Below are 57671 nucleotides of genomic sequence, written 5' to 3' on the forward strand. Positions count from 1 at the left end.
GGGGCGGTCCCGTGGTGGATACGGAGCGTGATGTACCGCTATTTGAGCGCTCCCGCGGTGAGTCCCGCGACGACCTGGCGCTGGAAGACGATGTACGCGGCGAGCACCGGCAGCATCGCCATCACCAGGCCCGCCATGAGGCCGGACCAGTCGCCCTTGTACCCCTGACTGGTCGCGAGCTCGACCAGGCCCTGGGAGAGCACCCGCTTGTCCGGGTCCGTGTTGAGGACCGTCGGCAGCATGTACTGGTTCCACTGCCCCAGGAAGTTGAAGATGCCCACGCTGATCAGACCCGGACGGGCCATCGGCAGCATCACCTGGAAGAACGTACGGGTGTGGGAGGCGCCGTCGATCATCGCCGCCTCGGCGACCGAGGTGGGGAGCGTCCGGAAGAACGAGGTGAGGAAGAAGACCGTGAACGGCAGCGAGTACGCGATGTAGACCAGGATCAGGCCGTGGGTCGTGTTCAGCAGGCTCAGGTTGTTCATCACGTAGAACAGCGGCACCAGGGCCAGCATGATCGGGAAGCTCATCCCGCCGATGAACAGGTAGTAGATGAACCGGTTCCCGGGGAAGTCGAAGCGCGCCAGTACGTACGCGGCCATCGAGCCGAGCAGCAGCGTGCCGATGAGTGAGCCGCCCACCACCAGGATGGTGTTGACGAAGTAGTCGCTCATATGGGCCTGGGTCCAGGCCCGCGACCAGTTGTCGAAGTGCAGCTTGTCAGGGAGCGCCCAGGGAGTGGACAGGATCGAGTTGTCGTCCTTGAAGGACGCCATCACCGCCCAGAGCAGCGGGATGACGACCATGAACGCCCAGAGGACGAGCACGCCGTGCGAGAAGACGTTGAGGACGACGCCCTCGCTCTTCTTCTCCTTCTTCGCGGGCGCCGCCTGCTTGGCCACGGGCGGGCGCTCCTCGGCGAGGTCGGCGGGTGAGGTGTCAGTGGTCATGAGAACTCCAGCCGCTCGCGCCGGCCCAGTCGCATCACGACCGCCGCGAACAGCAGCGTGACGACGAGCAGCGCGACACCGATCGTGGTCGCGTATCCGGCCTGACCGTCGCGGAACGCCGACTGATAGACGTAGAGCGGCAGGACCGTGGTCGAGTAGTCGGGGCCGCCCGGGCCCACCGTCATGATCTGCACGGAGGCGAACGCCTCGGCGCCGAGGGCGAGGATGCCCATGTAGACCCAGCCGGACTGCACGGTGTCCCAGAGCAGCGGCAGCGTGATCCTGAAGAACGTGGTGAAGCGGCTGGCCCCGTCGAGCAGCGCCGCCTCGTAGAAGTCCCTGGGGATCGACGCCATCCCGGCCGAGAACAGGACGACGAAGAATCCGACCGTGGACCAGACGAGCACGGCCATCACGCAGTACAGCGCCAGATCCGGGTCGCCGAGCCAGTTCGGCTGGACGCTTCCGAGACCGACCCCCTTGAGCGCGGAGTTGATCACGCCGTTGTTGGGGTTGTACGCGAACTGGAAGAGCAGGGCGACGATCGCGATCGAGAGCACCTGCGGAAAGAAGTACGCGATTTTGTAGAAGCCGGAGCCGCGCACTCCGGTAATGGCGGCGCCCTTTCGGCGCCGCCCCCCGACATTGAGCATGAAGGCGAAGAACAGCGCGAGACCCAGCGTCACCAGCGGAAGCAGCAGGACGAACAGCAGACTGTGCTGCAACGACTTCCAGAAGATGTCGTCGTCGAACATCCGCTTGTAGTTGTCGAAGCCGACCATCTTGAAGTCCGGGCTCAGACCGGTCCAGTCCGTGAACGAGTAGTAGATGGACTGGATGAACGGCCAGATGACGAAGAGTGAGTACAACGCCAGTGGGAGTACCAGAAATCCCACGATGAACCGGTACTTGCCGTGTTGCATGGTTACCGACCCCGATCTTCTAGCGGGTGCCGCCGCTGGTGACGCTTGACCACTGCCGCTACTTCTTGTGCTTGTAGTGCTTGATGTTCTGGTCCTGGGCGGCCTTGTCGGCGTAACCCTGGATCTTCTTGATGGTTTCGGCCGGGGTGGCGCGGCCGGCCATCATCTCACCGAGACCGGCGACACCGATCTGCTCCTTCTGGAGCTTTACGTACCAGTCCTGGAGCCGCGGGTTGACGACGTTGGTGCCGGCCTTCTTCAGCGCGTCGACACCGGACTGCAGGGCCGTCGACAGGGACAGGCCGTCGGTGCCGCCGTTGAAGGCGGAGAGCGACTTCACCTGGGTGGTGAAGTTCTTCGAGGAGGCCTCGCTGAGCATGATGCGCAGCTGCTCCATGCCGCCGGTCGGGTTCTTCGCCTTGGCCGGGACGATGAACGGTTCGCCGCCGGACGCCCAGATGGTGCCGAACGGCATCTTGTCGCTGCCGTCCAGGCTGGAGGGCGCGCCCACCATCATCTTGAAGTCCTTGGGCGTGGTGGGAGCGGCCTCGTTCTCCACCCAGGAGCCGTTCGGGATGAACAGCGCCTGCCCCTTGGTCCAGGCGGTCTGCGACTGGATATGGGTCATGCCCGGGGTGCCCTGGAGGATGTAGCCCTTCTTGTAGAGCTCGTAGTACGCCTCGAACGCGGCCTTGACCGCCGGGTGCTCCCAGGCCTTCGGCTCCAGGTTGTCGATGGAGTCGAGGACCTCCTTGCCGCCGATCTTGGCGATGAAGGGGTAGAGCGAGAACGGCAGGTAGTACGGGTACTTGCCCGGGTACGTCCAGCCCGCGATGCCCTGCTTCTTGGCCTTCTCGCACAGGGCGAGCATCTCGTCCCAGGTCTCCGGGTACTTCGCGTCGAGCTTGTCGAGCGCGGTCTGCGAGTACCAGACGCCGTAGACCGTGTACGCGTAGTAGAAGACCCACACCGGGTCGCCGTCGAACTGGCCCATCTCGACGATGCCGGGCCGCAGCGTGTCGCGGACCTTCTTGCCCGGGTCGTCGATGGACGGCGCGTCCAGGAGCGGGGTCAGATCGGTGAGCTGGCTCTTTCCGACCAGCACGCCCATGTCCATCTGCTCGGCGCCCGAGTTGTCGATCAGGTCCGGCGGGGTGCCGCCGTTGAACTTGGGCTGGAGCTCCGACTGGATCTTCTGGGTCTTGTGGAAACTGATCTTCGCCTTCGGGAACGCCTTCTCATAGACGGCGTTCGCGTCGGTGGCGTACTTGGTGCCGAAACCGCCGTCGAAGATGACGACGTCGAGGGGGGCCGACTCATTCACCGCGAGCGGGTTCTTGTCGGACTTGGTGCCCTTCTCGACCTTCTTGTCGCTGCCGCTGTCGCCGCTCGCGCAGGCGGACAGGAAGCCCATCGCCGGAACGGTGATCAGACCGAGCGCCGCGGACCGCTTGATCAGATCGCGACGGCCCAGGCCCTCATTGCTGTCGTGGGCGGAGGTGGATCCCATGCTCAAGTCCTCGCCTTCTCCAGGACTCAGGCGGTGTACCGGTCGCCCGTACCAAATCGCCTGCAGGCGAAGGGCCCCGCCACCGCGGTCAGTTGTGCTGAAGCTTGGGTAGTGCAGGGTACGCAGCGGATACGCCGGATTTGCGGAGGATGACGTGCCGTTGCTTCCCCGACGTCCCCCGGCCCCCGAGCCCGCCGGTCTCCCGGCGGAGCGGACGCCGACAGGTATAGTCCACTTTCCGTCAACTGAGCAAGATCGAAAGCATGGTTGGACGGCATCCTTTCCCGAGTTGAGACCTCTTGGATATCTGATGGCGGAGCGCGGTGGGCCGGACCCCCGCGACACTCTCGCGGCGCGCCGGAACGCCCAGGCCATTCGCCCTCAACACCCTTGACACCACCTACGACTTGCCTTCCTACTGGATCCTGCATTTTCTCTCTGACAACGTTGTCCAGATCGTATGACCGGTGCGCACGGGCCTCGGCCGGGCGTGGCCGTGTCATGCGCCCGCCAATGGAAAGGCCCCCCATGCTGCCCAGATCCCGGCTCCGACAAGGGCCGGCGGCCGCCCTCGCGGCGGCCTCCTTCCTGCTTGTGGTGACGGCCCAGTGGGCCGCGTCGGCCCAGGTGGCCTCGGCACAACCCGCCTCCGGCGGCCAGGCGTTCCGCACCTCGTTCGAAACCGGCCAGCCGCAGCCGGACTGGCGCAATACCGTGGATACGGGCCCGGACGGCAAGAAACGCGCCTCGGGCGTCGACGGCGGATTCACCAGCGGCATACCGGGCAGTGTCACCGACAAGGTGACGGCGGTACGGGCGAGCGCCGAGAACGACGGCTCGGGCGAGGTGAAGGAGAACCTCGTCGACGGCCAGCCGGGCACCAAATGGCTCGCTTTCCAGCCGACCGCCTGGCTGGAATTCGATCTCGACAGCCCGGTCAAGGTCGTCACCTACGCGCTGACCTCGGCCAATGACGCGGCGCCCCGCGACCCCAAGGACTGGACGCTGAAGGGCTCGGCGGACGGCAGCACCTGGACGACGCTGGACACCCGTTCGGGTGAAACGTTCCCCTCGCGCTTCCAGACCAGGACGTACGACTTCGCGGGCGCCACGGCGTACGCGCACTACCGTCTGGAGATCACCCGCAACGGCGGAGCCGACATCACCCAGCTGGCCGATGTGCAGTTCTCGAACGGGGACACCAGCACCCCGGTTCCGGAGGACATGCGGACGCTGCCGGACCGCGGGCCCGGCGGTTCACCCACCGCCAAGGCCAACGCGGGATTCACCGGAAAGAGGGCCCTTCGTTACGCCGGTACGCACAAGGCGGACGGGCGGGCCTACTCGTACAACAAGATCTTCGACGTGGACACCCGCATCGGCCGGGACACCGTGCTCGGCTACAAGATCTTCCCTTCGATGCCGGAGACCGACCTCGGCTACCCCGCCACGAACGTGTCGGTCGACCTCGCCTTCACCGACGGCACCTATCTGAGTGATCTCAAAGCCGTCGACTCGCACGGCGGGGCGCTCACCCCGCAGGGCCAGGGCGCGGCGAAGACGCTCTACGTCAACCAGTGGAACCAGGTGTCCTCGCGCATCGGGGCGGTGGCCGCGGGCAAGACTGCCGACCGGATCCTGGTGGCGTACGACTCGCCCAAGGGCCCGGCGAAGTTCCAGGGCTGGATCGACGACCTCGCGCTCGCCCCGAAGAAGCCGGAGAAGCCCCTGGCCCACCTCGCCGACTACGCGCTCACCACCCGGGGAACCAACTCCAGCGGCTCCTTCTCGCGCGGCAACACCTTCCCGGCGACGGCCGTCCCCAACGGGTTCAACTTCTGGACCCCGGTGACCAACGCGGGCTCGCAGGACTGGCTGTACGACTACGCGCGGCGCAACAACGCGGACAACCTGCCCACCCTCCAGGCCTTCTCCGCCAGCCACGAGCCGAGCCCCTGGATGGGCGACCGGCAGACCTTCCAGCTGATGCCGTCGACGGCCGCCGGCACCCCGGACGCCTCGCGCACCGCGCGCGCGGTGCCGTTCCGGCACGAGAACGAGACCGCCAAGCCGTACTACTACGGCGTCACCTTCGAGAACGGCCTCAAGGCCGAGATGGCGCCCACCGACCACGCCGCGACCATGCGGTTCACCTATCCCGGTGACGACGCGAGCGTGCTCCTCGACAACGTCAACAACAACGGCGGCCTCACCCTGGACCCGGCGGCCTCCTCCTTCACCGGCTACTCCGACGTCAAGAGCGGCCTCTCACAGGGCGCCACCCGGCTCTTCGTGTACGGCGTCTTCGACGCGCCGGCCACCGCGGGCGGCAAGCTGCCCGGGGGCGGCGGCGCGGACGTCACCGGCTATCTGCGCCTGAAGCCCGGCAAGGACCGCACGGTCACCCTGCGGCTGGCCACTTCACTCATCAGCGTGGACCAGGCGAAGGCGAACCTCGCCGCCGAGATCCCGGCGGGCACCTCCTTCGAGCGCGTACGGGACCGGGCGCGCCAGGCGTGGGACCGGATCCTGGGCCGGGTCGAGGTCGAGGGCGCGAGCCACGACCAGCTGACGACCCTCTACTCCTCGCTGTACCGGCTCTACCTCTACCCGAACTCCGGCTTCGAGAAGGCCGGTTCCAAGAACCAGTACGCCAGCCCCTTCACCCCGGGGACCGGCCAGGACACTCCGACGCACACCGGCGCGAAGATCGTCGACGGCAAGGTGTACGTCAACAACGGCTTCTGGGACACCTACCGGACGACGTGGCCCGCGTACTCGCTGCTCACCCCGGCGCGGGCCGGCGAGATGGTCGACGGGTTCGTCCAGCAGTACAAGGACGGCGGCTGGATCTCGCGGTGGTCCTCGCCCGGCTACGCGGACCTGATGACCGGGACCAGCTCGGACGTGGCGTTCGCCGACGCGTATGTGAAGGGCGTGAAGTTCGACGGCGAGGCCGCCTACGAGGCCGCGCTGAAGAACGCGACCGTCGCCCCGCCGGCCGCGGGGGTCGGCCGCAAGGGCATGGACACCTCGCCCTTCCTCGGCTACACCCCGACCTCCACGCACGAGGGCCTGTCCTGGTCGCTTGAGGGCTACCTCAACGACTACGGCCTGGCGAAGATGGGCGAGGCGCTCTACAAGAAGACCGGCAAGTCCCGCTACAAGGAGGAGTCGGCGTACTTCCTCGGCCGCGCCCGGAACTACGTGAAGCTCTTCGACCCGAAGGCGGCGAGCGCCGGGGCCGGTGCGCCCGGCTTCTTCCAGGGCCGCGACGCCAAGGGCGACCGGCGGGTGCCGAGCGACACGTACGACCCGCGGGTCTGGGGGTACGACTACACCGAGACCAACGGCTGGGGCTACGCGTTCACCGCCCCGCAGGACTCGCGCGGTCTCGCCAACCTCTACGGCGGGCGCGCCGGTCTGGCGAAGAAGCTCGACGCGTTCTTCGCGACCCCGGAGACGGCCTCACCCGACTTCGCCGGTTCGTACGGCAGCGTCATCCACGAGATGACCGAGGCGCGTGACGTCCGGATGGGCATGTACGGCCACTCCAACCAGGTCGGCCACCACGTGACGTACATGTACGACGCGGCCGGGCAGCCCTGGAAGACGCAGGAGAAGGTCCGCGAGGTCATGAACCGCCTCTACACGGGCAGCGAGATCGGCCAGGGCTACCACGGCGACGAGGACAACGGCGAGCAGTCGGCCTGGTACCTGTTCTCCGCTCTCGGGTTCTATCCGCTGGTCATGGGCAGCGGCGAGTACGCCATCGGCTCGCCCCAGTTCACCAAGACGACGGTGCACCTGGAGAACGGCCGCGACCTCGTGGTCAAGGCGCCGAAGAACAGCTCCCGCAACCTCTACGTCCAGTCGCTCAAGGTGAACGGCAAGGCCTGGAACTCCACCGCGCTCCCCCACTCCCTGCTGGCCCGGGGCGGCACGCTGGACTTCGCGATGGGGCCGCGTCCGTCGGCCTGGGGCACGGGCGAGAAGGCGGCGCCGGTGTCGATCACGCACGACGACAAGGTGCCCACGCCGCCGGCCGACGCGATCTCGGGCAGTGGCCCGCTGTTCGACGACACCTCGGCGACGGCGGGCACGTTCGACTCCGTCGAGCTGCCGGTGGCGTCGGCCACGCGCGCGGTGCAGTACACCCTGACGTCCTCGGACCGCGCGAAGGCCCCCAAGGGGTGGGCCCTCCAAGGGTCTTCGGACGGGACGAAGTGGGTCGATCTGGACAAGCGGTCCGGTGAGTCGTTCGCCTGGGACAAGCAGACCCGGGTGTTCGGCGTGGCCAGGCCCGGCTCGTACGGGCACTACCGGCTGGTGCCGACGGGCGGACCGGCGACGCTGGCGGAGATCGAGCTGCTGCGCTGACGGCCCCAGCGGGCGTGCGGTCGTATCGAGTTGGCCGCTTTTACCTCAAGCCGATTGACATGTAAAGGAGTCATGGCAAGATTCCGGTGAAACCCGTGGCGCGTCTCGTCTGCTGAGGCGCGCCACGTCGCATCTGAGCCTCATGGATCATGGAGAACTACGTGGCCAAGAATCTGGCCAAGGATTCCGGGACCTCCGGAACTTCCGAGCCCTCTGGGACGTCTGGGACTTCCGGCAGCAAGCGGAGCCGGATAGCCGCCCGGATCGGCGCCGCCGTGGCCGCCGCCGCCCTCGTCGGCACCGGTGCGACCGCGGTCGCCGCGGTCAGTCCGCCGAAGCCGTTCACCGCCGCCACCCCGGCGCCGTCGGCGCCGTCGCTCGCCCGGTCCGGCGCGATGACCTCGGCGCCCAGCCCCGAGGCCCCCCAGTTCGACCTGTTCGCCGCGGACCGCGCCAACACGCTCTACGGCTACATCCGCGACGGCGGCGGCGCCCTCAGCCCGCGCGCCAAGATCGACACGGGCTGGGACGCCATCAAGTGGACGACCCAGGTAGACCACGACGCCGACGGGTACGCCGACGGCTGGTGGGAGTGGGACAAGAACGGCACGATGTACTACGCCGCGGACGACGCCACCGAGCCGTGGACCGTGGGCGGCGGCTGGAACACGTACAACCTGCTGGTCTCCCCCGGCAACCTGGGCGGCGCCGCGGCCGGCGACCTGCTCGCCCGTGACACCACCGGCGCCCTGTACGTGTACCTGGGCTACGGCACCGGCAAGCTGGCGACCCGCTACAAGGTCGGCGGCGGCTGGAACGCGTACAACCAGATCGCGGGCAACGGCGACCTGACCGGCGACGGCAAGGCCGACATCGTCGCCCGCGACGCCTCGGGCACGCTGTGGCTCTACAAGGGAACGGGCAACTACAAGGCCCCGTTCGAGGGCCGCACCAAGATCGGCGGCGGCTGGAACACGTACAACGCCCTGTTCTCGATGGGTGACCTGGACCTGGACGGCACGACCGACCTCGTCGCGCGCGGCAACGACGGCTCCCTGTGGCGCTACTCGGGCACGGGCAACGCGGCGGCGCCGTTCGCCGGGCGCAAGAACATCGGGACGAGCGGCTGGAACACGTACCGCCTGTTCTTCTGATCTGTTCCGAGCGTGACCTGCGGATACGAACGGGCCGCACTCCCGGGAACGGGGGTGCGGCCCTTTCCGTTGCCCCCACGTCCGCCCTTTGTCGCTGTTCCGCACTCAAACAGGTTGACAGGTAAAGGAGTTGTGTAAGGATCTCGATGATCGCGTGACGTGTCCCGGCGCACGGTTCACAGGCGTGCCCGGCGCCGCGTCATGGCTCATCGACTCTATGGAGAGATACGTGGCCAAGACTTCTGGCCGTACGCGTGGGCGGAGAGCCGCCGTCCGTCTCGCTGCCGTGGCGGCTGCCGCCGCCCTCGTCGGCACCGGCGCCTCGGCGTTCGCGGCCGACAACCCGACTCCGTCCGCCAAGGCGTCGGTGAAGGCCGCCGCCGCCAAGGCCGCCGCGCACGCCGCGGCGAAGGGCGCCAAGCACGGCGTCACGAAGGCGGACGACCCCAACGGCGCCTACCCGGTCTTCCCGCTGATCGGCGTGGACCGCTCCGGCAACAGCTACGCCTATCTGCCGGACTACGAGGGCGGCTTCTCGGACCGGATGCAGCTCGACGAGGGCCAGGGCGGCCTCAAGAACGGCGCCCAGGTCGACAACGACGCCGACGGCGTCGCGGACGGCATCTGGAAGTGGGACACCAAGGGCACGATGACGTACGAGCCGTACGTCGAGCTGGAGAACACCACGGTCGGCGGCGGCTGGAACATCTACAACACGCTGCTCTCCCCGGGCAACCTGGGCGGCGCGGGCGCCGGCGACCTCCTGGGCCGCGACTCCTCGGGCACGCTGTGGCTGTACCTGGGGTACGGCGACGGCAAGCTGACCTCGCGCTACAAGGTCGGCGGCGGCTGGGGCCAGTACACGGCGCTCGCGGGCAACGGCGACCTCACGGGTGACGGCAAGGCCGACATCGTGGCGCGCGGCGGCGACGGCACGCTGTGGCTCTACAAGGGCACAGGCGACTACAAGGCGCCGTTCGAGGGCCGGGTCAAGATCGGCGGCGGCTGGAACATCTTCAACGCCCTCGTCTCCTCGGGCGACGTGGACCTCGACGGCACCACCGACCTGCTCGGGCGCGACGCCGCGGGCGCGCTGTGGCTGTACAAGGGCACGGGCAGCGCGGCGGCGCCGTACAAGCCGCGCGTCAAGATAGGCAACGGCGGCTGGAACACGTACCGGCTGCTGTTCTGACGTCCGCTCTGTAGGGCAGATAACAGGAGGGCCGCATTCCCTTAGGGACAATGCGGCCCTTTTGGGCGTTTTTGGGATACGGCACATGAACAAGGGGCGAGAAATAGCTGTTGTCTTGATCCCCTTTGTCGCGAAGCGGGTTGACAGGTAAAGGAGTCGTGAAACGATTCCGCTGAACTCGTGACGCGACTCGACACCCGAGCCGCACCACGTCTCAATCACGACCAATGGAGACATACGTGGCCAAGATCTCTGGCCGTAAGCGTGGACGGATAGCTTCCCGTCTCGCTGCCGCGGCGGTTACCGCCGCCCTCGTCGGCACGGGCGCCTCCGCGTTCGCCGCCGACAACCCCTCGGCGAAGCCGTTCAAGGCTCCGGCGGCCAAGCCGGCCAAGGGCGCGCTGGCCAAGGCGCAGGCGTCCAATGTGGGCGACGCTCCGGTGTTCGGCCTCAACGCCGTCGACAAGGCCGGCGACCTGTACTACTACGCGCCGGACGGCAACGGCGGCCTTGAGTCCCGGCAGAAGTACGACTCGGGCTGGAACGGTCTCAAGTGGGTCGGCCAGGTCGACCAGAACGCCGACAACCTCACGGACGGCGCCTGGGAGGCCGACTACAACGGCAACCTGTCCTACGCCGCGGCCGACGGCTCCCAGCCGTGGAAGGTCGGGGGTGGCTGGAACACGTACAACGCCCTGCTCTCCCCGGGCAACCTGGGCGGCGCCGGTGCCGGTGACCTCCTGGGCCGCGACTCGTCCGGCACGCTGTACCTGTACCTGTACCTGGGCTACGGCGACGGCAAGATGACGTCCCGCTACACCGTGGGCGGCGGCTGGGGTCAGTACACCCAGCTCGCGGGCAACGGCGACCTGACCGGTGACGGCAAGGCCGACATCGTGGCGCGCGGCGGCGACGGCACGCTGTGGCTCTACAAGGGCACCGGCAACTACAAGGCGCCCTTCGAGGGCCGCACGAAGATCGGTGGTGGGTGGAACACCTACAACACCATCTTCGCCGCGGGCGACATCGACCTCGACGGCAAGGCCGACCTCATCGGCCGCGACGCTGCGGGCGCGCTGTACCTGTACAAGGGCACCGGCAACGCCGCGGACCCGTTCCAGGGCCGTGCGAAGATCGGCACGAGCGGCTGGAACACGTACCGGCTGTTCTTCTGATCGACCGTCGGGTCCCTGACCTGAGGTGACGGAGGGCCGTACCGCTTCGGCGGTGCGGCCCTTCGGCGTCTGCGGGCACGCCGCCAACCGGCCGTAGCGATTCCCGCACAAACCTGTTTGGAAGATGTGAGAAAGCCGTGAAACGATCTCGTTGATCCTGTGGCGGGCCGCACTTCGTGAGGCGCGCCATGTCTCAACAACTCCATGGAGAAATACGTGGCCAAGACTTCTGGCCGTACGCGCGGCCGCATAGCCTCGCGCCTCGCCGCCGCGGCGATCACCGCGGCGCTCGTCGCGACGGGGGCTTCCGCCGTCGCGGCGGAGAACCCCGCCAAGTCGGCCGGCTCCGCCGCCGCGACGGTCAAGGCTCCCGCCTCGCTGCGCTCCGGCGCGGCCTCCGCGGCTCCTTCGCAGTTCGGCCTGTACGGCATCGCGCCCGACGGCGTCCAGTACGGCTACGGCCTGGACGGCAAAGGCGGCCTCGGTGACCGTAAGCGACTCGGGCAGGGCTTCACGACCGACCGGGACGTCGTCCAGGTCGACAACGACGGCAACGGCGGCGGCTCGACCGGCATCTGGTTCCGGGGCGCCGACGGCAACCTGGGCTACCTGAACTGGGGCCAGTCGCCCCAGCTCGTGGGCGGCGGTTGGAACACCTACAACCACATCTGGTCGGTGGGCAACCTCGGCGGTGCGGCCGCAGGCGACCTCCTCGCCCGCGACGGCAGCGGCAACCTGTACATCTACCTCAACTACGGCAACGGCTCGCTGACGTCCCGCTACAAGGTCGGCGGCGGCTGGGGCCAGTACAACCAGATCGCCGGCAACGGCGACCTGACCGGCGACGGCAAGGCCGACATCGTCGCCCGCGACGGCTCCGGCAACCTGTGGCTCTACAAGGGAACGGGCAACTACAAGGCCCCGTTCGAGGGCCGCACCAAGATCGGTGGTGGGTGGAACACCTACAACACCCTCGTCTCCACCGGCGACGTCGACTACGACGGCAAGACCGACCTCATCGCCCGCGGCAACGACGGCAGCCTGTGGCGGTACTCCGGCAACGGCAACGCCCGGGACCCGTTCGAGTCCCGCGTGAAGATCGGCAACGGCGGCTGGAACACGTACCGCCTGCTGTTCTGACCTTTTCGGACCTCTCTGAGTCCGGGGTATACGAATGGGCCGCACTCTTGATGGAGTGCGGCCCACTCGTTTCGCCTCAGAGGAGCGAAGAGGTCAAGAGGCCTGCCGCCACAACGAGACCCCGTCCACGAAGGCGGACTTGCCGGTCCCCTTGTAGAGCTTCAGCGCCTGCGACCCGGTCCACAGTGCCACCAGGTCGGACTTCCCATCCCCATCGACGTCTCCGCCCAGGAGGGCGTTCGTACTGCCCCACGACGTGTCGGGCCACAGGGAAACACCGTCGTCGAACAGTCCCTGAGCGTTGCCATGGTATCCCCGCAGTCCGCCGTCGCTGGCGATGGCGGCGACGTCGTCGCGTCCGTCGCCGTTGAAGTCGCCCGTGGCGATCTGCTTCGTCGGCTTCCACGTGCTGTCACGCCACATCTGACGCCTCTGCCCGCTGAGAACACCATCGGAGTTCGTGGTGTACGAGTACAGCGAGCCGTCGCCCGACACACCGATCAGTCCATCACGAGTCGAGCCGTTCGCCTTGTAGCGGGCAACGTGGAGCACGCCCTTCCACGAGGTGTCCGGCCACATCTGCTTCCCGTCGGAAAGACCGCCATCCGGCCTGCCAAGGTAGAGCTTCAATGCCCCGTCACCGGCGACAGCCGCGATGTCGGACAGGCCATCGCCGTTGTAGTCGCCAGCGACAATGCGCTTGATCGACCCCCAACTGAAGTCCCACCGCCACAGCGGGCGCCCGTACTCCAGGTTGCCGTTCGCGTTGGCATAGAACACGTTGAGCGAACCGTCGTCGAACACCACCGCTGCGTCCGTACGGCCGTCACGGTTGAAGTCCCCAGTCGTCGTCAAAGTGCTGAGGGTCGGAAGCTTGGGGCGCTGGCGGGTCTTCTGGACCCAATCGTTCATGTCGTCGACCCGGGTCTCAAGGGCCCCGGTGCGGGTCTCGCTCTCACCGAGGCAACCACCCTGCCAAGAGCGGCTGTTGATCCCCACCAACTCGACCTTGCCGTCCTTCTCACGGAAGGCCGGTGCACCGGCGTCACCCTTGCAGAGACTGGCCTCGGTTCCGCTCTCCTTGTCCATGGTGAAGGTCGTGCCGTCGGTGGAGCCCACCGTGAAGGAACCGGCGTGAGCGCTCTCGGGCACCCACTCGTCCTTCGTCCGGCCGAAGCCGATCACTCGCAGCGACTCGCCGTCCACCGGGGCTGCGGTAGCGAGCCGGATGGGGGCGGCGCCCTCGCCGTGGCGGAGCGCCGGCTCAAACCCGGTGTACTTGCCACCCCCGTTGATGATTCCCGTGTACATCCTGGCCATCACCAGGTCACGTCCCTTGGCGGGAACCAGCTCGGCAACCGTTCCCTCGACGTTGAGGATCGGCCGGGGACTGCCGCCCTCCTGGGTCACCCTGGCTTTCATCTTCGGTGCGCCGGCAGGGATATCGAACCCTTGCTGCGGATTGTCCGCAAAGCAACTCGCCGCAGTGAGCACCCACTGCGGATCCACCAAAGCGCCGGAGCACGTGCGCTGACCGTCACCGATGTGAATCTTGACAGCGAAGGAGTACGCACCGCCATCGACGGGACTCCCAACCACTGCCTCAGCATGCGGGCTCATAATTGTTCCGGCAACAACAACGGCAGCACACAAGCCGGTGACCCCAGCCCAGCGCGAACGTCTGTCAGTCATCTTCGTCTTTCTCGTCGAAACGCTCAACCCTGCGGCCTACAACTATCCGTAGGCTCCGGACGAACTCAGCCTTCCTGTGCCCGGCGACCGGGCGCAGGATTCCGCCATTTCAGCCAGTCGCCCGGAGCTCAAGAAGGGCTGTCGGTCGAGAACCCGTCCCCTCACCAACAGTCTTGAAGTGACCGGGCTCCACATCGACGGTCTGATGCGTCTTGCCACCATCGGCCGTCAGGTCGGCGGTGACGGGATGATCCTTCGTCTCCACAGCCCAGACCTCGGGGATCTTCATGGCCAGGTAGCCGCTCTTGCCGATGACATGGAAGCAGACATCCTTGCTGTCATTGTTCCGCGTCCACACCTTGATCTGCTGCGGTGAACCGTCACAGGAATCAGCGAGCACGATGTGGCCATCCCCCTTGATCAGCGTGATCTTCCTGTCCGCCTCGATCCCGGCCGCGCCGGGGTACATGAAGTCCTCAACCCCCGTAGGGGGAAGATCGCTTGTGCTGACTGTCACAGCAGGCGCGGTTGAGGAGTCGGCCGAGGCCAGGGCAGGAATACCAATAACCGACCCCAGCGCAATGGCACTTCCGGCCATAATTACCTTACGAATAAGAGAAGTCACCGACATCCTTCCGGGCATGGGTGACTTCAAGCCGCGTCCCCCACGCACAACTATTCACGTTAATCCCCGAGCCCCAATATCCGGCGCCCAGCACAGGGCGTCAACGTGACGTGATTCACAGGCACTTCACAAGGTCGCACTCACGGCAATTACCGGAGGATTCCACTCCGTCCGGCACGATGCAGTCTCCCCAGGCATTCAAGCCAACCTTGCCCTCCATTCCGCCAAGGAGTAAGGCTCGGCGAAGGCGATGCGAAGACGACAGCTAAGCTCTCGAAGCCGAAATTCGGCAGCTGGCCATGCCAGAAACCGAGGTGAGTGTCACTTTGAAACGAAGAGCGGGCTGGAAGGACGCGACGCGAGGGGAACCGAGCGTGCTACGCGCGCTGGGCCTATGCCTGTTGTCCACACTTTTGATGGCGGGCGTCCTGGGATCCGAATCAGCCAAAGCGGCGGAATCGGTAGCAGCTGAGACAGTCCCCGGGGCCATCACTCCCACAGCTCGAGGACAGGTCCTGGAGCTGTGGAAGACCGGCGGGACCGGAATGAAGGCCGCGGCGGAAGCCGCACTGCTCGGTAGTGACTCCGAGGTCAATCACTTCCTTGAACAAGTCAAGGACAAAGAAGAGTTCGCTGACAACCGCGTCGCAGCAGGCCAACTCATCAACGTCGGCGGACGGGGGGTTCAGGAAGCAGCTCTCAAGGCCCTCGGGGGCACTCCCGAGGAGCTCAAGGCCTTCCTGAAGGATGGCTGGAAGGCACCCCTTGAGCAGGACCAGCGAGTCCGGGTGGCCCAGGCCATCAACTCGGGGAGCCGCGGGGTCCAAGAGGCCGGTCGCAAAGCACTCAATGGCACGCCGGAGGACGTCAACGCCTTCCTGGAACAAGGTCAGTACTCCCAGCGCGATCAGGATGACCGGGTCGAGCTGGCCCAGATCCTCAGCACCGGCGGCCCCAATGTGGTGGCCGCGGGCCGCATCGCGCTGAACGGAACGCCGGAAGACATCAGGGAGTTCCTCCAGGCCGGCCAGTACGTGGCGCGGTCACGGGACCAGGAGTACGCCACGGTGGCGCAACTCGCGGCCCAGGCCCGCGAGGCAGGCCGTCAGGCCGCAGCGGAGACCGAGGCCGCCAAGGACGCGTCGGCACGTGCTGTCACCGCTTCGAAGCAGGCCAAGAAGGACGCCGAGAAGGCAGCGGCCGAGACGGCACTCGCCAAGAACGACGCCGACACAGCAGCTGCGAAGGCCAAGGAGGCGGCCACGGCCGCCAATCAGGCCGCGACCGCTGCGCAGCAGGCGATCGACGCGGCCCGCGCCGCCAACAACTCGGCTCGCACAGCGGCCAACGCTGCTTCCCAAGCCGCAGCTGCCGCCGCAGGCGCCGCCCAGGCAGCGTCCAGAGCTCAGAGCGCGGCCGCTGCCGCCGCCTTGGACAAGGGCAAGGCATCGGCAGCACGGCAGGCAGCCGAGGGGGCGCGGACCGCCGCCAAGGGTGCTCATCTGGCAGCGGACGCAGCCAACCAAGCCAGCGTCGCTGCCACCGCGGCGGGAGACGCCGCAGTCGCAGCCCTGAGTGCCGGTGGCAACGCCAACGATGCCGCCACGGCCGCTGAAGAGGCCAGCAGCTACGTCGACCAGGCAGACGGCCGCGCCGCCGAGGCCCGCGAGGCCGCAGCCGCAGCTCGCAGGCATGCCAGGGAAGCGAACCGCGCGGCTCTCGCAGCCGAGTCACTGGCGCGGAAGGCGGCAACCGCTGCAGGCGAATCGCGGGATGCGGCCAATTCCGCCGCCGGCCACGCGGAGAAAGCGGCTGAGGCTGCCGACAACGCGGCCACTCATGCCGGTGAGGCCGATACCGCCGCGACCCAGTCCGAAGCCCGCGCCAAAGCCGCCACGGAAGCTGCAGACGCAGCGAGCAACGCTGCCGCCAAGGCTCAGGCCACCCATGACCTGGCTCGCCAGGTCGAAGCAGAAGCCCTCACCACCCGTACGAACGAGAGCATCGCGCGTGCCCAGGACCTGACGGCCAAGGACGAGTTCGATCAGAAGAACAAGGCCAAGGCAGCCCAGCAGAGCAGGGACCTCCAAGCCGAGGCCGACCGTCTGGCCGCCGAGGTGTCCCAGCCCGGGTCAGACCCCGCCTCGGTCGACGCCAAGGGCCGCAAGCTCGCCCTGCTGACACTGAAGACAGGTCCGCCATGGAGCCAGGCCGCCGCTGAGTCGGCGCTCGCCGGCACGAGCCAGGCAGTCGCCGACTACGTGCGCACCGGCCGGCTGGAAGCCACCCGGCAAGACGACCGCGACCGTGTCGAAGAGCTGGCCGTGGAAAGCCCCCTCAGCTCGGTACGCACCGCCGCGGAGGCAGCCCTCAAGGGAGACGCTGCACAGATCACCGCGTTCCTGGCGAATGGTCAGTACGAGGTATCCGCCCCGGACCTACGTGTCCACATCGCCCAGATCATCGACAAGGGCGGCCGCGGAGTGGCCGAGGCAGGGCGAGCCGCACTCGACTCGGCGAGTCTCGATAAATACCGCGAGTTCATCAGCACCGCCCAGTACACGGCCCAGACCGAGGACGAACGCGTCCGCACTGCCCAGCTGTTCGACAGCGGAGGCCCTCAGGTCAAGGCGGAGGCCCGGATCGCCTTGGAGGGACCGGCTCGACAACTGCACGCTTTCGTCCAGGTCGGGCAGTACAAGGCCCAGCAGCAGGACCTTCTCGCCGCGACCCACGTCTCGCAGGTCCAGCAGCTCATCGCCGAAGCGTCCAAGGTGGCCGCCACGGCTCAGCAGAACGCCGCCGAAGCGCGCTATGCCGCGTTCTTCGCACGCAAGGCATCCACTGAAGCAGACAAGGCAGCCAAGGAGGCCGCGGCAAAGAAACGCGAGGCCGATGACTACGCTGACCGCGCCGCCAAGTCCGCCCTGGCGGCGGAAGCCTCGGCGACCCAGGCAGCAGCCTCCGCGAAGACTGCCCGCAATGCCGCCAACAACGCCCAAGACGCCGCCAACGAGGCGGCTGCTTCGGCCGACCAGGCACAGTTGTCGGCGGCATCGGCACACTTCTCCGCTTCGACGGCGTGGGCCGCTGCCGATGACGCCCGGGCCTCTGCGACCGCTGCGGGCAAGGACGCCGACGCTGCGGCCAAGGCGGCCAAAGACGCCTTCAACACGGCCGTGACCAAAATGCGGGCCGAAGAGGAAGCGCGGAGGAAGGCCGCGCAGGATCCGGGAGCTGACGCCCGGGAGCAGTACCGGTGCGGATTCGTCGGCTGCCAGGAAGCACGCGACAACCCCGGCCGCTGGTGCCAGCACAACGAAATAGCCTGCGAGATCCTTTCCATGGCACCGGCCTTCGAGGCTGCCATGAACAAGCTGTATGGATACGCGAACTACGCGTTGCACATGAGCTCGATGGTGAGCTGCGCGGACTACGATCTTTGGGCCTGCGGGGACTTGGCACAACAACTCGCGTTCAAGAACAAACTGATGTTCGTTGCCAAGCTTTTGCGCACAGTCGACGACGCCGAAGGCCAGTCGCACGACGAGGTCGGCCCGAACTGCACCAATTGCTTCCTGGCCAGCACCAAGGTGCTGATGGCAGACCGTTCCACGAAGAGCATCGAGGATATCCGTGAAGGAGATGAAGTCCTCGCCACCGCACCCCTCACAGGTACAACGACCCAGCGCAGAGTCACCCGATTGATCATCAGTGAATCCGACAAGAGATTCAACGAACTCACGCTGGCGACACCTGGGGGGCTACAGAAGCTCTCCGCCACGTACGAGCACCCTTTCTGGAGCTCAACGGCTCACCGCTGGCTGAAAGCAAGCGCGCTTACGCCTGGCACGTTTCTGCTAAGCCCTGACCGGAGCACTGTCCGCGTCCAGTCGAATCGGAGCTACATCAGGCATGCACGCACATACAACTTCACCGTGGACGGCCTCCACACGTATTACGTGTTGGCAGGAAAGACGCCCATTCTCGTCCATAATGCGGAGTGTGGGCCAGAATTCAACTCGGCACGGTCCGCGCTCAACCACTGGTTGAAGCACGCTTTTGGTGTCGACCTCAACAGAAATGGAAAATTCAAGTTCCCCAAGCCGGGGGAACGCCCACCCAGGCCGGATATGGATGAGTTCAACGGGAACACCGGGTTCAATGACTACAAAAAGGCGGCGAGCAAATTCCTCTCCGGACCACCAAGGTCCGGTGATTACGTCACGGACGGCGGTAGCCTCTTCCGATTCGACCCAAAAACGGGATACTTCGGCATCAGGAACAACAGTGGAACGATTTCAACGTTCTTTCGTCCCGATTATGGGCCTGCATACTGGCGAGAGCAGATGAAGACGACTCCAGGAAAGCTCATCCCGTAGCCTGGGCGACTTACCTCACGGTCGTCTAGTATCAGACCTGGCGGGTGGGGGCCATTGAGATCATCAAGGCACCCACCCGGCAGCCTAGGAAGTGAGATTGCACTGAGCCTCAGCCGACAGTTCTTGGACAGGTACGTAGAGATCCAGCTCGAATACGAGAGGACCAGGGTCCATCAAGCCGCAGTGGATCTGGGTTTGTGGCGAAGGTTCGTCGCGATGTGCGAGAGCGGCTACGACGATTCCCTGTACGAGTACTTCTACGACTTGCAGGTCAGGGACGCCCTGGAGATCGCACTGAACGACCGGGAACTCCGTCGGCTCGATGGGTACGACCTGTTCCACGAAAAGGTGTCCGTCGTTGACGACGACTTCCGCCGGATCGCCACCCTGCCCCTCCCGGTCAAGGACCCGACCGGCAGCGACTGGTGGCACCTGATCATTCCGGACCGGGGGCGCCTCGAATTCGTGGTCAACCTGCGGGAAGAATTCGGCGTGACCGTCACGGTCGTGCCCGAGGACGACGACTAGACCTGCCGGAGGAACCGGAAGGGGCCGCCCCCCGTCTGCGGAGTGCGGCCCCTTCCGGCTGTCAGCCGAAGCCCGATCCCTAGTTACGGATCAGGTTCCGCAGCACGTACTGCATGATCCCGCCGTTGCGGTAGTAGTCCGCCTCGCCGGGGGTGTCGATGCGGACCACCGCGTCGAACTCCACGCCCGTGTCCGTGGTGACCTTCACCGTGCGCGGGGTCGTGCCGTCGTTCAGCTCGGTGACGCCCGTGATGGAGAAGGTCTCCTCGCCCGTCAGACCGAGGGAGGAGGCCGTGGCGCCCTCCGGGAACTGGAGCGGGAGGACGCCCATGCCGATGAGGTTCGAGCGGTGGATGCGCTCGTACGACTCGGCGACGACGGCCTTGACGCCGAGCAGCGCCGTGCCCTTGGCGGCCCAGTCGCGGGACGAGCCCGAGCCGTACTCCTTGCCCGCCAGGATGACCAGCGGGATGCCGGCGGCCTGGTAGTTCTGGGAGGCGTCGTAGATGAAGGAGACCGGGGCGCCCTCGACCGTGAAGTCGCGGGTGAAGCCGCCCTCCGTGCCCTCCGCGATCTGGTTGCGCAGGCGGATGTTGGCGAACGTGCCGCGGATCATGACCTCGTGGTTGCCTCGGCGCGAGCCGTAGGAGTTGAAGTCACGGCGGTTGACGCCGTGCTCCGTGAGGTACTTGCCGGCCGGGGTGTCGGCCTTGATCGCACCGGCCGGGGAGATGTGGTCGGTGGTGACCGAGTCGCCCAGCTTGGCAAGGACGCGCGCGCCGGAGATGTCGGTGACCGGGGTCGTCTCCATCTGCATGCCCTCGAAGTAAGGGGGCTTGCGGACGTAGGTGGACTGCGGGTCCCACTCGAAGGTGTTGCCCGTCGGGATCGGCAGCGCCTGCCACTGCGCGTCACCCGCGAAGACGTCCTGGTAGGACTTGTTGAACATGTCCTCGCCGATGGCGTTGGCCACGACGTCGTTGACCTCGGCCTCGGTCGGCCAGATGTCCTTGAGGAAGACCGGGTTGCCGTCGGTGTCCGTGCCGATGGCCTCGGTGGTGATGTCGACCTTCATCGAGCCCGCGATGGCGTACGCGACGACCAGCGGCGGGGACGCCAGGTAGTTCATCTTGACGTCGGGGTTGATCCGGCCCTCGAAGTTGCGGTTGCCGGAGAGCACCGAGGTGACCGCGAGGTCGTGCTCGTTGATCGCCTTCGAGATCTCCTCGTCCAGCGGACCGGAGTTGCCGATGCAGGTGGTGCAGCCGTACCCGACGAGGTTGAAGCCCATCTTGTCCAGGTACGGGGTCAGACCGGCCTTGTCGAAGTAGTCCGTGACGACCTTCGAGCCCGGGGCGAGCGTGGTCTTGACCCACGGCTTGCGGGACAGGCCCTTCTCGACCGCCTTCTTCGCGACGAGGGCCGCGGCCACCATCACGTACGGGTTCGAGGTGTTGGTGCAGGAGGTGATCGCGGCGACGGTGACGGCGCCGTGGTCGATCTCGTACGTCGAGCCGTCGGCGGCGGTGACCAGCGTCGGGCGGGTCGGGACGCCGTTGGCGGAGGCCGGGGCGTCGGAGGCCGGGAAGGACTCCTTGCCGGCCTCGTCGTCGTCCTCGACGTAGTTGCGCACGTCCAGGGCGAACTGCTGGGAGGCGTTGGCGAGGACGATGCGGTCCTGCGGGCGCTTCGGGCCGGCGATGGAGGGGACGACCGTGGAGAGGTCGAGCTCCAGCTTCTCGGAGAAGTCGGGCTCGGCGGCCGGGTCGAGCCAGAGGCCCTGCTCCTTGGCGTACGCCTCGACGAGCGCGACCTGCTGGGCGTCGCGGCCGGTCAGGCGCAGGTACTTCAGGGTCTCGTCGTCGATCGGGAAGATCGCGGCGGTGGAGCCGAACTCCGGCGACATGTTGCCGATGGTGGCGCGGTTGGCCAGCGAGGTGGCGGCGACGCCCTCGCCGTAGAACTCGACGAACTTGCCGACGACGCCGTGCTTGCGCAGCATCTCGGTGATCGTGAGGACCAGGTCGGTGGCGGTGGTGCCCGGGTTCAGCTCACCGGTCAGCTTGAAGCCGACGACGCGCGGGATGAGCATCGAGACCGGCTGGCCGAGCATCGCGGCCTCGGCCTCGATGCCGCCGACGCCCCAGCCCAGCACACCGAGGCCGTTGACCATGGTGGTGTGCGAGTCGGTGCCGACCAGGGTGTCGGGGTACGCCTGACCGCCACGGACCATGACCGTGCGGGCCAGGTGCTCGATGTTGACCTGGTGGACGATGCCGGTGCCCGGCGGGACGACCTTGAACTCGTCGAACGCGGTCTGGCCCCAGCGCAGGAACTGGTAGCGCTCCTTGTTGCGGCCGTACTCCAGCTCGACGTTCTGCGCGAAGGAGTCCTTCGTGCCGAACTTGTCCGCGATCACGGAGTGGTCGATGACCAGCTCGGCCGGGGCCAGCGGGTTGATCTTCGCCGGGTCGCCGCCGAGCTCCTTGACGGCCTCACGCATGGTGGCGAGGTCGACGACACAGGGCACGCCGGTGAAGTCCTGCATGATCACGCGGGCCGGCGTGAACTGGATCTCCTGGCTGGGCTGCGCCTGGGAGTCCCAGCCGCCGAGCGCCCGGATGTGGTCGGCGGTGATGTTCGCGCCGTCCTCGGTACGGAGCAGGTTCTCCAGCAGGACCTTCAGGCTGTAGGGGAGGCGCGCGGAGCCCTCGACCTTGTCCAGCTTGAAGATCTCGTACGACTCGTCGCCCACCTGCAGCGTGCTGCGGGCGTCGAAGCTGTTCGCCGACACGACAGTCTCCTTCATATATGTGCGCGTTCCACCGCATCCTGCCGCCACGCTGGATAGCCAATCCGCTAAGGTAAGGCTAAGTTAGGTCACCCTTACCGCCACAGTGGTGGTGACGTGCGGCCGCGGTGCGCCTCGGCAGATATCTCGATGTCGAGATAACTCTAGTACATGGGCGGCCGCTGGTCATGTGCGGGCACGCCCCGCACGCGCGCGCGGGGCGCCCCGGAGACCCTCGGACGGATGCACTCCGGTTGCCCCGGCACCCCCACCGCCCCACCATCAGAACTGACGTTGCTTCACACAGCCCTCACCCTGACGGCGCACCCCAACAGGAATCTCATCTCATATGTGAGATAACCTGCCGCCATGTCAGACGACTACCTCGTACGCATCGGCAAGCTCATCCGTGACGCCCGTCAGCACCGGGGCTGGACACAGACGCAGTTGGCCGAGGCTCTGGGCACGAGCCAGAGCGCCGTGAACCGTATCGAGCGCGGGAACCAGAACATCAGCCTTGAGATGATCGCCCGCATCGGTGAAGCCCTCGACAGCGAGATCGTCTCGCTCGGCTACGCCGGGCCCATGCATCTGCGGGTGGTCGGCCGGCGCCGGCTCTCCGGCTCCATCGACGTCAAGACGAGCAAGAACGCCTGCGTGGCGCTGCTCTGCGGCTCGCTCCTCAACAAGGGCCGTACGGTGCTGCGCCGGGTGGCCCGTATCGAAGAGGTCTTCCGGCTCCTGGAGGTCCTCAACTCCATCGGGGTGCGCACCCGCTGGATCAACGACGGCGTCGACCTGGAGATCGTGCCCCCGGCCGAGCTCGACCTGGACGGCATGGACGCCGAGGCCGCCCGCCGGACCCGGTCCATCATCATGTTCCTCGGCCCGCTGCTGCACCGCATGGACCGCTTCCGGCTGCCGTACGCGGGCGGCTGCGACCTCGGTACGCGCACCATCGAGCCGCACATGATCGCCCTGCGCCGCTTCGGCCTGGAGATCACGGCCACCGAGGGCATCTACCACGCCGAGGTGACGCGGACCGCCCCGGACCGCCCGATCGTCCTGACCGAGCGCGGCGACACGGTGACCGAGAACGCGCTGCTGGCCGCGGCCCGCCACGACGGCGTCACGGTCATCCGCAACGCCTCCTCCAACTACATGGTCCAGGACCTCTGCTTCTTCCTGGAGGCGCTGGGTGTACGGGTCGACGGCGTCGGCACCACCACCCTGACCGTGCACGGCGTGCCGAACATCGACGTCGATGTCGACTACTCGCCGTCCGAGGACCCGGTCGAGGCGATGAGCCTGCTCGCCGCCGCCGTGGTCACCGAGTCGGAGCTGACGATCCGTCGGGTGCCGATCGAGTTCCTGGAGATCGAGCTCGCGGTCCTGGAGGAGATGGGCCTGGACCACGACCGCTCGGCGGAGTACGCCGCCGACAACGGCCACACCCGGCTGATCGACCTCACGGTCCGCCCCTCCAAGCTGGAGGCGCCGATCGACAAGATCCACCCGATGCCGTTCCCCGGCCTCAACATCGACAACGTGCCGTTCTTCGCGGCGATCGCGGCCGTCGCCCAGGGCAAGACCCTCATCCACGACTGGGTCTACGACAACCGTGCGATCTACCTCACGGACCTCAACCGCCTCGGCGGCCGCCTCCAGCTCCTCGACCCGCACCGGGTGCTCGTCGAGGGCCCGACCCGCTGGCGCGCTGCGGAGATGATGTGCCCGCCCGCGCTGCGCCCGGCGGTGGTGGTCCTGCTCGCGATGATGGCGGCCGAGGGCACGTCCGTACTGCGCAACGTGTACGTGATCAACCGCGGCTACGAGGAGCTGGCGGAGCGCCTCAACTCGGTGGGCGCGCAGATCGAGATCTTCCGGGACATCTAGCGACAACTCACTCGCTGGTCCCCGGTCCCTGAGATCGTCCCCGCCGGGCGGCCTCAGGGACCGGGGGTCGTTCCGCCCTGGAGGCGTTCCAGGTCCTCGGGGCGGACCTGGATGGCCAGCAGGGCGATCACCGCCGCCACGATCGCGAAGATCGCGGCCACGATGAAGGCCGTGGAGACCCCGGAGGCGAGCACCTGGTCGCTCCAGGGGCGCGGGAGCTTGCCGGTGCGCTGGAACATCAGGCGCTCGGCGGGGCTCGCCTGGTGCAGGAACTTCGGCACCTGGTCGGCCGCCTCGTTGCGGCTGGCCGTGCCGAAGACCGTGACCAGGATGGACAGACCCAGCGAGCCGCCCACCTGCTGGGTGGCGTTGAGCATGCCGGAGGCGGCGCCCGTCTCGTGCACGGGCACACCGGAGACGGCCATCAGCGTCAGCGAGACGAAGTTCAGGCCCATGCCGAGGCCGAAGACGAGCATCGGGCCCAGGATGCTGCCCGCGTACGTGGAGTGGATGTCGGTGAGCGTCAGCCAGGACAGTCCCCCGGCGGCCAGGACCGAGCCCGTCACCATGAAGGGCTTGGGGCCGTACCTCGGCAGCAGCTGTGAGGCGATCCCCGCGCCCACCGCGATGACGGCGCTGACCGGCAGGAAGGCGAGCCCGGCCTTCAGCGGGCTGAATCCCAGCACGTTCTGCACGAACAGCGTGAGGAAGAAGAACATGCCGAAGATAGCGGCGGCGAGGCTCAGCATGATGCCGTAGGTGCCCGCGCGGTTGCGGTCGGCGAACATGTGCAGCGGGGTGATGGGCCGCTCCGAACGCCGCTCCACCAGGAAGAACGCGAGGAGCAGCAGGACGGCGGCGGCGAAGGACCCCAGGGTGTACGGGTCGCGCCAGCCCTCCTGGGCAGCCCGGATGAAGCCGTAGACCAGCGCGGTCATACCGAGGGTCGACGTGAGCGCGCCGGTGAAGTCGAAGTGGCCCGGATGGCGCTCGGACTCCTGGATGTACCGGGGCGTCGCCAGCGCGATCAGCACCGCGATCGGCACGTTGACGAAGAACACCCAGCGCCAGTCGAGCCATTCGACGAGGATGCCGCCCGCGAGCAGTCCGATCGCGCCGCCGCCCGCGGAGACCGCCGCGAAGACGCCGAACGCCCGGTTGCGCTCGGGGCCTTCGGTGAACGTGGTGGTGATCAGGGCCAGCGCGGTCGGCGAGGCGATGGCACCGCCGACGCCCTGGAAGGCGCGGGCGGCCAGCAACTGGCCGGAGCTCTGGGACAGTCCGCCGAGGAGGGAGGCGACCGCGAAGAGCAGGACGCCGAAGACGAAGACCCGGCGCCGGCCGAGGATGTCACCGGTGCGGCCGCCGAGCAGCAGCAGCCCGCCGAAGGTGAGCGTATAGGCGCTGACCACCCAGGCCAGGCTGGTCGTGGAGAAGTCCAGGGCGCTCTGGATGTGCGGAAGGGCGATGTTCACGATGGTGATGTCGAGCACCACCATCAACTGGCACGAGGCGATGACCAGGAGCGCGATCCCCTTGCCGCCGCCCCTCCTGTCGGGGGCGGCGGCGGCGGTCGTGGGTGTCGGCTGCGAACTCGTCATGGCGGACCTTGCCCTCGCACGAGGGGCGGTGGACGGCTCGTCCACCTCTCGACACTAAGCCCGGCCCCTGGGCCTCACCAGTCGATCAAGTCCCGGCCGCCCCAACGCCCCGCCGCCGCCCCGCAGTCGTCACCGTGCGCAGGTCAGCGGTTGCCCAGCGTGCGCTTGGGGCGCGGCTCCACCGGCTCGTCGCGGGCCTGCGCCCAGAGCGAGCGGACGTGGCCGAGGTGGCGGGCCATGCACTCCTGGGCGGCGAGTTCGTCGCCCGCCACCATCAGGTCGAGGAGTTCGATGTGCTCCTCGGCCGAGGAGATGAGTTGGCCGCGCTCATCCAGCCTCGTCAGTCCGTAGAGACGGGAGCGCTTGCGCAGGTCGCCGACGGTCTCGACGAGCCGCTCGTTCCCGGCGAGGCCGAGGAGCTGGAGGTGGAAGCGGCGGTCGGCGTCGAGATAGCCGATGAGGTTGTGCTCGCGCGCGTGGGCGACGATCTCCTCGGCGACCGGCCGGAGTGCCTCCAGCTGCTCCACGGTGGCCAGCTGCGTCACCTTGCCGACGGTGGGCACCTCGATCATCGCGCGCAGTTCGGTGTACTGGTCGAGGTCGCGCTCGCTCACCTCGGTGATGCGAAAACCCTTGTTCCGGACGGGTTCGACGAGCCCTTCGCGGGCCAGGTCCAGCATCGCCTCGCGGACCGGGGTGGCCGAGATGCCGAAGTCCGCGGCCAGCCCCGGGGCGGAGTAGATGTTGCCCGGGCGGAGTTCACCGGCGACCAGGGCGGCGCGCAAGGCGTGGGCGACCTGGTCGCGCAGGCGTTCCTGAGCGGTGATGAGATTGCGCTGTTTCAGGTCGCCCATGGCACTTCCTCCGTGAATCCGCGGAGGCTCAGCGTACAATGTCACGTTGCTCTCTCGGGTCGCACCGTGCACGGTGCCATGCCGCCGCCACGGCCAGATCCTCCCAGGCCATGCCCACGCTTTTGAAGAGGCGGGGGCGGTCGGGTGCGACGGCGACCCGCCCGTTGACGAGTTCGGCGAGGGTGCCCGCCACCTGACCGGGCCCGATGGCGCCCTCGTTCAGCGGGATCAGCAGATCGCCCGCCTCGCGCAGGGCCGCCGCCCGCGACTCCACGTACACCGCCGAGCGCCGCACAAGCGCCGAGTCGGTTTCGCGGGCGCCCGGTTCGTGCGAGCCGACCGCGACCACGGTGGCCCCGTCCGCGACCAGCCGGCCGTCGAACAGCGGCTCGCGCGCGGTGGTGCAGCAGATGACGAGGTCGGCGTCGCGGACATCGTCCGGGGTGCCGCCGCGCGCCTCCACGCCGAGCGTACGGGCGTACGCCACCAGCGCCTCGACCGCCTCCGGACTGCGGGCGACCACGGTGACGGCCTTCAACTCCCGTACGGCCAGGGCCGCTCGCAGATGGCCGTACGCCTGCGGGCCCGCGCCGAACAGGACGAGGCGGGCCGCGTCCGGGGCCGCCAGGTGCGCGAGCGCGACGGCGGAGACGGCCGGGGTGCGCAGGGTCGTCAGGGCCGCGCCGTCGAGGAGGGCGAGCGGCAGCAGGGTCGCGCCGTCCAGGAGCAGATAGCTGCCGGTGATCCGGGGCAGGCCGCGCGCGGGGTTGGCCGGGGCGACGCCCGCGATCTTCACCCCCGCGTATGCCCCGGAGGCGGCGGGCATCAGCAGCAACTCCCCCGCCGCGACCGGCAGGTTGACGCGCGGCGGGTCCGACTCGGGCTCGAACCCGCCGCGCAGCATGTTTGCCACGGCCTCGGCGGCCGCGGCGGGCGTGAGCAGGCGCGCGATCTCGTCCGCGCCGACCGGGGCGAGGTCCTGGCCGGGCACGTCCACGGGGGCGCTCACAGCAGGAAGCCGGCCGGGAAGGGGTCGGACGGGTCCAGGAAGTACTGGGCCGTCCCGGTGATCCAGGCGCGTCCGGTCACCGTCGGCACCACCGCCACCAGGCCGCCGACGGTGGTCTCCTCGACCAGCCTGCCGGTGAACTCCGTACCGATGAAGGACTCGTTGACGAAGTCGCGGTGGAGCGGCAGTTCGCCCCGGGCGTGCAACTGCGCCATACGGGCGGAGGTGCCGGTGCCGCACGGCGAGCGGTCGAACCAGCCCGGGTGGATCGCCATGGCGTGCCGGGAGCGGACCGCGTCCGAGCCGGGCGCGGTGAGGTAGACGTGCTTGACGCCGCCGATCCCGGGGTTCTCCGGGTGCACCGGCCGGTCGGTCGCGTTGATGGCGTCCATGATCGCGAGCCCGGCGGCGAGCAGGTCGTCCTTGCGCGCCCGGTCGAAGGGCAGCCCGAGGTCGTCGAGGTGGACGAACGCGTAGAAGTTCCCGCCGTACGCGATGTCGTAGGTGACCGTGCCGTGGCCGGGCACCTCCACCTTGCGGTCGAGACCGAGGCAGAAGGAGGGCACGTTGGTGAGCGTGACGGACTTCGCCTCGCCGTCCTCCACCCGGACGTCGACGCTCACCAGGCCGGCGGGGGTGTCGAGGCGGACCGTGGTGACCGGCTCGGTCACCGTCACCATGCCGGTCTCGACCAGCACGGTGGCCACGCCGATCGTCCCGTGGCCGCACATCGGCAGCAGCCCGGAGACCTCGATGTACAGGACGCCGTAGTCGGCGTCGGGGCGGGTGGGCGGCTGCAGGATCGCGCCGCTCATGGAGGCGTGGCCGCGCGGCTCGTACATGAGCAGCGTGCGGAGGTGGTCGAGGTGGTCGAGGAAGTGGAGCCGCTTCTCGGCCATGGTCGCACCGGGGACGACACCGACTCCGCCGGTGATCACCCGGGTCGGCATGCCCTCGGTGTGCGAGTCGACCGCGTGGTAGACGTGACGTGTGCGCATGGTCAGCAGAGTCCTTCCGCGAGTGCCTTCTCGGTGGCCGCGCGGACCGCGGACTCCTGGTCCCCGGCGAGCGCGGCGCGCGGCGGGCGGACCGGGCCGCCGGGGCGTCCGGCGATGTCCATCGACAACTTGATGGCCTGCACGAACTCGGTCTTCGAGTCCCAGCGCAGCAGCGGGTGCAGCGACTTGTAGAGCGGCAGGGCGCTCTCCAGGTCCCCGGCGACGGCGGCGCGGTAGAGGCTGACCGAGGCTGCGGGCAGCGCGTTGGGGTATCCGGCGACCCAGCCGACCGCGCCCGCGAGGGCGAGTTCGAGGAGCACGTCGTCGGCGCCGATCAACAGGTCGAGTTCCGGGGCGAGTTCGGCGATCTCGTACGCCCGGCGGACATCGCCGCTGAACTCCTTGACGGCGACGATGCTGCCGTCCTGGTGCAGCTGGGCGAGGAGCGGGGGCGTCAGGTCGACCTTGGTGTCGATGGGGTTGTTGTACGCGACGACCGGCAGCTCGGCCCGGGCCACCTCGGCGTAGTGGGCGCGCACCGCGGCCTCGTCGGCGCGGTAGGCGTTCGGCGGGAGCAGCAGGACCGAGCCCGCGCCCGCCTCGGCGGCCTGTTCGGCCCAGCGGCGGCTCTCGGCGCTGCCGTACGCGGCGACGCCCGGCATCACCCGGTCCCCGTCGCCCGCCGCCTCCACGGCGACTTGGACGACGCGGGCGCGCTCCTCGTCGGTGAGGGTCTGGTACTCGCCGAGGGAGCCGTTGGGCACGACGCCGTCGCAGCCGTTGTCGATCAGCCAGCGCACATGGGCGCCGTAGGCGTCATAGTCGACGGACAGGTCGTCGCGCAGGGGCAGGGCGGTGGCGACCATGATGCCGCGCCACGGCTGCCGGGCGGCGGAAGGGCGGGCGGACACGGCGGTCTGGGCAGACGTCATCGGTGACTCCCTAGTGTGGTGTGTGACATTTTACTGAATGCTGTACGTCGGCCACAAGAGCCGCGCCCGGTGATGACGGATGCCGTCAGTCTGCGGAGGGCGGCCCGGTGGGTCGTGGTCAGCTTGCGGAAGGCGGCAGTTGGGCGAGACGGCCGAGCTCCACCGGGCAGGACAGCGGCCGCCGGTCCTCGGCCGGTCCGCCGCCCGCGAGGCAGGCCACGGCCTGGCCGCACATCCTGCCCTGGCACCAGCCCATCCCGGCCCTGGTCAGCAGTTTCACGCTCCGGGCGTCCTGCGCGCCGAGGTCCGCCACGGCCTCCCTGATCCGCCCCGCCGGGACCTCCTCGCAGCGGCACACCAGGGTCGTGTCGTCGAGCCACCCGGTCCAGCCGTCCCCGGGCCGGTGCGCGGCCGCCATCGCGTCGGCGAACCCGCGCAGCCGTGCACGCCGCCGCACCAGGGCGGCGACCCCGCGCGGGCGCGGGGTCCCCCGCAGCTCGTACGCGATCGCCGAGGCCGCCAACTCACCCTCGGCCAGGGCCAGTTGCGCGCCCCCGATGCCGCCGGTCTCCCCCGCCGCCCAGATCCCGGGCACGGAGGTGCGCTGCGCCGGGTCGAGGTCCAGGGCGAGAGTGCCGTCGGGCGTACGGCGGGTGGCGCAGCCCAGGCCGGTCGCCAGCTCCAGCTGGGGGACGAGCCCGTGGCCGACCGCGAGCGCGTCGCACGGCACCCGGCGCCCGCTGCCCGGCACGGGCCGCCAGTCGCGGTCGAGCCGGGACACCGTGACGGCCTCGACGCGGTCGGTGCCGTGCGCGGCCGTCACCGCGTGCCGGGTCAACAGCCGCACCCGGTGCCGCAGCAGCCCGCCGCCGTACAGCGCCCCCTCGCCCAGTTTGCCGGGGTTGCGGACGAGCGCGGGCAGTTCGCGTGCGTACGAGGTGTACGCGGACGCCTCGACCACGGCCGGGACGGCGGCGCCGGCCGCCGCGAGCGATGCGGCGACGGCGAGCAGCAGCGGACCGCTGCCCGCCACCACGACCCGCCTGCCGGGCAGCACCAGGCCGGACTTGAGCATGGCCTGCGCCCCGCCCGCGCCGACGACACCCGGCAGGGTCCAGCCGGGGAAGGGCAGCTGGCGCTCGTACGCGCCGGTCGCGAGCAGCACCGCCCGCGCCCGGACCATGGCCGACGTCTCCTCGCCGCCGGGGCCGCTCGCGACCGCGTGCAGCAGCCACTCGCCCGTGGCCGCGTCCCGTACCACCGTCCAGACGTGGTGGGCGGCGAGGTGGGTGACGCGGCCGACGCGGCGGTGGGCTTCGAGCCGGGACGCGCGCGTGGCGAACGCCTCCCAGTCGTGGTGCAGCGCCTCCGGGCGGGCGGCGCGCAGGCCCGGCGCGGGATGCCGGTAGAACTGCCCGCCGGGCCGCTCCCCCGCGTCCAGGACCGTCACGCTCAGGCCGAGGTCGGCCGCCGCCACGGCGCCCGCGAGCCCGGCGGGCCCGGCGCCGACGACCGCCAGGTCGACGACGGCGAGATCAGACGGCGAGGTCGGCATGGCCCGTGCCCTCCTGGGTGGTGATCACGTCGCCGGGGCGGGCCGCGACGAGGCAGGCGCGCTGGTTGGGGCGGCCGTTGACGGTGGCGAGGCAGTCGTAGCAGGAGCCGATCCCGCAGAACGCGCCGCGCGGCTCGCCCCCCGCGCGCGTGGTGCGCCAGGAGAGGATCCCGGCGGCCCAGAGCGCGGCGGCGATGCTCTGTCCGGGCAGGGCGGTGAGCGTCCGGCCGTCGAAGGTGACGGTGAAGGCGGGGTCGGGCGTCGCCCGGACGAGGGCGGCGGGCGAGGCGGCGGCGCCTGTCGGGGCGGGGCGGTTCGGAGTGGGGCGGTTCGGAGTGGCGCCGTGAGAGGCGGCGCCGTGAGGGGCGGCGCCTTGAGAGGTGGCGCGTCTGCCTGCCCCTCGCCGTGCAATGTCACCGGTGAACTTGTTCCACCACCGCGCACGCGGCGCGCCGGAGCCGCCGCCCTCCGTCCCGTACACCTTCACCATCACCCGACTTCCCGCTCGTGCTCGCCCGCGTACTCCCCCGTCGCGAAACGGTCGGGCCTGAAGGGCCGGAGGTCAAGGGCGGTTCGCTCGCCCCGCAGCGCCGAGGCGACCAGCAGGCCGGTGGCCGGTGCGAGGCCGATGCCCGCGCCCTCGTGACCGCACGCGTGCAGCAGGCCCGGGACCCGGGGGTCGGGGCCGATCGCGGGCAGATGGTCGGGGAGGTAGGGGCGGAAGCCGTGGTACGTACGGATCGCGCGGACGCCCGCGAGGACCGGGAACAGGGCTGCGGCCTGGGCGGCGAGGCGGCGCAGCGCCTCGGTGGACAGGGCGCGGTCGAAGCCCACCCGCTCGCGGGTCGCGCCGATCAGGACCGGGCCCGCGGCGGTGCCCTCGACCACCGCGGAGGACTGCAGCGCGGCCGAGCCGCTGGCGACGTCCGCGATGTAGTCGGCGGCGTACACCTTGTGCCGCACGAGGCGCGGCAGCGGCTCGGTGACCAGGACGAAGCCGCGGCGCGGCAGCACCGGCAGCGTGGTGCCCGCGAGGGCCGCGACCTCGCCGCCCCAGGTCCCGGCGGCGTTGACGACGGCCGGGGCGAGCAGGTCGCCCTGCGGGGTGCGCACGCCCCGGATGCGGCCGTCCGGTCCGGTGAGGACCTCCTCGACCTCCTGCCCGAGGTGGGTCTCGGCGCCGAACTGGCGTGCCGCACGCAGGAGTTGCGCCGCCGCCTGGGCGGGCTGGACCTGGGCGTCCTGCGGGTAGAGGAAGCCACCGGCGAGGCCGGGGGCGAGATGGGGCTCCAGGTCGTACAGCCGGTCGGGGGTGATCTCCCGTGCCTGCACCCCGGCCTTGCGCTGCTCCTCGGCGAACGCGCGCAGCGCCGTGAGGGCGGCCTCGTCGGGCGCCACGACGAGACCGCCCTTGGGCTCGTACTCGATCTCCGGTGGAAGGACGTGAGCGAGGTCGCGCCAGAGTCGGGTGGACAGCAGCGCGAGGTCGAGCTCGGGGCCCGCCTCCTTGTCGGAGACGAGCAGATTGCCTTCCCCCGCACCCGTGGTGCCGCCCGCGACGGGACCGCGGTCGACCACCGCGACGCGGAGTCCGGAGCGCCCCGCGTAGTACGCGCAGGCCGCACCGACGACTCCGGCGCCGACGATCACGGCGTCCAGGGGGTGTCTCTTGGGCACCACAGTAATATGTCACATTCTTCTAGAGGGACCAAGGGGCCGGAGCGGTCGGAGTCGCCCCGGCCCCAGGGGTGGGACGTCAGCTGCGCAGCGGGCCCTCACAGCTGTAACTGGAGGTGCCGCCCTTCTTGTTCGACCAGATGTCGACTGTTCCGAAGGAACAGTTCATGTCGGCGAGGTTGTTGCCCCCCTCTTCCGCCCGGTCGAGGAGGAAGTAGTCGACGGTCTCGGACATGTCCTCGAAGACCTGGTCCGGGTCGTTCGCGTCGGCCAGCCTCGCGGTGATCTTGCCCGTGCAGATGAAGCGGCGCTTGCCCGGGTCGCCGTTCTGGACGCAGTCCGGCTTGCTGTAGGTGGACTTGGCGAACGCGGCGCGCACGCCCGACACGGCGGAGTACTTCAGCTTCGCGTTGGGGGTGTACTTGGTGTTGGGCACGTACAGCGTGTCCACCTTGGCTATCTGCGCGTCCAGGAACGCGTTGTACGAGGCCTGCAGGCCCGCGTCCCGGCCCATCCGGTTGCGCCAGGCGTCGAAGCCCGCCGGGTCGTCCGCGCGCAGGTACCCGTACATCTCCCGCAGCAGCGAGGGCCGCTGGTCCCACAGGTACTCGAAGAACGTGCCGGCGTAGTTGTAGAACCGGAAGCCGTCGCCGTCGTACGTGGCGTGCAGCAGCTGGTCGACGGTCATACGCGGGCCGCCGCCCGCCGTGTCGTTGATGATGCCCTTGACCAGCGACTTGCGCACGGCGATGCCGTCGTCACGGGTGCCGCCGTCGAAGAACTCGGCCGTCCCCTCGTCCATGGCGGTGGTGCGGTCGCCGGTGTACCAGGCGCCCTGGCCGAACATCCCGGGCACCGCCCAGCGGCCGTTGAGGTAGTGCGTGTACTCGTGCCGGAAGAGCTCTTCGAGGGTGAGCGAGGAGTCCTGCGGCACCCGGCGCTGGTAGGTGTAGAAGGTCGCGCCTTCCTCGATGTACATCCCTCCGTTGCTGGTGGAGAGGCCGGTGAGGAACGGCTGGTAGACCTCGTAGTCGGCGCGCGAGGCGTACAGGTGGATGTGCAGGGTGGTGTTGGTGTCGCCCGCGAGCGGCTTGTCGGTGCCGAGCACCCGGAAGAACTGCGACTTCACCTGCTTGCTCGCGTAGTACAGCTGGTCCACGGTGGCCCGGTCGAGGGCGGTGCGGACCTGGATGGCGCCGTTGTCGTACGAGTACGTGTGGGTGAAGAGCTGGTTCTCGATCTGGTCCTTGCACACGTTGTACGGAGTGCACTGGCCGTAGAAGTTGAGCCAGCTCGCCAGCGAGAACCAGGGTGCGCTCATCTTGCCGAAGTTCGTCTGCGTGGTCGGCAGCAGGGCGCCGAGGTCGGGAACGATCTGGCTCTTGACGGCGTCGATCTGGCCGAAGCGGCCGTACTCCGACAGCGCGTCGCGGACCACCCAGGCGTTGGCCGTGCCCTTGAGGTGGGTGTAGCCGGAGAAGGCGCGGAAGGCGGCGCGGTAGGCGGGGTCGGCGGCCGCGGCGGCCTGGAACGCGGTGTCCTTGTTGCCCGGGTAGACGCCGAGGTAGTTGACGGAGAGCGCGGAGAGCGCGGCGCCGGCCCAGTCCGTGCTGGTGGCGGTCGGGGCGCCCGGGGCCATGGTCGCCAGGACCCGCTTGATCAGCGGGAGTTGGTACTGGCGCATGCCCGGCGCGCTCGCCGCGTACAGCGCCTCGCGCAGGGTCTGGGCGTTCTGCGGGGTGACGTCGAAGGTGTGCGCGGCGGAGCCGAGGGCGGCGACGGCCTCGCGCATCGCGTCGACCGTGGGCTGGTCGGTGACGTCTATCTCGTCGCGCCCGTAGTCCTGGTACGCGACCGCGTGGAGGTAGGTGAACAGTTCGAGCAGATGGCTGCTGTTCTTGCCGTCGTGGGACGCGGCGAGGCTGGTGGCGCGGTGGGCGACGGCCTGCACATGGGCGTCGGACATGACCGGCGCGAGGCGCGCGTCCCAGGTCCAGACGAGCCCGCGCAGACAGCCGTCGGCGGTGACGGCCGGGTCCGTGAGGAAGTCGGCGAGCCCCTGCGGGCTCAGACCCGTGATGCCGTCGAGGGTGCAGGGGACCCCGGCGGCGCGCAGCGCGGAGTGGGCGGCCGGGACGACCGCGCGGGTCTGCGGCCCGGCTATGCGTCCGTCCTGATGGCCGCCGGGGGCGGGCAGCTGACGGGCCGTCTGCTTGGGCGCCCTGGCGAGGTGGTCGACCTCGTCGAAGGGGTTCGCCCCCTTGGCGGCGGCCGGGGCGGGACGAGCACCGAAGGTGGCGGGGAGCGCGCGCGAGGCGTCGGCCTTGGCGGAGCGCGGGGCCTGCGCGGCCTGCGCCGCCTGCCCGGCGGTGACGAGCAGGGTCGCCGCGACAGCGGCGGCGAGCAGCGGCTTGCGCGCGGATCTGAGCTGGGACACCGAAGGCTCCTGTGTGGGAGGTGAGTTGGGGGGTGGCGCGGCGGTGCGGGGATGCGTGTACTGCGGCTGCGGCTCTGTCAGGTGGTGCGGTGTGCCGTGGTGCGGCAAGAGCGTCCCCGGACAGGACGAATTGCCCGACTACGTACGGCACTTGGGGACCTGACGAGCCGTTCGCGTGACCTGTAACATAGTAATGTGAAATTGCACTGACAAGGCTTGTGCAGCCCCTATTTCCCCTCCCGTCACCTCGGGGTGACGCCGACGGGGTCAGCCCATGGCCGTCAGTCCAGCACCGCGAACCCGTCCAGCTCCACCCGCGCCTGCTCGTCCCACAGCCGCACGACGCCGATCACCGCCATCGCCGGGTAGTCGCGCCCGGCCAGCCGGCGCCAGATGAGGCCGAGTTCATGGGCCCGGGCGCGGTAGTCCGCGACGTCCGTGGTGTACACGGTGACCCGGGCCAGGCCGGCCGGGGTGCCCCCGGCGGCGGCGAGCGCGGCGAGGAGGTTGGTGAGCGCGGTCCGGAACTGTTCGGGCAGCGTCTCGCCCACCACCTTGCCGTCCGCGTCGAGCGCGGTCTGGCCCGCGAGGAAGACGAGCCGCCCGCCGGTGGCGACGACGGCATGGCTGAAGCCGGTGGCCGGGGAGAGTTCGGCGGGGTTCACCCGGTGGAGGCTCATCGGTACAGCTCCTTCGCGATGATCGTGCGCTGCACCTCGGTCGCGCCCTCGTAGATCCTGGGCGCGCGCACCTCGCGGTAGAGGTGTTCGAGCAGATGACCCCGTTGCAGCGCCCGCGCGCCGTGCAGTTGGACGGCCGCGTCGACCACGTACTGCGCGGTCTCCGTGGCGAGCAGTTTCGCCATCGCCGCGTACTTGGGGACCTCCGGCGCTCCCCTGTCGTACGCGGCGGCCGCCCCGTACACCAGCAGACGCGCCGCCTCCGTGCGGGTCGCCATCTCCGCGACCTGGTGGGCGACCGCCTGGAGATCCCCCAGCGGGCCGCCGAACGCGGTGCGGCGCGCGGTGTGCGCGACGGTCGCGTCCAGCGCCGCCTGCGCCATGCCGACCGCGAACGCGCCGACGCTCGGCCGGAACAGGTTCAGCGTGCCCATGGCGACGCGAAAGCCCCGGTCGGGCTCCCCCACGACGTCGTCCGCGCCGACGCGCACCCCGTCGAAGACGAGCGTGCCGACCGGGTGCGGGGAGAGCATGTCGAGGGCGGCGCCGCTCAGCCCGGGCCGGTCGGCGGGGACCAGGAAGGCGGTCACACCCCGCGCCCCGGCGCCCTCGGTGGTCCGGGCGAACACCGTGCAGAAGTCGGCCTCGGGGGCGTTGGAGATCCAGCACTTCTCGCCGCTCAGGCGCCAACCGCCGCCGTCCGGCTCGGCCTTGAGGGCGAGGGCGGCCGCGTCGGAGCCCGCGTCCGGCTCGCTCAGCGCGAAGGCGGCGACCGCCCGCCCCGAGGTGACCTCGGGCAGCCAGCGGGCCCGCTGCGCCTCGGTGCCGTGTGCGGCGACGGGGTGGGCGCCGAGCCCCTGGAGGGCGAGCGCGGTCTCCGCCTCGGTGCACGCGTACGCCAGCGACTCGCGCATCAGACAGAGGTCGAGCGCGCCCGAGGCGAACAGCCGCTCCAGGAGCCCGAGCTCACCGAGGGCGGCGACGAGTGGCCGGTTCACGCGCCCCGGGTCACCCTTGTCCGCAAGGGGCCGCAGCCGCTCCTCGGCGGTGGCGCGCAGCCATGCGCACCACTCCTGCTGCTCCGGCTCCAGCGCGAATGCGGGCATGGCGGTCCCTCTCGTCTCGCGTCCAGTCTCGCTGTGTCCCCGCCGCGTTCCGGTCAGTCGACTCCTGTTTCACGCCCTGTGTTCACGCCGGACCACTCTTATCGCGAACCGTTGACTGCCGTCATCCAAACGATACGCTCCAGATGCGACAAGGGGGCGATCCCGTATGGAGCTGAAGACCTCAGCGCATGCCGACACGTTTTCCCGCGACCATCTGCCGCCCGCCGATCAGTGGCCGGAACTGGTCTTCGACCTCCCCGAGCTGCGCTATCCCGAGCGGCTCAACTGCGGCGCCGAGCTCCTGGACCGCACGATCGAGCGGTTCGGGGCGGACCGGCCGGTCTTCCACACGCCGCAGGGCGCCCCGTGGACGTACGGCGAGCTGCGCACCCGGGTCGACCGGATCGCCCACGCCCTCACCACCGGGCTCGGCGTGGTTCCCGGCAACCGGGTGCTGCTGCGCGGGCCCACCACGCCGTGGCTGGCCGCGTGCTGGCTGGCGGTCATGAAGGCGGGCGCGGTGGCCGTCACCGTCCTCGCCCAGCAGCGGGCGCACGAGCTGGCCACCATCTGCGAGCTCGGCCGGATCGGGCACGCCCTGTGCGACGCGCGGTCGCTGGAGGACCTGGACAAGGCCGCCGTGCCGGGCCTTCGTATCACCCCCTACGGGGGTAGTACGGCCGACGACCTGCTGCGACTCGCCGACGCTCCCACGGCCCGGGGGCCGTTCACCGCCGTGGCGACGGCGGCGGACGACGTCGCGCTGATCGCGTTCACCTCGGGCACCACCGGCCGCCCCAAGGGCTGTATGCACTTCCACCGGGACGTGCTGGCCATCGCGGACACCTTCGCCCGTCACGTCCTGCGCCCCCGGCCCGACGACGTCTTCGCGGGCAGCCCGCCGCTCGGCTTCACCTTCGGCCTGGGCGGCCTGGTCGTCTTCCCGATGCGGGCGGGCGCCTCCTCGCTGCTGCTCGAACAGTCGGGGCCCGGGCAGCTGCTGCCCGCGCTCGCCAGGCACCGGGTCTCCGTCCTGTTCACCGCGCCGACCGCCTACCGGGCGATGCTGGACGAGCTCGACGGGTACGACGTGGGGGCGCTGCGGCGCTGTGTGTCGGCCGGGGAGAACCTGCCTTCCGCGACCTGGCGCGCCTGGCACGAGCGCACCGGGCTGCGCATCATCAACGGCATCGGCGCCACCGAGCTGCTGCACATCTTCATCTCGGCCGCGGACGACGAGATCAGACCGGGCACCACCGGGACGCCGGTGCCCGGCTGGCACGCGCGCGTGGTCGACGCCTCGGGTCAACCGGTGGTGGACGGCAAGCCGGGTCTGCTCGCGGTGCGCGGACCGGTCGGCTGCCGCTATCTGGCCGACCCCCGCCAGTCGGAGTACGTCAAAGGAGGATGGAACCTCACCGGCGACACCTATGTGCGCGAGCCCGACGGCTACTTCCGCTATGTCGCCCGCGCCGACGACATGATCATCTCGGCCGGGTACAACATCGCGGGCCCGGAGGTGGAGGACGCGCTCATGCGCCACCCCGACGTGGTGGAGACGGCTGTGATCGGCCGCCCCGACGAGGCACGCGGGCAGGTGGTCGTGGCGTACTGCGTACTGCGCGACGGGGTGGTGGGCGGCGAGGCGGCGGCCGGGCTGCTGCGCGACCACGTGAAGGCCGAACTCGCCCCCTACAAGTGCCCGCGCGAGATCGTCTTCCTGGACGCCCTCCCCCGGACGCCGACCGGCAAGCTGCAGCGCTTCCGGCTGCGGGCCCTAGAGTGATCACGTGGCCGAGCAGCACACACCCCGATCCCTGATCGTCACCCTCTACGGCGCGTACGGGCGCGAGACGGCCGGCTCCCTCGCGGTCGCCGAGCTGATCCGCCTGCTGGCCGCCGTGGGCGTGGACGCCCCGTCCGTACGGTCCTCGGTCTCCCGGCTCAAACGGCGCGGGCTCCTGGTGCCCGAGCGCACCGCGAGCGGCGCCGCCGGGTACGCCCTGTCCGCCGACGCGCGCCAGCTGCTCGACGACGGCGACCGCCGCATCTACCCGCACGCGCGGCCACGCGCGCGTGACGGCTGGGTCCTGGCCGTCTTCTCGGTCCCCGAGTCGGAGCGCAACAAGCGCCATGTGCTGCGCTCCCGGCTCGCGGGGCTCGGCTTCGGCACGGCGGCGCCCGGTGTGTGGATCGCCCCGGCACGGCTGTACGACGAGACCCGGCACACCCTGGAACGGCTCCAACTCGCCCCCTACGTCGACCTGTTCCAGGGCGAGCACCTGGGCTTCGCACCGACGGCCGAGGCGGTCGCCCGGTGGTGGGACCTGACGGCGATCGCCAAGCAGCACGACGAGTTCCTGGGGCTGCACGAGCCCGCGCTGCGGGCCTGGGAGACGCGCGCGCACACGTCGTCCGAGGTGCCGCCCGAGGAGGCCTACCGGGACTATCTGCTCGCCCTGGACTCCTGGCGCCGCCTGCCGTACGCGGACCCGGGCCTGCCCGCCGCCCTGCTGCCGCCCGACTGGCCGGGCGAACGGTCGGCGGAGGTGTTCCGCCGTCTGCACGCCCGACTGCGGGACGCGGGGGCGGCGTTCGTACGCCGAGGGCCGGAGGCCGGAGGGGCCGACGTCTGACGGCTGACAGCCGGGCGCTGCCGGGCCCCTCAGTAGGATGACGAAGTGACGGATGAGGACAGGCGCGCCCGCAGGCGGGGGCAGGGTCAGCTGGAGGCCCAGGTCCTGGCGGCGCTGCGGAACGCGGCGGGGCCGGTGACCGCCGGCTGGGTGCGCGAGCGGATCGGCGGCGCCCTCGCGTACACCACCGTCGTGACCATCCTGTCGCGCCTGCACGCCAAGCAGTCGGTGACCCGCGAACGCGCGGGCCGCTCCTTCGTGTGGACGCCGGCGGCCGACGAGGCCGGGCTCGCGGCGCTGCGGATGCGCAAGGTGCTGGACGGCGAGCCGGACCGGGGCGCGGTGCTGGCCAGCTTCGTCACCGCGCTCTCGCCCGACGACGAGCGGCTGCTGCGCGCGCTGCTGGAGAGCGTGGACGGCGCCGAAGCGGAGACCGGGGACTGACGCGGTGGGGGTGTTCGTCTTTCTGCCTCTCGTCCTGCCGCTGACCGCCTGGCCGATCGCCCGGCTGGCCGAGCAGCAGCTGCATCCGCGCGCGGCGACCTGGCTGCTCGCGGCCGTCGGCGGCGTTCTCGCACTGTGCAGCACCCTGTGCCTGATGCTGCTGATGGTGGTGGGCACGGCCCAGCTGCCGGGCAATCCGCTGCCCGACCCATGGGCCGACCCCGAGGTGCGGGCGGTGCTGCCGTACGACGAGGTGGTGGGCCAGGCGGCGATCCCGCTCCTGGCGGCGGTCGCCGGGACGTGCGCGCACCTGGTGTGGCTGCACCGGCGGGTGCGCACGCGCGCGGCCCGGGCGCTGGCCGGGCTGCCCGAGGGCAGGCTGGCCGTACTGCCGGACGACTCGCGGGCCTATGCGTACGCGCTGCCGGGCGGGCGCGGTGCGGCCGGGGCGCGCGGGCGGATCGTCGTGTCGCGCGCGATGCTGGAGAGCCTCGACGCGCGCGAGCGGCAAGCGCTGATCGCGCACGAGGAGGCGCATCTGACGGCGCGCCACCACCGGTTCCTGCTGGTGGCCGGGCTCGCGGCCCGCGCGAACCCGTTTCTGCGCCCGCTGCGCACCGCCGTGGCCTACACCGCCGAGCGCTGGGCGGACGAGGACGCGGCGCGGACGGTGGGCGACCGCAGGACGGTGGCCCGGGCCATCGGCAAGGCCGCGCTGGTGTCACGCCCGGCGGCGGGCCGGGGCGCGGCGACCGCGCTGGTGGGATTCGCGGCGGCCGGGCCGGTGCCGCGCCGGGTGGCGGCGCTGCTCGGGCCGGTGCCCCCGGCGCCCGCGCTGCCGCCCGCGTGGACGGCGGCCGGGCTCGCGCTGTGGACCGCCGCGGGCGGCGCGGCGGTCTCGGCGCTGGCGTCGGCGAACGCGACCGTGACGCTCTTCACGGTACTGAAGGCCGCCACCGTCCTGTGACGGCCGCCCCGAGGGGCGGCCCGGCTCACGGAACAGCCGCTCCTACAGGTCGAATTCGGCCGGTGCCAGGTCCAGGGCATAGCAGGCCTCGCGCACTACGGCCTGCTCCGTCTTGTCGAAGTCGCCGTCGGCGCCGCCGATGACGATGCCTATCTGGATCACCGCGCGCGCCTCGGCGGGCTTCTTCTTCGCCTTGGCGACCTCCTGCAACACGCTGACCTTGCCGAAGTCGAAGTCGGCGGCGAGCTTGTTCAAGTAGTCGTCGAAGCGGCGCTGGAGGTCGTCGGCCGGGAAGTTCTGCAGCACCTCATTGGTGGAGATGAGCTGCGCGACGCGACGCCGCTCGGAGGGGTCGACGGTGCCGTCGGCCGCGGCGACCAGGGCGCACATCGCCATGCTGGCATCCCGGAACGCACCGCTCTTCAGGTCGTTCTTCTTGGCGAGCAGCTGCGTCTGCATGGTCGACGCGGACTCCTTGAAGCGGTCCCACAGGGCCATGAGGTCTCCATCTGGTCTCGATAGTCACTTCTACAACGCTGTAGAAACTGACCGGCGGGCCGAATGGTTCCCACGGCATGTCCTTTCCCTGTGAGCCGCGGCTCACTTCGCCGCTCACTTCAGGCTGAGCCGCGGTCTGGGTGCGTCCGTGCGCCCGGTCGGCGGTCTGCGGCTGCCCGCCCGGTACGGCGGCGGCCAGGGCGCCCCGGGTCCCGAGTAGCCCTGCTCGGCGGCCGCGTGCAGGGTCCAGTGCGGATCGTAGAGATGGGGCCGGGCGAGGGCGCAGAGGTCGGCCCGGCCCGCGAGCAGCAGCGAGTTCACGTCGTCCCAGGACGAGATCGCCCCGACCGCGATGACGGGCACGCCGAGCGTGTTGCGGATGCGGTCGGCGTACGGCGTCTGGTAGGAGCGGCCGAACTCGGGCCGCTCCTTGGCAACGACCTGCCCGGTGGACACGTCGATGGCATCGGCGCCGTGCGCGGCGAACGCGCGGGCGATCTCGACGGACTCCTCGGCGGTGGTGCCGCCCGGCGCCCAGTCGGTCGCGGAAATGCGGACGGTCATGGGCCGGTCGTCGGGCCAGACGCCCCGCAGCGCGTCGAACACCTCCAGCGGGAAACGCAGCCGGTTGGCGAGGGAACCACCGTAGGAGTCCGTGCGTTGGTTGGTGAGAGGGGAGAGGAACCCGGAGAGCAAGTAGCCGTGGGCGCAGTGGAGTTCGAGCAGGTCGAAGCCGCAGCGGGCGGCCCGCCAGGCCGCCGCGGCGAACTGCTCGCGGATGTCGGTCAGCCCCGTGCGGTCGAGCGCGTGCGGGACCTGGTTGACACCGGGGCGGTAAGGGAGCGGTGAGGCGGCGGCGAGGGGCCAGTTGCCGTCGTCGAGCGGCTCGTCGATGCCTTCCCACATCAGCTTGGTCGAGCCCTTGCGCCCGGAGTGGCCGAGCTGGACGCCGATGGCGGTGCCGGGGGCCTGCCGGTGCACGAAACCGGTGATCCGGCGCCAGGCCGCGGCCTGCTCGGGGGTGTAGAGACCGGTGCACCCCGGTGTGATCCGTCCCTCTGCGCTCACGCACACCATCTCGGTCATGACCAGGCCCGCGCCGCCGAGGGCCCGGGCGCCGAGGTGGACGAGGTGGAAGTCGCCGGGGAGGCCGTCCACGGCGCGGTACACGTCCATGGGAGAGACGACGACACGGTTGCGCAGTTCGAGCCCGCGCAGCCGGAAGGGGGTGAACATCGGAGGAGTGCCTGAGGGGCAGGGGAAGTCGCGCTCGACCGCGCCGGTGAAGCCGCGGTCGCGCAGCCGCAGGTTGTCGTGGGTGACCCGGCGGCTGCGGGTGAGCAGGTTGAAGGCGAACTGCCGGGGCGGCTGGTCGAGGTAGAGCGCCAGCTCCTCGAACCAGCGCAGGCTGGCGGCGGCCGCGCGCTGGGTGGACTCGACGATCGGCCTGCGCTCCAGCTCGTACGCGGCCAGGGCGGCCGGCAGGGTGGGCTGCTCCTCGACGCAGGCGGCCAGGGCGAGGGCGTCCTCGACGGCCAGCTTGGTGCCGGAGCCGATGGAGAAGTGCGCGGTGTGGGCGGCATCGCCGAGCAGCACGGTGTTGCCGTACGACCAGCGCGCGTTGACGACGGTACGGAAGACGGTCCAGGAGGAGGTGTTGCTCCGCAGCGGCCGGTTGCCCAGGGCGTCCGCGAAGATCTTGGCGCAGCGGTCGACCGACCCCTGCTCGTCGAGCTCGTCGAACCCGGCCGCCCGCCAGACCTCTTCGCGCATCTCGACGATGACGGTGGAGGAGTCGGCGGAGAACGGATAGCCGTGCAGTTGCATCACGCCGTGCTCGGTCTCGGCGATCTCGAAGCGGAAGGAGTCGAAGGCGAAGTCGGCGGCCAGCCAGATATAGCGGCAGCGGTGACCGGTGATGCGGGGCGCGAAGTGCTGGGCGTGCGTCTCGCGGGTGGCGCTGTGCACACCGTCGGCCGCGATGACCAGGTCGTAGCCGGTGGCGAGTTCGGCGGCGGGCGGCGCCTCGGTGCGCAGGCGCAGTCCCACGCCGAGCGCGCGGCAGCGCTGGTGCAGGATCTCCAGGAGCCTGCGCCGGCCGAGCGCGGCGAAGCCGTGCCCGCCGGAGGTGAGGGTGCGGCCCCGGTGGACGATGTCGATGTCGTCCCACCGGACGAACTCGGCCTTCAGCGCCTCGTACACCACGGGGTCGGCGTGCTCGATCCCGCCGAGGGTCTCGTCGGAGAGGACGACCCCGAAGCCGAACGTGTTGTCGGGGGCGTTGCGCTCCCAGACGGTGATCTCACGTTCGGGGCGCAGCCGTTTGAGCAGTGCGGCGGCGTACAGCCCGCCGGGGCCGCCGCCGATGACCGCGATCCGCAGCGGCCGCTCGGCGGGGTCGGGGCCGCTGTCGCCGTGCCCGGGCACGGCTCAGCGCCCCTGCCATTTGGGGGGCCGCTTCTCGGTGAAGGCGGCATGGAACTCGGCATAGTCCTGCCCGTTCATCAGGAGTGCCTGGGTGGCGGCGTCGAGTTCGACGGCGGCGGCGAGCGGCATGTCGAGCTCGGCGGTGAGCAGGGCCTTGGTCTGCGCGTACGCGAGGGCGGGTCCGGCCGCGAGGTGGCGGGCGAGCTCGGCGGCGCGCGCGTCGGCCTGCCCTTCGCCGGTGAGCTCGCTGAGCAGGCCGATCCGTTCGGCTTCGGGGGCGCGGACCGGCTCGCCGAGCATCAGCAGGCGGGTGGCGTGGCCGAGCCCGACGACGCGCGGCAGCAGATAGGCCGCGCCCATGTCGCCGCCGGAGAGGCCGACCTTGGTGAACAGGAAGGAGAACCGGGCGGAGGTATCGGCGATACGGAAGTCGGCGGCCAGCGCCAGGACCGCGCCCGCACCGGCCGCGACGCCGTGGATCGCCGCGATCACCGGGAAGGGGCATTCACGCACGGCCCGTACGACCTGGCCGGTCATCCGGTTGAAGTCGAGCAGCTGGGCGGTGTCCATGGAGAGCGTGGCGCCGATGATCTCGTCGACGTCGCCGCCGGAGCAGAAGCCGCGCCCCTCGCCCGCGAGGACCAGGGCGCGCACGGCCCGCTCCCGGGCGAGCTCGGCGAGCAGATCACGGAGGTCGGCGTAGGCCCCGAAGGTGAGCGCGTTCAGTTTCTCGGGGCGGGCGAGGGTGACGGTGGCCACCCCGTCCACCACGGAAAGCCGCAGGTGGCGCCAGTTTTCGGTGCGGGGTGCGGAGCTGGGGAACGGGCTCATGGAGTGCGGCCTCCTCAGCGGGCTGACAGATGCCTGCACTTCGAAGGTATCACTCATGTGTGACTGTCGTCACGAGTACGCGATATGGAGGGGCGGGCGGGGGCGGGGCCCGTGCACGTACGCCCGGGCGAGCGTGCGACCGGGGTGCGGCGCGGGTATGCCCGCCCGGGCGGCGCCGCCGCCTGGGCGACGGGCGGGGCGAAGGGCGGGGCGAAGGGCCTCCTACGGCGCGCCGCACGTCCCTTTCACCGCCCGCCAGGGACCTCTGTCCGGCCCCTTGCCCCGGTTCGTAAAGTTGAAGGGAGTAGCAGCGCCCCGCGCACCCCCCGCGCCCCGGACGCTTCACGCGACCGAACGGAAACCTCCGCCGTGCCCGACCCCACCGGCGCCGCCCGCGCCCCGACCTCCTGGCGTATCCCGCTCCCCCACACCAACGCCGCCGTCCCCATCGCCCGCGCCCTGATCCGTACCGCGCTGGCGGACATCGACGCCCCCGCCGACAGCGACACCGCCGAACTTCTCACCGCCGAGCTGGTGGCCAACGCCGTCGAGCACACCGCCACCGACCAGCCCATCGAGCTGGTCGTCGAGCTGCTGGAGTCGGGCTGCCAGGTCGAGGTCCACGACCGCTCCCCGCTGCCGCCGGGCGATCTCGGAGCCCCGGAACCCGTCGACGAGCCCGACCCGTGGCAGGAGCACGGCCGGGGCCTGCTGCTGATCCGCACCCTGAGCTCGGCCTGCGGCCACCGCCCCACCGCGCACGGCAAGGCGGTGTGGTTCACGCTGCCGGCGCGTGGGCCCCTGCCGGAGTTCCCGTAAGCGTCGCGACCATGACCGCCTTGATGGTGTGCAGACGGTTCTCCGCCTCGTCGAAGACCACCGAGTGCGCGGATTCGAAGACCTCGTCGGTGACTTCGAGCTCGGCCAGGCCGTACTGCTCGTGGATCTCGCGGGCGACCGCCGTGCCGAGGTCGTGGAAGGCGGGCAGGCAGTGCAGGAACTTGACGTCCGCGTTGCCGGTGGCGCGCAGGACGTCCATGGTCACGGCGTAGGGCGCCAGCGCCTTGATCCGCTCGGCCCAGATCTCCTTGGGCTCGCCCATCGACACCCAGACGTCGGTGGCGACGAAGTCCGCGCCCGCCACACCTTCGGCGATGTCCTCGGTGAGGGTGATCCGGGCCCCGCTGCGCTCGGCGGCCCGGTGCGCGAGGGCGACGACGGCGTCGGCCGGCCAGTACGCCTTCGGGGCCACGATCCGTACGTCCATGCCGAGCAGCGCGCCCGTGACCAGGTAGGAGTTGCCCATGTTGTACCGGGCGTCACCCAGATAGGCGAAAGCCGTCCGCTCAAGGGGCTTGTCGGTGTGCTCGGTCATGGTGAGGACGTCGGCGAGCATCTGGGTGGGGTGCCAGGCGTCGGTGAGGCCGTTGTAGACCGGCACGCCCGCGTGCGCGGCGAGGGTCTCGGCCGTCTCCTGGGCGTCCCCGCGGAACTGGATCGCGTCGAACATCCGGCCGAGCACCCGTGCCGTGTCCCGCGCCGACTCCTTCTTGCCGATGTGCGAGCCGGCCGGGTCGATGTACGTCGTGGAGGCACCCTGGTCGGCGGCCGCCACCTCGAAGGAGCACCTCGTACGCGTCGACGGCTTCTCGAAGATCAGCGCGATGTTCCGCCCGCGCAGCCGCTGGACCTCGCTGCCCGCCTTCTTGGCGGCCTTGAGCTCGGCGGCGAGGTCCACCAGAGCGCGGAACTCCTCGGCGGTGAAGTCCAGCTCCTTGAGGAAGTGGCGGCCTGCGAGGTCTGTCGCCATGGTGACTGCTCCTGGGTGACGGAAGGCGGGAACACTGTAAGTATATGCGATTGAACGCATCACTATACGGCATCGCGTTCCACGGGACAGCTCATGCACCGAGGCCCGCCCCGCCCCCGCCCCAGCTCGCTGCCGGGAATCTCGATCACCTCGATGCCCTGCTTCCGCAGATGCGTGTTGGTGGTGACATTGCGCTCGTACGCCACCACCACGCCCGGCTCTACCGCCAGGACGTTGCAGCCGTCGTCCCACTGCTCGCGCTCCGCCGCGTGCACGTCCTGGGTGGCCATCAGCACCCGGATCCCGTCCAGGCCGAGGGCGGCCGCTATGGCGCGGTGCATGTGCTCCGGCGGGTGATCCGTCACCTTCAGCTCCTGCTCACCGGCGCCCGGCTCGATCGTGTACGAGCGGAGCATGCCGAGCCCGGCGTACTGAGTGAAGGTTTCTCCGTCGACCATCGTCATCACCGTATCGAGGTGCATGAAGGCCCTGCGCTTGGGCATGTCCAGCGCCACGATCGTCCGTGCGGAACCGGCCGCGAAGAGCCCGCGCGCCAGCATCTCCACCGCCTGCGGAGTCGTCCGCTCGCTCATCCCGATCAGCACCGCGCCATTGCCGATCACCAGCACGTCGCCGCCCTCGATGGTCGACGGGTAGTCGCTCTGCCCCTTCGACCAGGTGTGGAACCGCCCGGCCTCGGGGCCCGCGAAGAGCGGATGGTGGCGGTAGATCGCCTCGAAGTGGACCGTCTCGCGCTGCCGGGCGGGCCAGCGCATCGCGTTGATGGACACCCCGTCGTAGATCCAGGCGGAGGTGTCACGGGTGAAGAGGTGGTTGGGCAGCGGGCCCAGCAGGAAGTCGTCCAGGTCCATCGCGTGGAACCGGACGGACACCGGCTCGGCGTGACGCTCCAGGAACTCCCGCTTGGTCATACCGCCCACCAGCGCCTCCGCGAGCTCGGCGGCGGACAGCTCGTCGAAGGCCTCACGCAGATGCCCGGTGGCCAGCGGCCCGTACTCCTTCTCGTCGAAGACCCGGTCCAGTACGAGCCGTCTCGCCTGGGGAATCGCCAGCGACTCGCGCAGCAGATCGCCGAAGAGGTGCACCTCGACCCCGCGGTCACGCAGCACGTCCGCGAAGCCGTCGTGCTCCTGGCGGGCCCGGCGCACCCAGAGCACATCGTCGAAGAGGAGAGCGTCCTTGTTGCTCGGAGTGAGCCGCTTCAGCTCCAGATCGGGCCGGTGCAGGATGACGCGGCGCAGCCGCCCGGTCTCGGAGTCGACATGGAATCCCATGCCCCCATCCTGTCCCGCCCGCAGCCCGCTCACCCGGTGAACCGGCCGCTTCCACCCCGGCCCGTGGGGGCGGAACCGCACGGCTCCGCCCCCACGGCTTCACAGCCTGGGGTCCACCGGCTCCGACTCCAGAGCCAGGACCGCGAAGACCGCCTCGTGGACACGCCACAGCGGCTCGCCCGCCGCCAGCCGGTCCAGCGCCTCCAGGCCCAGCGCGTACTCCCGCAGCGCCAGCGAGCGCTTGTGGCCCAGAGAGCGCTGCCTCAGCCGCTCCAGGTTGTCGGGGCGCACGTACTCCGGACCGTAGATGATCCGCAGATACTCACGTCCGCGCACCTTGATGCCGGGCTGCACGAGGCGCCCCTTGCCGTCCCGGGCCAGCCCCTGGAGCGGCTTGACCACCATGCCCTCGCCGCCCGCACCGGTCAGCTTGAGCCACCAGTCGACACCGGCCCGCACGGACGCCTCGTCGCCGGTGTCGACGACCAGGCGCCGGGTGACCTGGAGCAGACCCGTCGGGTCGTGCTCGACCAGACGGTCCAGCCACCCCAGCTGCTCGTCGTGGGGCACCGCGGCCAGGCTGCGGCCCTGGGCGGCCAGGATCTGGAAGGGCGCGAGCCGCACCCCCTCCAGGCCGTCCGTGGTCCAGCAGTACCGCCGGTACGCGTCGGTGAACGCCTCCGCGTCCCGCGCCCGCTCGCGCTGACGCGCCAGCAGCCCCGCCACGTCGACACCGCGCGCCGCGGCCGCCTCCAGAGCCCCCAGCGCGCCCGGGAAGACCGCCCCGGACGCGGCACCCACCGCCGCGTACTGCGAACGCAGCAGCCCCGAGGCCTTCAGCGACCACGGCATCAGCTCGGCGTCGAACAACAGCCAGTCCGTACCGAGCTCGTCCCACAGCCCGGCCGCGGCCACGGCCGCCCGCAACCGGCCGAGGATCTCCTCGGTGACGGCCGCGTCGTCGAAGAACGGACGACCGGTGCGGGTGTGCAGAGCGCCCGTCGGCCCCTCCACCCCGAACCGCTCGCGCGCCACCTCGGCGTCACGGCACACCAGGGCCACCGCCCGCGAACCCATGTGCTTCTCCTCGCACACGACCCGCGCGACCCCGTCCGCCGCGTACTGCGCGAACGCCTCCGCCGGATGCTCCAGGAACTGCTCGTCGCCGCCGCTGCCGCGGGCCGCCACGCGCGACGTCGCCGTGGGCGCCATCGTCGGCGGCAGATACGCGAGCAGCCGTGGGTCGACGGCGAAACGGCTCATGACTTCGAGCGCGGCCGCCGCGTTCTCCTCGCGCACCGCCACATTGCCCAGCTGCCGGGTCTCCACGACCCGGCGGCCGTGCACATCGGCGAGGTCGAGCGGGCGTCCGTCATGGCCACCGGGCGCCTCGGTGGCCAGCGGACGGACCGGCTCGTACCAGACCCTCTCGGCAGGCACGTCGACGAGCTCGCGCTCCGGCCAGCGCAGCGCGGTCATCCTTCCGCCGAACACCGCACCCGTGTCCAAGCAGATGGTGTTGTTGATCCACGACGTGTTCGGGACGGGCGTGTGGCCGTAGACGACCGCCGCGCGACCCCGGTAGTCCTCGGCCCACGGGTAGCGCACGGGCAGGCCGAACTCGTCGGTCTCGCCGGTCGTCTCCCCGTACAGGGCGTGCGAGCGAACACGCCCCGACGTACGCCCGTGGTACTTCTCGGGCAGACCCGCGTGACAGACGACCAGCTTGCCGCCGTCGAGCACGTAGTGGCTGACGAGCCCGTCGATGAACTCCTTCACCTGTTCCTTGAATCCATCGTCCTCCCTGTCCAACTGCTCGATGGTTTCCGCCAGTCCATGGGTGCGCTGGACCTTCTTGCCACCCAGATAACGTCCGAGCTTGTTCTCATGGTTCCCGGGAACGCACAGAGCGTTACCATCAGCCACCATTTTCATCACGCGCCGCAACACGCCCGGGCTGTCCGGCCCGCGGTCCACGAGGTCACCGACGAAGACCGCCGTACGGCCCTCGGGGTGCGCCCCGTCCGCGTAACCCAGCTTCACCAGCAGCGTCTCCAGCTCGGAGCGGCAGCCGTGGATGTCACCGATGATGTCGAAGGGGCCAGTGAGGTGGGTGAGGTCGTTGTAGCGTCGCTCGATCGCGATCTCGACGCTGTCCACCTCCGCCTCGGAGCGCAGGACATGGACCTTGCGGAACCCCTCGCGCTCCAGGCCGCGCAGCGAACGCCGCAGCTCACGGCGGTGTCGCGCGATGACCTGGCGGGGCATGCCGGCGCGGTCGGGCCGGGCCGCGTTGCGGGCGGCACAGACCTCCTCGGGCAGATCGAGGACGATGGCCACGGGCAGCACATCGTGCTCGCGGGCCAGCTGGACCAGCTGTCTGCGGCTTTCCACCTGCACGCTGGTGGCGTCGACGACGGTCAGTCGCCCGGCCGCGAGCCGCTTGCCCGCGATGTAGTGGAGCACGTCGAACGCGTCGCCGCTGGCGCTCTGGTCGTTCTCGTCGTCGGCCACCAGGCCGCGGCAGAAGTCCGACGAGATGACCTCGGTGGGCTTGAAGTGCCGACGGGCAAAAGTGGACTTGCCCGATCCGGTGGCGCCGACGAGAACGACGAGGGACAGGTCGGGGACGGCGAGCGCGCGCTTGCGGGGCGTGGACGGGGGCTCGGCGTCGGTCCGGGTTCCGGATCCGGATCCGGCTTCGATCCCGATCCCGGTCCCGATCCCGGTCTCCGTGTTCGTCTCGGCACTGGTGTTGGTGGTGGTGCTGTTGCCGGCACTCGTACCGGTGCTGGTACCGGCCCCGGTGTCGGTGTCGTTCTCGGCCCTCATGCGGCGTTCGCCTCCTTCGCGGTCGTGATCGTCTCGAATACAGCCATCTGGGTGGGCGGCCCCACCTCGGCGTCGTCCGGCCCCACGGGCACGAACTCGACCCCGTACCCGTGCCGTTCGGCCACCGAGACGGCCCAGTCGCGGAACTCCGCGCGCGTCCACTCGAACCGGTGGTCGCCATGGCGCACATGCCCGGCCGGGAGCGACTCCCAGCGCACGTTGTACTCGACGTTCGGCGTCGTCACGATCACCGTTCGCGGGCGCGCCGCGCCGAACACCGCGTACTCAAGCGCGGGCAGCCTGGGCAGGTCGAGGTGCTCGATCACCTCGCTGAGCACGGCCGCGTCGTACCCCTTGAGCCGCTTGTCCGTGTACGCGAGCGAGCCCTGCATCAGGGTGATCCGCCCGGCCTGCCGCTCGCCCATCCGCTCCAGGCGCAGCCGCCGCGCGGCGATCGTCAACGCGCGCATCGAGACGTCCACACCCACGATCTCGGTGAACCGCACGTCCTTGAGCAGCTCCTGCACCAACTGGCCCTGACCGCAGCCAAGATCGAGCACCCGGCTCGCCCCGGCGGCGGTCAGCGCCGCCAGGATGGCGTCGCGTCGCTGTACGGCGAGCGGCACGGGCCGGTCCTCGGTGTCGGTCGTCTCGTCCACCGCGTTGTCGAGGGCCTCGACCGCGATGTCATCGGCCTCGGCCAGCCGCACCAGTTCGAGGCGCTCCATCGCCTGCCGGGTCAGCCCCCAGCGCCGGGACAGATAGCGGCTGGTGATCAGCTTCTGCTCGGGGTGGTCGGCCAGCCAGCCGTCACCGGCGCGCAGCAGTTTGTCGACCTCGTCGGGCGCGACCCAGTAGTGCTTGGCGTCGTCGAGCACCGGCAGCAGCACATACAACTGCCGCAGTGCGTCCGCGAGCCGCAGCTCTCCTTCCAGTACGAGCCGTACGTAACGGGACTCGCCCCACTCCGGAAACTCCTCGTCCAGCCCGACGGGCTCCGCCGCCACCGAAGCCCAGCCCAGCGGCCCGAACAGCTTGTGCACGAGGCCGGCGCCGCCGCGCGCGGGCAGCGCGGGTACCTCGATCCGCAGCGGCAGCGGCGCCTCGGCCCGCTCCGGCAGTGCGTTGCACACACCGCGCAGGGCGCTTTTGAAGACGGTGCTCAGCGCGACGGACATCAGCGACGAAGCCGCGTACGGGCGGTCGTTGACGTACTGCGCCAGCGCGGAATCGGGGGCTCCGCCACGGCCCTTGCCCTTGCCCCGCCGCACCAGAGCGACCGGATCCACCTCCAGAAGCAGCGCGGCCGTGCAGCGCTCGGCGGTCGCCTCGGGATAGAGGACGTGCGCGGTGCCGTGCGACGTGGAGAACGCCTGCGCCTTCCCGGGATGCTTGTGCAGCAGAAACCCGAGGTCGGTGGCGGGGCGTTCAGGGGTACCGGTCGTGGTGATTGTCAGGAACACGCATCGAGTATCACCCGGTTTCAACGGCTCCTACCAGGCATTTTCCCCTGAGAGCCGAGGGTGGCCTCAACCTGCCCCGGCCCTCACACCTCTTCCGCCACGAACCCCGCCAGCCGTGCGATCTCCGCCGGCCCCACTCGACAGCAGCCGCCCACCAGACGGGCGCCCGCCCTGCGCCAGGCACTTACACGGGACGGGTCGAACGTGGTGCCGCCCCACCACGACCGGGCCTCCGCGTCCCAGCGCTCCCCGCTGTTGGGGTAGACGACCACCGGCTTGCGGGCGACCGACGCCGCGAGCTCCACGGCACTGTCCGCATCGGCGGGCGTGCAGCAGTTCACACCCACAGCGATCACCTCATCCAGGCCCGCCGCCAGCGCGAACGCCTCCTCCAGCGGCTGTCCCGCCCGGGTCCGCAGCCCCTCCACGCTGTACGAGAGCCACACCGGCACTCCGCACCCCTCGACCGCCCGCAGCAGCGCCTCGGCCTCGTCGGCGTCGGGCACGGTTTCCAGCGCGAGCACGTCCGGCCCGGCCGCCGCCAGCGTCTCGACGCGGGGGCGGTGGAAGCGCTCCAGCTCCTTCACCGTCAGCCCGTACCCGCCGCGGTACTCGCTGCCGTCGGCCAGGAAGGCGCCGTAGGGGCCGATCGAGGCGGCGACCCAGACTTCGGCGTTCTTGGGGGGCTTCCCCTCCCCTCCCCCCACCCCCCTCCCCGCCCCCGCCCTCTCCCCCGCCTTCCTAGCCAGCTCCACGCTCCGGGCGAGCAGGGCCGTCGCCTCGCGGCGGGGCACTCCCCGGTGGGCGAAGCCCTCGTACGTCGCCTGGTAGCTGGAGGTGATCAGTACCTGTGCGCCCGCCCGTACATACGCCTCGTGTGCGGCCTCGATCCGGCTCGGGTCGTCGGCGAGCAGCCGGGCCGACCAGAGCGGGTCGCTCAAGTCGCACCCCTGGGACTCCAGTTGGTTGGAGAGGCCGCCGTCGAGGACCACGGTCCGTTCGGCCAGGGCGTCGGCGAGTGGACGGGCGGGCCGCATGGTCAGGCCCCGTTCAGCTGGGACTGGACCTGGGAGGAGATCAGTTCGAGGTGGTCGAGGTCGTGCAGGTCGAGGACCTGGAGGTAGATCCGGGACGAACCGATCGCCTCGTACGCGCCGATCTTCTCCACTACTTCGGCGGGCGATCCCGCCAGCCCGTTCGCCTTGAGCTCCTCGACCTCCCTTCCGATGGCGGCCGCCCGGCGCGCCACTTCGGCATCGTTCTTTCCTACGCAGACGACCAGCGCGTTGGAGTACACCAGGTCGTCGGCGCCGCGTCCGGCGCTCTGGGCGGCGGCGCGCACCCGGCCGAACTGCCGCTCGCTGTCGGCCAGGGAGGCGAACGGGATGTTGAACTCGTCGGCGTACTGGGCGGCCAGCCGTGGGGTGCGGACCGCGCCGTGGCCGCCGATCAGGACCGGCACCTTGGCCTGCGCGGGCTTGGGGAGCGCGGGCGAGTCGGTGAGCTGGTAGTAGGTGCCGTCGTGGGTGAAGGTCTTGCCGGTCTCCGTGGCCCAGAGGCCGGTGACGATGGCCAGTTGTTCTTCGAGCCGTGCGGACTTCTCCTTCGGGAAGGGGATGCCGTAGGCCTTGTGCTCACCCTCGAACCAGCCAGCGCCCAGGCCGAGTTCGATACGGCCGCCGGACATCTGGTCCACCTGGGCGACCTGGATGGCGAGGACGCCGGGGAGCCGGAAGGTGCCGGCGGTCATCAGTGTGCCGAGGCGGATGCGGCTGGTCTCGCGGGCGAGTCCCGCGAGGGTGATCCAGGCGTCGGTGGGGCCCGGGAGGCCGTCCGCCGAGCCCATCCGCAGGTAGTGGTCGGAGCGAAAGAAGGCGTTGAATCCGAGGGCTTCGGTGGCCTTCGCGACGGCGAGGAGGGTGTCGTAGTCGGCGCCCTGCTGGGGCTCCGTGAAGATTCGAAGATCCATGCATCCATCCTGCACCTTCGAACTGTCGTCAACCCCGCCCTTGCCGCATGCGCGAGGGCTGCCCAGGCAGGTGAAAATCGTCCACCTGACGGGCCGCACGGGCTCTGACCAGTGACTGTCGCGCTGAGTGTTCGTTGGCTCGGGCGGAGCCGGCCCGCCCGGCCCGCGCGTCGGCGGCCGTTGCCGACGCGTCTGTCGAACTGCCACCCCCGCAACCGCGCGGGAGGGCTTGGGCCGAGGAGGCCGCCATGTCCCAGGAAGCTGTGCCGGAACAGGCCGTGCCGCAGGAGCCGGCCGGGCAGTCCGTGCCCGGGCAGCACGGTGCGCCGAAGGGGCTGCTGCAGCAGATGGAGGAGTTGATGGCGGCGCTGAACGCGGATCTGTCGCGGCTCGACGCCGATCTGCAGTCGACCGCCGAGCGTGTGCTGCCGGGTCCGGACGCCGGTGGGCATGTGGAGGGCCGCCCGACGGGCGTGTGAGGGCCGGTGTGGTGACTCCCGTCCGGTCATGACGGCCTCGCCGTCGAGTCGCGCAGCGCGCCGGGCCGTCTTTCCTGCTCGCGTACGGTGAGTCGGCGGAGCATTCCGCGGACCCGGTCGCTCGACTCGTCGGCGGCGTCGATCGCTTCGATGCACTGCCAGTAGAGCCCTTCTTCGTCGGTGGCGCAGGCGACGCCGACGAGGGCCATGCCGACGTCTCCGAGCAGGCCGCCGAGTCCGGTCAGCGTCTGTCTGGCGTCGGTCACTCCGGAGAGCTGGGTGGCGCGGATGCCGCCGATACGCAGTCCGGGGTGGTCGAGGGCGCCGCAGCCGCGGCCGCCGGTCTCGCTGAGGCCGCGTGCTTCGCCCCTGAGTTCCGGTGGCCCGGTGGCCGCCAGGTGGCTTCCGATGGCCTGGGCGAGGGCTTGCGCCTGCCAGGCCTCGGCGACGATCTCCAGCGCCGCGGTGCTTTCCGCGAGCGCTAACCTGCTCACTCCGATGAGCCGTACCGCGTCCATGAGCGGCCCCCGTTCATACGACGATCCGTTTCCCGGTCACTACCTAGAGTGAGCTTCTGAGGCCAGGAAAGCCAGAGCAATCGGGAAATCTGTGGACGAGCAGGGGGTTTTGAATAACTCGGTCACTCCGAAGAGTGACCGTTTGGACTTTCTTCGGGGTTCTGCACAGGGGCGGGACCGGTTTGTACCGGGGTGGGGCGGGTCTGTGCCGGGGCGGGGGCGGTGAGGGGCTGCGGGGCGGGCGGGGCGGTGGGGACGGGGAAGCGGAGCTCGTTGCGGTCGATCTTGGCGGAGAGCGCGGCGAGCGGGTCGATGCCGAGGACTTCGCAGAACTGGAGGAGATAGGCGAGGACGTCGGCCACTTCGTCGGTCACCCGGTGGGCGCGGTCGGGGTCGTGCATGACGCGGTCGGACTGCTCGGGGGTGAGCCACTGGAAGATCTCAAGGAGTTCGGAGGCCTCGACGCTGAGGGCGGAGACGAGGTTCTTGGGGGTGTGGAAGGGCTGCCAGTGGCGCGCGGCCGCGAAGTCGGCCAGTCGGCGCTGGAGTCCCGCTACGTCGGGTTCGGTCACGGCTCCAGGTCTACCACTGCCGCCCCCTGGACTCCTCGGGCGCATCCGGCGTCCGTGACGGTGCCGGCGAGACGGATGTGGCCGCGTCGGCACATCTCGGCGGCCAGTGCGGCCAGTTCGGCGGTCTGGCGCCGGTCGAGGCCGCGGTCGAAGCCGTCGGTGAGGACGGTGAGGGTCTGCATGGCGGACGGGATCTCGGCGACGGTGTCGACGGCCAGCACTCCGGGGCCGGTGAGCAGGACCAGGGCGAGCGCGAGGTAGCGCAGTTCGCCTTCTCCCAGGCGGGCCACGGGCGTGGGTGTCCGTTCGCCGCGGCCCACCATGGCCCGTAACGTCCCGTCGGCCAGTTCTTCGGCGGCGAGCGCGGTGACCGGGCCGGCGCAGCCCGCGCGGGCCGCGGTGACCAGCCGGGCGTGCCGGATGGTGCACTCCTCGGCGGTGCGGGAGAGGATCTCGGCGAGGTTGTCGCAGCCGCGCCGCAGCCGTCCCTGGCCGGGCAGGACGGGTTCGCGCATGCGCTGCGGCTGGGGGTCGCAGGCGAACACGGACCGCAGGGCGACGACCACTTGCTCGGCGGCGGCGAGGACCCGCAGCTGTCCCTCGGTCTTCCCGGCGACGCGCAGCGGCAGCAGGGCGGTGCCGAGCCGGTCGTCGGGGAGCGGGGCGCGGGTGACCGGGACGGCGCCGGCGGTGTGCCAGGCGGCCTGCACGGTGGAGCGGCCGGGGTCGCGCAGGGCGGTGGACAGGAGGGTGTCGCCGTCGCTGGTCAAACGTTCGCCGACGACGCGGAGTTCCGGCTCGGCCTGGACGGCGAGGTCGAGCCGGACGGGTCCGGCGGGCCCGTCGACGGTGCAGCCGATGCGGAACCCGCGCCTGCCCTGGGCGTCCGCCTCGGCGCGTTCCGGTACGCACCCTGCGGGGTCGGGGAACGCCGAGGCGAGGGTGGCGCCGGAGCCGAGCCGGGCCAGTGCCTCGTACGCCTGGAGGACGCTGGACTTGCCGCTGCCGCTCGGTCCCGCCAGGAAGGTGAGCGGGCCGAGCGGGATGATCGCGCCGCGGTGCGACTTGAAGGCGGACAGCCGCAGTTCGGTGACGGTGGGCCGGTCACAGGTTCCGTTCATGGAACGGACCGTACGGGGGCAAAACGTGACGAACCGTTACGCCTCGGATACCTTCGTACGAACGAGGGACGGCTCCGCCATGGGGGACGGCCCTACGCGGCGTTTTCCGCCACGGGAACGGCTCTACGCATGGGGGACGACGGCCTCGGCGATGCCCTCCACCTCCGTGCCGGCGGGCGCGAGGAGGAAGACATTGCGGTCGACCCGGTGCATTCCGCTGCCCAGGCCGAAGACCACTCCGCTGCTGAAGTCGAGTATGCGCTTGGCGACTTCGGTGTCGGCGCCCGTCAGATCGAGCAGGACCGGGGTCTGCGCCATCATGTATTCGGCGACCTCGCGCGCGTCCGCGAAGACCTGGACGCGCAGGACCACGAAGCGGCGCTGTGCGACGGCCGCGTACTCGTTGGGGATGGTGAGGTGGTCGACGCGCGACGGCCACTCGTTGCGACTGCGCAGCGGAACGACCTGGGCGAGCCCCTCCCACTGTTCATCGGTGACGTCGTACCTGCTCACCGGACCACCTCGCCCATGTGCTGTATCTGCATCCGGCCATGATGACGCCGCTCACCCGTTCAGCCCAACTCCGACACGGCTCTGAGCTGTGAAGTTGTCGGCACCG

The 57671-nt window shown here is 70.1% G+C and carries 41 protein-coding genes and 4 pseudogenes; 15 read left to right on the top strand and 30 right to left on the bottom strand.

Going from position 1 to position 57671, the window contains the following annotated elements; translation table 11 throughout:
- Positions 1-38: 38 nt before the first annotated feature.
- From ACFWA7_RS21080 to ngcE, 3 genes are read right to left on the bottom strand one after another with little or no spacing between them, the layout of a single operon-like run.
- Entirely contained in the window at positions 39-953 is a 915-nt protein-coding gene (locus ACFWA7_RS21080) for a carbohydrate ABC transporter permease (protein WP_385539278.1), read from the bottom strand.
- Positions 950-1876, bottom strand: coding sequence for a carbohydrate ABC transporter permease (locus ACFWA7_RS21085; RefSeq protein WP_385539279.1), 927 nt, complete (start codon positions 1874-1876; stop codon positions 950-952). The genes ACFWA7_RS21080 and ACFWA7_RS21085 overlap by 4 nt, the downstream gene beginning before the upstream one ends.
- Positions 1877-1934: 58 nt before the next feature.
- On the bottom strand, positions 1935-3386 hold the full coding sequence (ngcE, locus tag ACFWA7_RS21090; protein WP_385539281.1) for an N-acetylglucosamine/diacetylchitobiose ABC transporter substrate-binding protein: 1452 nt from the start codon (positions 3384-3386) through the stop codon (positions 1935-1937).
- Positions 3387-3914: 528 nt separating this feature from the next.
- Here ngcE and ACFWA7_RS21095 point away from each other — a divergent pair.
- From ACFWA7_RS21095 to ACFWA7_RS21115, 5 genes are all read left to right on the top strand, one after another.
- A complete protein-coding gene (locus ACFWA7_RS21095) occupies positions 3915-7766 on the top strand; it encodes a GH92 family glycosyl hydrolase (RefSeq protein ID WP_385539282.1) in 3852 nt (1283 codons plus the stop codon).
- Between the two features lie 149 nt (positions 7767-7915).
- Positions 7916-8920: an FG-GAP repeat domain-containing protein gene (locus ACFWA7_RS21100; protein ID WP_385539284.1), complete on the top strand. Its 1005-nt coding sequence runs from the start codon at positions 7916-7918 to the stop codon at positions 8918-8920.
- Between the two features lie 229 nt (positions 8921-9149).
- On the top strand, positions 9150-10112 hold the full coding sequence (locus ACFWA7_RS21105; RefSeq protein ID WP_385539286.1) for an FG-GAP repeat domain-containing protein: 963 nt from the start codon (positions 9150-9152) through the stop codon (positions 10110-10112).
- Positions 10113-10351: 239 nt separating this feature from the next.
- Positions 10352-11287 (top strand): FG-GAP repeat domain-containing protein, encoded by a 936-nt coding sequence (locus tag ACFWA7_RS21110; RefSeq protein WP_385824530.1) that lies wholly within the window; start codon positions 10352-10354, stop codon positions 11285-11287.
- Positions 11288-11503: 216 nt separating this feature from the next.
- The gene (locus tag ACFWA7_RS21115) at positions 11504-12427 is read left to right on the top strand and encodes an FG-GAP-like repeat-containing protein (protein ID WP_385824532.1); all 924 of its coding nucleotides are present in this window, start codon (positions 11504-11506) and stop codon (positions 12425-12427) included.
- A gap of 93 nt (positions 12428-12520) precedes the next feature.
- On the opposite strand, the gene ACFWA7_RS21120 is transcribed toward ACFWA7_RS21115, so the two are convergent.
- On the bottom strand, positions 12521-14119 hold the full coding sequence (locus ACFWA7_RS21120) for an FG-GAP-like repeat-containing protein (protein ID WP_385824534.1): 1599 nt from the start codon (positions 14117-14119) through the stop codon (positions 12521-12523).
- A gap of 109 nt (positions 14120-14228) precedes the next feature.
- Positions 14229-14744: a hypothetical protein gene (locus ACFWA7_RS21125; protein WP_385539294.1), complete on the bottom strand. Its 516-nt coding sequence runs from the start codon at positions 14742-14744 to the stop codon at positions 14229-14231.
- 416 nt (positions 14745-15160) lie between these two features.
- Here ACFWA7_RS21125 and ACFWA7_RS21130 point away from each other — a divergent pair.
- The 3 genes and pseudogenes from ACFWA7_RS21130 to ACFWA7_RS21140 form a co-directional block, all read left to right on the top strand.
- Positions 15161-17437 (top strand): annotated as a pseudogene (locus tag ACFWA7_RS21130) (ALF repeat-containing protein); the annotation flags it as partial.
- Between the two features lie 933 nt (positions 17438-18370).
- Positions 18371-19126: pseudogene (locus tag ACFWA7_RS21135) on the top strand (polymorphic toxin-type HINT domain-containing protein); the annotation flags it as partial.
- Positions 19127-19342: 216 nt separating this feature from the next.
- Positions 19343-19654: a hypothetical protein gene (locus ACFWA7_RS21140; protein ID WP_385539295.1), complete on the top strand. Its 312-nt coding sequence runs from the start codon at positions 19343-19345 to the stop codon at positions 19652-19654.
- A gap of 79 nt (positions 19655-19733) precedes the next feature.
- Here ACFWA7_RS21140 and acnA read toward each other — a convergent pair whose 3' ends face one another.
- Positions 19734-22463, bottom strand: coding sequence for an aconitate hydratase AcnA (gene acnA, locus ACFWA7_RS21145; RefSeq protein WP_385539297.1), 2730 nt, complete (start codon positions 22461-22463; stop codon positions 19734-19736).
- 351 nt (positions 22464-22814) lie between these two features.
- On the opposite strand from acnA, the gene ACFWA7_RS21150 reads away from it, so the two are divergent.
- Positions 22815-24341 carry a helix-turn-helix domain-containing protein gene (locus tag ACFWA7_RS21150; protein ID WP_385539299.1) on the top strand — a complete coding sequence of 509 codons (1527 nt, stop codon included), beginning with the start codon at positions 22815-22817 and terminating at the stop codon, positions 24339-24341.
- Positions 24342-24394: 53 nt separating this feature from the next.
- Here ACFWA7_RS21150 and ACFWA7_RS21155 read toward each other — a convergent pair whose 3' ends face one another.
- The 11 genes and pseudogenes from ACFWA7_RS21155 to ACFWA7_RS21205 all read right to left on the bottom strand — a co-directional run bounded on the left by ACFWA7_RS21155 (position 24395) and on the right by ACFWA7_RS21205 (position 37190).
- Complete coding sequence (locus ACFWA7_RS21155) at positions 24395-25942, bottom strand: MFS transporter (protein ID WP_385824537.1); 1548 nt, start codon at positions 25940-25942, stop codon at positions 24395-24397.
- Positions 25943-26085: 143 nt separating this feature from the next.
- Positions 26086-26796 (bottom strand): GntR family transcriptional regulator, encoded by a 711-nt coding sequence (locus ACFWA7_RS21160; protein WP_371655243.1) that lies wholly within the window; start codon positions 26794-26796, stop codon positions 26086-26088.
- A gap of 28 nt (positions 26797-26824) precedes the next feature.
- A complete protein-coding gene (locus ACFWA7_RS21165) occupies positions 26825-27805 on the bottom strand; it encodes an ornithine cyclodeaminase family protein (protein WP_385824539.1) in 981 nt (326 codons plus the stop codon).
- Positions 27802-28803, bottom strand: coding sequence for a proline racemase family protein (locus ACFWA7_RS21170; RefSeq protein ID WP_385539305.1), 1002 nt, complete (start codon positions 28801-28803; stop codon positions 27802-27804). The genes ACFWA7_RS21165 and ACFWA7_RS21170 overlap by 4 nt, the downstream gene beginning before the upstream one ends.
- Positions 28804-28805: 2 nt before the next feature.
- The gene (locus tag ACFWA7_RS21175; RefSeq protein ID WP_385824541.1) at positions 28806-29735 is read right to left on the bottom strand and encodes a dihydrodipicolinate synthase family protein; all 930 of its coding nucleotides are present in this window, start codon (positions 29733-29735) and stop codon (positions 28806-28808) included.
- A 118-nt stretch (positions 29736-29853) separates the two neighbouring features.
- On the bottom strand, positions 29854-31290 hold the full coding sequence (locus ACFWA7_RS21180) for an NAD(P)/FAD-dependent oxidoreductase (RefSeq protein WP_385824543.1): 1437 nt from the start codon (positions 31288-31290) through the stop codon (positions 29854-29856).
- A pseudogene (locus ACFWA7_RS21185) lies at positions 31271-31582 on the bottom strand ((2Fe-2S)-binding protein); the annotation flags it as partial. The gene ACFWA7_RS21180 and the pseudogene ACFWA7_RS21185, both read right to left, overlap by 20 nt.
- A 197-nt stretch (positions 31583-31779) precedes the next feature.
- Complete coding sequence (locus tag ACFWA7_RS21190; RefSeq protein WP_385539311.1) at positions 31780-32967, bottom strand: NAD(P)/FAD-dependent oxidoreductase; 1188 nt, start codon at positions 32965-32967, stop codon at positions 31780-31782.
- Between the two features lie 79 nt (positions 32968-33046).
- Positions 33047-35404: a collagenase gene (locus tag ACFWA7_RS21195; protein ID WP_385539313.1), complete on the bottom strand. Its 2358-nt coding sequence runs from the start codon at positions 35402-35404 to the stop codon at positions 33047-33049.
- A gap of 281 nt (positions 35405-35685) precedes the next feature.
- A complete protein-coding gene (locus ACFWA7_RS21200) occupies positions 35686-36084 on the bottom strand; it encodes a RidA family protein (protein WP_385539315.1) in 399 nt (132 codons plus the stop codon).
- Complete coding sequence (locus tag ACFWA7_RS21205; RefSeq protein WP_385539317.1) at positions 36081-37190, bottom strand: acyl-CoA dehydrogenase family protein; 1110 nt, start codon at positions 37188-37190, stop codon at positions 36081-36083. The genes ACFWA7_RS21200 and ACFWA7_RS21205 overlap by 4 nt, the downstream gene beginning before the upstream one ends.
- Positions 37191-37356: 166 nt before the next feature.
- On the opposite strand from ACFWA7_RS21205, the gene ACFWA7_RS21210 reads away from it, so the two are divergent.
- Genes ACFWA7_RS21210 through ACFWA7_RS21225 form a run of 4 tightly spaced genes read left to right on the top strand, consistent with a single transcriptional unit; the run spans position 37357 to position 41237 of the window.
- Positions 37357-38976 carry an AMP-binding protein gene (locus tag ACFWA7_RS21210; protein WP_385539319.1) on the top strand — a complete coding sequence of 540 codons (1620 nt, stop codon included), beginning with the start codon at positions 37357-37359 and terminating at the stop codon, positions 38974-38976.
- Positions 38977-38980: 4 nt separating this feature from the next.
- Entirely contained in the window at positions 38981-39826 is an 846-nt protein-coding gene (locus ACFWA7_RS21215; RefSeq protein WP_385539320.1) for a PaaX family transcriptional regulator C-terminal domain-containing protein, read from the top strand.
- A gap of 45 nt (positions 39827-39871) precedes the next feature.
- Positions 39872-40270, top strand: coding sequence for a BlaI/MecI/CopY family transcriptional regulator (locus ACFWA7_RS21220; RefSeq protein ID WP_385539321.1), 399 nt, complete (start codon positions 39872-39874; stop codon positions 40268-40270).
- A gap of 4 nt (positions 40271-40274) precedes the next feature.
- Entirely contained in the window at positions 40275-41237 is a 963-nt protein-coding gene (locus ACFWA7_RS21225) for a M56 family metallopeptidase (protein WP_385539323.1), read from the top strand.
- 42 nt (positions 41238-41279) lie between these two features.
- Here ACFWA7_RS21225 and ACFWA7_RS21230 read toward each other — a convergent pair whose 3' ends face one another.
- From ACFWA7_RS21230 to ACFWA7_RS21240, 3 genes are all read right to left on the bottom strand, one after another.
- Positions 41280-41735 (bottom strand): tellurite resistance TerB family protein, encoded by a 456-nt coding sequence (locus ACFWA7_RS21230; RefSeq protein WP_385539325.1) that lies wholly within the window; start codon positions 41733-41735, stop codon positions 41280-41282.
- A 114-nt stretch (positions 41736-41849) separates the two neighbouring features.
- A complete protein-coding gene (locus ACFWA7_RS21235; RefSeq protein ID WP_385824545.1) occupies positions 41850-44162 on the bottom strand; it encodes a bifunctional salicylyl-CoA 5-hydroxylase/oxidoreductase in 2313 nt (770 codons plus the stop codon).
- A gap of 3 nt (positions 44163-44165) precedes the next feature.
- Complete coding sequence (locus ACFWA7_RS21240) at positions 44166-44993, bottom strand: enoyl-CoA hydratase family protein (RefSeq protein ID WP_385824547.1); 828 nt, start codon at positions 44991-44993, stop codon at positions 44166-44168.
- A gap of 369 nt (positions 44994-45362) precedes the next feature.
- Here ACFWA7_RS21240 and ACFWA7_RS21245 point away from each other — a divergent pair, with 369 nt between their 5' ends.
- Positions 45363-45812: an ATP-binding protein gene (locus tag ACFWA7_RS21245; RefSeq protein ID WP_385539330.1), complete on the top strand. Its 450-nt coding sequence runs from the start codon at positions 45363-45365 to the stop codon at positions 45810-45812.
- Here ACFWA7_RS21245 and argF read toward each other — a convergent pair.
- The 6 genes from argF to ACFWA7_RS21275 all read right to left on the bottom strand — a co-directional run bounded on the left by argF (position 45772) and on the right by ACFWA7_RS21275 (position 54362).
- A complete protein-coding gene (argF, locus tag ACFWA7_RS21250) occupies positions 45772-46803 on the bottom strand; it encodes an ornithine carbamoyltransferase (protein ID WP_385539331.1) in 1032 nt (343 codons plus the stop codon). The two genes, ACFWA7_RS21245 and argF, sit on opposite strands and share 41 nt — an antisense overlap.
- Before the next feature lie 62 nt (positions 46804-46865).
- On the bottom strand, positions 46866-48098 hold the full coding sequence (locus ACFWA7_RS21255; RefSeq protein WP_385539333.1) for an arginine deiminase: 1233 nt from the start codon (positions 48096-48098) through the stop codon (positions 46866-46868).
- Between the two features lie 99 nt (positions 48099-48197).
- On the bottom strand, positions 48198-50930 hold the full coding sequence (locus ACFWA7_RS21260; protein ID WP_385824549.1) for a polynucleotide kinase-phosphatase: 2733 nt from the start codon (positions 50928-50930) through the stop codon (positions 48198-48200).
- The gene (locus ACFWA7_RS21265) at positions 50927-52393 is read right to left on the bottom strand and encodes a 3' terminal RNA ribose 2'-O-methyltransferase Hen1 (RefSeq protein WP_385824551.1); all 1467 of its coding nucleotides are present in this window, start codon (positions 52391-52393) and stop codon (positions 50927-50929) included. The genes ACFWA7_RS21260 and ACFWA7_RS21265 overlap by 4 nt, the downstream gene beginning before the upstream one ends.
- 83 nt (positions 52394-52476) lie before the next feature.
- Positions 52477-53430, bottom strand: coding sequence for a homocysteine S-methyltransferase (mmuM, locus tag ACFWA7_RS21270; protein ID WP_385824553.1), 954 nt, complete (start codon positions 53428-53430; stop codon positions 52477-52479).
- A 2-nt stretch (positions 53431-53432) separates the two neighbouring features.
- Positions 53433-54362: an LLM class F420-dependent oxidoreductase gene (locus tag ACFWA7_RS21275; protein ID WP_385824555.1), complete on the bottom strand. Its 930-nt coding sequence runs from the start codon at positions 54360-54362 to the stop codon at positions 53433-53435.
- Between the two features lie 248 nt (positions 54363-54610).
- Between ACFWA7_RS21275 and ACFWA7_RS21280 the strand changes: the two genes are divergently transcribed.
- On the top strand, positions 54611-54841 hold the full coding sequence (locus ACFWA7_RS21280; RefSeq protein ID WP_385824557.1) for a hypothetical protein: 231 nt from the start codon (positions 54611-54613) through the stop codon (positions 54839-54841).
- A 26-nt stretch (positions 54842-54867) separates the two neighbouring features.
- Here the strand turns inward: ACFWA7_RS21280 and ACFWA7_RS21285 are convergent, their stop codons facing one another.
- The 4 genes and pseudogenes from ACFWA7_RS21285 to ACFWA7_RS21300 form a co-directional block, all read right to left on the bottom strand.
- Entirely contained in the window at positions 54868-55359 is a 492-nt protein-coding gene (locus ACFWA7_RS21285; RefSeq protein ID WP_385539345.1) for a DUF6099 family protein, read from the bottom strand.
- Between the two features lie 251 nt (positions 55360-55610).
- Positions 55611-55931: pseudogene (locus ACFWA7_RS21290) on the bottom strand (nucleotide pyrophosphohydrolase); the annotation flags it as partial.
- Positions 55928-57052, bottom strand: a complete 1125-nt coding sequence (locus ACFWA7_RS21295) for an AAA family ATPase (protein WP_385824559.1) — start codon at positions 57050-57052, stop codon at positions 55928-55930. The pseudogene ACFWA7_RS21290 and the gene ACFWA7_RS21295, both read right to left, overlap by 4 nt.
- A gap of 123 nt (positions 57053-57175) precedes the next feature.
- Entirely contained in the window at positions 57176-57565 is a 390-nt protein-coding gene (locus ACFWA7_RS21300; RefSeq protein ID WP_371655216.1) for a cell division protein SepF, read from the bottom strand.
- Between the last annotated feature and the right edge of the window lie 106 nt (positions 57566-57671).

The sequence above is a fragment of the Streptomyces sp. NPDC059994 genome (genome assembly GCF_042737755.1).
Classification (GTDB): domain Bacteria; phylum Actinomycetota; class Actinomycetes; order Streptomycetales; family Streptomycetaceae; genus Streptomyces.

Excerpts from the sequence above, each read along its gene's own strand:
- ACFWA7_RS21080 (WP_385539278.1), bottom strand. The coding sequence starts at position 953 with ATGACCACTGACACCTCACCCGCCGACCTCGCCGAGGAGCGCCCGCCC.
- ACFWA7_RS21085 (WP_385539279.1), bottom strand. The coding sequence starts at position 1,876 with ATGCAACACGGCAAGTACCGGTTCATCGTGGGATTTCTGGTACTCCCA.
- ngcE (WP_385539281.1), bottom strand. The coding sequence starts at position 3,386 with ATGGGATCCACCTCCGCCCACGACAGCAATGAGGGCCTGGGCCGTCGC.
- ACFWA7_RS21095 (WP_385539282.1), top strand. The coding sequence starts at position 3,915 with ATGCTGCCCAGATCCCGGCTCCGACAAGGGCCGGCGGCCGCCCTCGCG.
- ACFWA7_RS21100 (WP_385539284.1), top strand. The coding sequence starts at position 7,916 with ATGGAGAACTACGTGGCCAAGAATCTGGCCAAGGATTCCGGGACCTCC.
- ACFWA7_RS21120 (WP_385824534.1), bottom strand. The coding sequence starts at position 14,119 with ATGACTGACAGACGTTCGCGCTGGGCTGGGGTCACCGGCTTGTGTGCT.
- ACFWA7_RS21140 (WP_385539295.1), top strand. The coding sequence starts at position 19,343 with ATGTGCGAGAGCGGCTACGACGATTCCCTGTACGAGTACTTCTACGAC.
- acnA (WP_385539297.1), bottom strand. The coding sequence starts at position 22,463 with ATGAAGGAGACTGTCGTGTCGGCGAACAGCTTCGACGCCCGCAGCACG.
- ACFWA7_RS21150 (WP_385539299.1), top strand. The coding sequence starts at position 22,815 with ATGTCAGACGACTACCTCGTACGCATCGGCAAGCTCATCCGTGACGCC.
- ACFWA7_RS21155 (WP_385824537.1), bottom strand. The coding sequence starts at position 25,942 with ATGACGAGTTCGCAGCCGACACCCACGACCGCCGCCGCCGCCCCCGAC.
- ACFWA7_RS21160 (WP_371655243.1), bottom strand. The coding sequence starts at position 26,796 with ATGGGCGACCTGAAACAGCGCAATCTCATCACCGCTCAGGAACGCCTG.
- ACFWA7_RS21170 (WP_385539305.1), bottom strand. The coding sequence starts at position 28,803 with ATGCGCACACGTCACGTCTACCACGCGGTCGACTCGCACACCGAGGGC.
- ACFWA7_RS21175 (WP_385824541.1), bottom strand. The coding sequence starts at position 29,735 with ATGACGTCTGCCCAGACCGCCGTGTCCGCCCGCCCTTCCGCCGCCCGG.
- ACFWA7_RS21180 (WP_385824543.1), bottom strand. The coding sequence starts at position 31,290 with ATGCCGACCTCGCCGTCTGATCTCGCCGTCGTCGACCTGGCGGTCGTC.
- ACFWA7_RS21200 (WP_385539315.1), bottom strand. The coding sequence starts at position 36,084 with ATGAGCCTCCACCGGGTGAACCCCGCCGAACTCTCCCCGGCCACCGGC.
- ACFWA7_RS21205 (WP_385539317.1), bottom strand. The coding sequence starts at position 37,190 with ATGCCCGCATTCGCGCTGGAGCCGGAGCAGCAGGAGTGGTGCGCATGG.
- ACFWA7_RS21210 (WP_385539319.1), top strand. The coding sequence starts at position 37,357 with ATGGAGCTGAAGACCTCAGCGCATGCCGACACGTTTTCCCGCGACCAT.
- ACFWA7_RS21230 (WP_385539325.1), bottom strand. The coding sequence starts at position 41,735 with ATGGCCCTGTGGGACCGCTTCAAGGAGTCCGCGTCGACCATGCAGACG.
- ACFWA7_RS21240 (WP_385824547.1), bottom strand. The coding sequence starts at position 44,993 with ATGAGCCCGTTCCCCAGCTCCGCACCCCGCACCGAAAACTGGCGCCAC.
- argF (WP_385539331.1), bottom strand. The coding sequence starts at position 46,803 with ATGGCGACAGACCTCGCAGGCCGCCACTTCCTCAAGGAGCTGGACTTC.
- ACFWA7_RS21255 (WP_385539333.1), bottom strand. The coding sequence starts at position 48,098 with ATGGGATTCCATGTCGACTCCGAGACCGGGCGGCTGCGCCGCGTCATC.
- ACFWA7_RS21260 (WP_385824549.1), bottom strand. The coding sequence starts at position 50,930 with ATGAGGGCCGAGAACGACACCGACACCGGGGCCGGTACCAGCACCGGT.
- mmuM (WP_385824553.1), bottom strand. The coding sequence starts at position 53,430 with ATGCGGCCCGCCCGTCCACTCGCCGACGCCCTGGCCGAACGGACCGTG.
- ACFWA7_RS21275 (WP_385824555.1), bottom strand. The coding sequence starts at position 54,362 with ATGGATCTTCGAATCTTCACGGAGCCCCAGCAGGGCGCCGACTACGAC.
- ACFWA7_RS21280 (WP_385824557.1), top strand. The coding sequence starts at position 54,611 with ATGTCCCAGGAAGCTGTGCCGGAACAGGCCGTGCCGCAGGAGCCGGCC.
- ACFWA7_RS21285 (WP_385539345.1), bottom strand. The coding sequence starts at position 55,359 with ATGGACGCGGTACGGCTCATCGGAGTGAGCAGGTTAGCGCTCGCGGAA.
- ACFWA7_RS21295 (WP_385824559.1), bottom strand. The coding sequence starts at position 57,052 with ATGAACGGAACCTGTGACCGGCCCACCGTCACCGAACTGCGGCTGTCC.